Origin of the sequence: Amycolatopsis sp. CA-126428, assembly GCF_002904335.1 — a bacterium.
GTDB lineage: Bacteria > Actinomycetota > Actinomycetes > Mycobacteriales > Pseudonocardiaceae > Amycolatopsis.
In genome coordinates this window covers 1-43,179 of the sequence record NZ_PPHF01000114.1, presented here as the reverse complement: position 1 = coordinate 43,179, position 43,179 = coordinate 1, and the positions used below count along the sequence as shown (strand labels likewise).

General features: G+C 72.1%; 44 protein-coding genes and 4 pseudogenes. 35 read left to right on the top strand and 13 right to left on the bottom strand.

From position 1 onward, the window contains the following. The first annotated feature begins 195 nt into the window (after window positions 1-195). The gene (locus tag C2L58_RS27845) at window positions 196-1,035 is read left to right on the top strand and encodes a TIGR03620 family F420-dependent LLM class oxidoreductase (protein ID WP_103340647.1); all 840 of its coding nucleotides are present in this window, start codon (window positions 196-198) and stop codon (window positions 1,033-1,035) included. Between the two features lie 107 nt (window positions 1,036-1,142). Here the strand turns inward: C2L58_RS27845 and C2L58_RS50760 are convergent. From C2L58_RS50760 to C2L58_RS27830, 3 genes and pseudogenes are all read right to left on the bottom strand, one after another. Then, window positions 1,143-1,370 (bottom strand): annotated as a pseudogene (locus C2L58_RS50760) (sulfonate ABC transporter ATP-binding protein); the annotation flags it as partial. Next, window positions 1,356-2,053, bottom strand: a pseudogene (locus C2L58_RS27835) (ABC transporter permease); the annotation flags it as partial. The pseudogenes C2L58_RS50760 and C2L58_RS27835, both read right to left, overlap by 15 nt. Before the next feature lie 154 nt (window positions 2,054-2,207). Further along, the gene (locus C2L58_RS27830) at window positions 2,208-3,344 is read right to left on the bottom strand and encodes an acyl-CoA dehydrogenase family protein (RefSeq protein ID WP_103340646.1); all 1,137 of its coding nucleotides are present in this window, start codon (window positions 3,342-3,344) and stop codon (window positions 2,208-2,210) included. Window positions 3,345-3,508: 164 nt separating this feature from the next. On the opposite strand from C2L58_RS27830, the gene C2L58_RS27825 reads away from it, so the two are divergent. From C2L58_RS27825 to C2L58_RS27770, 15 genes and pseudogenes are all read left to right on the top strand, one after another. Further along, window positions 3,509-4,618 (top strand): LLM class flavin-dependent oxidoreductase, encoded by a 1,110-nt coding sequence (locus C2L58_RS27825; RefSeq protein ID WP_103340645.1) that lies wholly within the window; start codon window positions 3,509-3,511, stop codon window positions 4,616-4,618. Then, complete coding sequence (locus tag C2L58_RS27820) at window positions 4,615-5,283, top strand: alpha/beta hydrolase (RefSeq protein WP_103340644.1); 669 nt, start codon at window positions 4,615-4,617, stop codon at window positions 5,281-5,283. Before C2L58_RS27825 ends, C2L58_RS27820 begins: the two co-directional genes overlap by 4 nt. 8 nt (window positions 5,284-5,291) lie before the next feature. Continuing rightward, complete coding sequence (locus C2L58_RS27815) at window positions 5,292-5,714, top strand: RrF2 family transcriptional regulator (RefSeq protein ID WP_199191470.1); 423 nt, start codon at window positions 5,292-5,294, stop codon at window positions 5,712-5,714. An 11-nt stretch (window positions 5,715-5,725) separates the two neighbouring features. Next, a complete protein-coding gene (locus tag C2L58_RS27810) occupies window positions 5,726-6,154 on the top strand; it encodes a cupin domain-containing protein (RefSeq protein WP_103340642.1) in 429 nt (142 codons plus the stop codon). A gap of 3 nt (window positions 6,155-6,157) precedes the next feature. Further along, window positions 6,158-6,883 (top strand): DsbA family oxidoreductase, encoded by a 726-nt coding sequence (locus tag C2L58_RS27805; protein WP_103340641.1) that lies wholly within the window; start codon window positions 6,158-6,160, stop codon window positions 6,881-6,883. Window positions 6,884-6,984: 101 nt separating this feature from the next. After that, window positions 6,985-7,953 (top strand): ABC transporter substrate-binding protein, encoded by a 969-nt coding sequence (locus C2L58_RS27800; RefSeq protein WP_103340640.1) that lies wholly within the window; start codon window positions 6,985-6,987, stop codon window positions 7,951-7,953. Beyond that, window positions 7,950-8,756 (top strand): ABC transporter permease subunit, encoded by an 807-nt coding sequence (locus tag C2L58_RS27795; protein ID WP_103340639.1) that lies wholly within the window; start codon window positions 7,950-7,952, stop codon window positions 8,754-8,756. The genes C2L58_RS27800 and C2L58_RS27795 overlap by 4 nt, the downstream gene beginning before the upstream one ends. An 8-nt stretch (window positions 8,757-8,764) precedes the next feature. After that, window positions 8,765-9,733 carry an ABC transporter substrate-binding protein gene (locus C2L58_RS27790; RefSeq protein ID WP_103340638.1) on the top strand — a complete coding sequence of 323 codons (969 nt, stop codon included), beginning with the start codon at window positions 8,765-8,767 and terminating at the stop codon, window positions 9,731-9,733. After that, window positions 9,730-10,428 carry an ABC transporter ATP-binding protein gene (locus C2L58_RS49425; RefSeq protein ID WP_158264183.1) on the top strand — a complete coding sequence of 233 codons (699 nt, stop codon included), beginning with the start codon at window positions 9,730-9,732 and terminating at the stop codon, window positions 10,426-10,428. The genes C2L58_RS27790 and C2L58_RS49425 overlap by 4 nt, the downstream gene beginning before the upstream one ends. Beyond that, a pseudogene (locus C2L58_RS51530) lies at window positions 10,425-11,051 on the top strand (FAD-dependent oxidoreductase); the annotation flags it as partial. The gene C2L58_RS49425 and the pseudogene C2L58_RS51530, both read left to right, overlap by 4 nt. 319 nt (window positions 11,052-11,370) lie before the next feature. Next, window positions 11,371-11,895, top strand: coding sequence for an FAD-dependent oxidoreductase (locus C2L58_RS50755; protein ID WP_146073696.1), 525 nt, complete (start codon window positions 11,371-11,373; stop codon window positions 11,893-11,895). Next, window positions 11,892-12,245, top strand: a complete 354-nt coding sequence (locus tag C2L58_RS50750; RefSeq protein WP_233225971.1) for a 4Fe-4S dicluster domain-containing protein — start codon at window positions 11,892-11,894, stop codon at window positions 12,243-12,245. The genes C2L58_RS50755 and C2L58_RS50750 overlap by 4 nt, the downstream gene beginning before the upstream one ends. Beyond that, window positions 12,242-13,297: an LLM class flavin-dependent oxidoreductase gene (locus C2L58_RS27780; protein WP_103340637.1), complete on the top strand. Its 1,056-nt coding sequence runs from the start codon at window positions 12,242-12,244 to the stop codon at window positions 13,295-13,297. The genes C2L58_RS50750 and C2L58_RS27780 overlap by 4 nt, the downstream gene beginning before the upstream one ends. Then, the gene (locus C2L58_RS27775) at window positions 13,294-15,516 is read left to right on the top strand and encodes a molybdopterin-dependent oxidoreductase (RefSeq protein ID WP_103340636.1); all 2,223 of its coding nucleotides are present in this window, start codon (window positions 13,294-13,296) and stop codon (window positions 15,514-15,516) included. Before C2L58_RS27780 ends, C2L58_RS27775 begins: the two co-directional genes overlap by 4 nt. Further along, window positions 15,516-16,007 (top strand): flavin reductase family protein, encoded by a 492-nt coding sequence (locus tag C2L58_RS27770; RefSeq protein WP_103340635.1) that lies wholly within the window; start codon window positions 15,516-15,518, stop codon window positions 16,005-16,007. Before C2L58_RS27775 ends, C2L58_RS27770 begins: the two co-directional genes overlap by 1 nt. 4 nt (window positions 16,008-16,011) lie before the next feature. Here the strand turns inward: C2L58_RS27770 and C2L58_RS27765 are convergent, their stop codons facing one another. Beyond that, window positions 16,012-16,635, bottom strand: coding sequence for a TetR/AcrR family transcriptional regulator C-terminal domain-containing protein (locus C2L58_RS27765; RefSeq protein WP_103340634.1), 624 nt, complete (start codon window positions 16,633-16,635; stop codon window positions 16,012-16,014). 28 nt (window positions 16,636-16,663) lie between these two features. Between C2L58_RS27765 and C2L58_RS27760 the strand changes: the two genes are divergently transcribed. Continuing rightward, window positions 16,664-16,795: a hypothetical protein gene (locus C2L58_RS27760; protein WP_369904247.1), complete on the top strand. Its 132-nt coding sequence runs from the start codon at window positions 16,664-16,666 to the stop codon at window positions 16,793-16,795. An 830-nt stretch (window positions 16,796-17,625) separates the two neighbouring features. Here C2L58_RS27760 and C2L58_RS49925 read toward each other — a convergent pair. Next, window positions 17,626-17,796 carry a hypothetical protein gene (locus C2L58_RS49925; protein ID WP_199191472.1) on the bottom strand — a complete coding sequence of 57 codons (171 nt, stop codon included), beginning with the start codon at window positions 17,794-17,796 and terminating at the stop codon, window positions 17,626-17,628. Here C2L58_RS49925 and C2L58_RS27755 point away from each other — a divergent pair. Then, window positions 17,782-18,162 carry an STAS domain-containing protein gene (locus C2L58_RS27755; protein WP_233225970.1) on the top strand — a complete coding sequence of 127 codons (381 nt, stop codon included), beginning with the start codon at window positions 17,782-17,784 and terminating at the stop codon, window positions 18,160-18,162. The genes C2L58_RS49925 and C2L58_RS27755 overlap by 15 nt on opposite strands. Here C2L58_RS27755 and C2L58_RS27750 read toward each other — a convergent pair. Continuing rightward, a complete protein-coding gene (locus C2L58_RS27750) occupies window positions 18,132-18,554 on the bottom strand; it encodes a DUF2188 domain-containing protein (protein ID WP_103340632.1) in 423 nt (140 codons plus the stop codon). The genes C2L58_RS27755 and C2L58_RS27750 overlap by 31 nt on opposite strands. Window positions 18,555-18,641: 87 nt before the next feature. Here C2L58_RS27750 and C2L58_RS27745 point away from each other — a divergent pair, with 87 nt between their 5' ends. Then, window positions 18,642-19,826, top strand: a complete 1,185-nt coding sequence (locus tag C2L58_RS27745; protein ID WP_158264181.1) for an ANTAR domain-containing protein — start codon at window positions 18,642-18,644, stop codon at window positions 19,824-19,826. 85 nt (window positions 19,827-19,911) lie between these two features. Here C2L58_RS27745 and thpD read toward each other — a convergent pair whose 3' ends face one another. Continuing rightward, on the bottom strand, window positions 19,912-20,841 hold the full coding sequence (gene thpD, locus C2L58_RS27740) for an ectoine hydroxylase (RefSeq protein ID WP_103340630.1): 930 nt from the start codon (window positions 20,839-20,841) through the stop codon (window positions 19,912-19,914). 388 nt (window positions 20,842-21,229) lie between these two features. On the opposite strand from thpD, the gene C2L58_RS27735 reads away from it, so the two are divergent. Then, the gene (locus tag C2L58_RS27735; protein ID WP_103340629.1) at window positions 21,230-22,228 is read left to right on the top strand and encodes a chemotaxis protein CheB; all 999 of its coding nucleotides are present in this window, start codon (window positions 21,230-21,232) and stop codon (window positions 22,226-22,228) included. A gap of 213 nt (window positions 22,229-22,441) precedes the next feature. Beyond that, window positions 22,442-24,295 carry a CheR family methyltransferase gene (locus C2L58_RS27725; protein WP_146073694.1) on the top strand — a complete coding sequence of 618 codons (1,854 nt, stop codon included), beginning with the start codon at window positions 22,442-22,444 and terminating at the stop codon, window positions 24,293-24,295. A gap of 64 nt (window positions 24,296-24,359) precedes the next feature. Here the strand turns inward: C2L58_RS27725 and C2L58_RS27720 are convergent, their stop codons facing one another. After that, window positions 24,360-25,340, bottom strand: a complete 981-nt coding sequence (locus tag C2L58_RS27720) for a chemotaxis protein CheB (protein WP_103340627.1) — start codon at window positions 25,338-25,340, stop codon at window positions 24,360-24,362. 747 nt (window positions 25,341-26,087) lie between these two features. Here C2L58_RS27720 and C2L58_RS27715 point away from each other — a divergent pair. Together C2L58_RS27715 and C2L58_RS27710 are read left to right on the top strand one after the other, a co-directional pair. Continuing rightward, window positions 26,088-27,221, top strand: a complete 1,134-nt coding sequence (locus C2L58_RS27715) for a GAF and ANTAR domain-containing protein (RefSeq protein WP_233225969.1) — start codon at window positions 26,088-26,090, stop codon at window positions 27,219-27,221. 81 nt (window positions 27,222-27,302) lie between these two features. Beyond that, window positions 27,303-28,046 carry an ATP-binding protein gene (locus C2L58_RS27710; protein ID WP_233225968.1) on the top strand — a complete coding sequence of 248 codons (744 nt, stop codon included), beginning with the start codon at window positions 27,303-27,305 and terminating at the stop codon, window positions 28,044-28,046. Window positions 28,047-28,332: 286 nt separating this feature from the next. Here C2L58_RS27710 and C2L58_RS50745 read toward each other — a convergent pair whose 3' ends face one another. The 4 genes and pseudogenes from C2L58_RS50745 to C2L58_RS27700 form a co-directional block, all read right to left on the bottom strand. Continuing rightward, complete coding sequence (locus C2L58_RS50745) at window positions 28,333-28,614, bottom strand: alpha/beta hydrolase (protein ID WP_233225972.1); 282 nt, start codon at window positions 28,612-28,614, stop codon at window positions 28,333-28,335. 60 nt (window positions 28,615-28,674) lie between these two features. Further along, window positions 28,675-28,906: pseudogene (locus C2L58_RS50740) on the bottom strand (alpha/beta hydrolase); the annotation flags it as partial. 2 nt (window positions 28,907-28,908) lie between these two features. Then, window positions 28,909-29,211, bottom strand: a complete 303-nt coding sequence (locus C2L58_RS50735) for a hypothetical protein (RefSeq protein ID WP_233225967.1) — start codon at window positions 29,209-29,211, stop codon at window positions 28,909-28,911. 246 nt (window positions 29,212-29,457) lie between these two features. Next, window positions 29,458-30,102: a TetR/AcrR family transcriptional regulator gene (locus C2L58_RS27700; protein WP_233225966.1), complete on the bottom strand. Its 645-nt coding sequence runs from the start codon at window positions 30,100-30,102 to the stop codon at window positions 29,458-29,460. A gap of 128 nt (window positions 30,103-30,230) precedes the next feature. Here C2L58_RS27700 and C2L58_RS27695 point away from each other — a divergent pair, with 128 nt between their 5' ends. From C2L58_RS27695 to C2L58_RS27660, 8 genes are read left to right on the top strand one after another with little or no spacing between them, the layout of a single operon-like run. Beyond that, complete coding sequence (locus C2L58_RS27695; protein WP_103340625.1) at window positions 30,231-31,637, top strand: ABC transporter substrate-binding protein; 1,407 nt, start codon at window positions 30,231-30,233, stop codon at window positions 31,635-31,637. A gap of 4 nt (window positions 31,638-31,641) precedes the next feature. Then, window positions 31,642-32,598: an ABC transporter permease gene (locus C2L58_RS27690; RefSeq protein ID WP_103340624.1), complete on the top strand. Its 957-nt coding sequence runs from the start codon at window positions 31,642-31,644 to the stop codon at window positions 32,596-32,598. Further along, window positions 32,595-33,392 (top strand): ABC transporter permease, encoded by a 798-nt coding sequence (locus C2L58_RS27685; protein ID WP_233225965.1) that lies wholly within the window; start codon window positions 32,595-32,597, stop codon window positions 33,390-33,392. The genes C2L58_RS27690 and C2L58_RS27685 overlap by 4 nt, the downstream gene beginning before the upstream one ends. Further along, window positions 33,389-34,966, top strand: a complete 1,578-nt coding sequence (locus tag C2L58_RS27680) for a dipeptide ABC transporter ATP-binding protein (RefSeq protein WP_103340622.1) — start codon at window positions 33,389-33,391, stop codon at window positions 34,964-34,966. Before C2L58_RS27685 ends, C2L58_RS27680 begins: the two co-directional genes overlap by 4 nt. Beyond that, window positions 34,957-35,982: an LLM class flavin-dependent oxidoreductase gene (locus tag C2L58_RS27675; RefSeq protein ID WP_103340621.1), complete on the top strand. Its 1,026-nt coding sequence runs from the start codon at window positions 34,957-34,959 to the stop codon at window positions 35,980-35,982. The genes C2L58_RS27680 and C2L58_RS27675 overlap by 10 nt, the downstream gene beginning before the upstream one ends. After that, the gene (locus tag C2L58_RS27670; protein ID WP_103340620.1) at window positions 35,972-36,358 is read left to right on the top strand and encodes a TIGR03618 family F420-dependent PPOX class oxidoreductase; all 387 of its coding nucleotides are present in this window, start codon (window positions 35,972-35,974) and stop codon (window positions 36,356-36,358) included. Before C2L58_RS27675 ends, C2L58_RS27670 begins: the two co-directional genes overlap by 11 nt. A 2-nt stretch (window positions 36,359-36,360) precedes the next feature. After that, a complete protein-coding gene (locus C2L58_RS27665) occupies window positions 36,361-37,173 on the top strand; it encodes a sulfurtransferase (protein WP_103340619.1) in 813 nt (270 codons plus the stop codon). After that, window positions 37,170-38,054 carry an LLM class flavin-dependent oxidoreductase gene (locus tag C2L58_RS27660; RefSeq protein WP_103340618.1) on the top strand — a complete coding sequence of 295 codons (885 nt, stop codon included), beginning with the start codon at window positions 37,170-37,172 and terminating at the stop codon, window positions 38,052-38,054. Before C2L58_RS27665 ends, C2L58_RS27660 begins: the two co-directional genes overlap by 4 nt. Here C2L58_RS27660 and C2L58_RS27655 read toward each other — a convergent pair. Further along, on the bottom strand, window positions 38,051-38,518 hold the full coding sequence (locus C2L58_RS27655; protein WP_103340617.1) for a MarR family winged helix-turn-helix transcriptional regulator: 468 nt from the start codon (window positions 38,516-38,518) through the stop codon (window positions 38,051-38,053). The genes C2L58_RS27660 and C2L58_RS27655 overlap by 4 nt on opposite strands. An 82-nt stretch (window positions 38,519-38,600) precedes the next feature. Here C2L58_RS27655 and C2L58_RS27650 point away from each other — a divergent pair, with 82 nt between their 5' ends. Genes C2L58_RS27650 through C2L58_RS27635 form a run of 4 tightly spaced genes read left to right on the top strand, consistent with a single transcriptional unit; the run spans window position 38,601 to window position 43,118 of the window. After that, on the top strand, window positions 38,601-40,016 hold the full coding sequence (locus C2L58_RS27650) for an MFS transporter (protein ID WP_103340616.1): 1,416 nt from the start codon (window positions 38,601-38,603) through the stop codon (window positions 40,014-40,016). Next, window positions 40,013-40,606, top strand: a complete 594-nt coding sequence (locus C2L58_RS27645) for a hemerythrin domain-containing protein (protein ID WP_103340615.1) — start codon at window positions 40,013-40,015, stop codon at window positions 40,604-40,606. The genes C2L58_RS27650 and C2L58_RS27645 overlap by 4 nt, the downstream gene beginning before the upstream one ends. Before the next feature lie 8 nt (window positions 40,607-40,614). Next, window positions 40,615-41,703, top strand: a complete 1,089-nt coding sequence (locus tag C2L58_RS27640; RefSeq protein WP_103340614.1) for an FAD-dependent oxidoreductase — start codon at window positions 40,615-40,617, stop codon at window positions 41,701-41,703. Further along, window positions 41,700-43,118, top strand: a complete 1,419-nt coding sequence (locus tag C2L58_RS27635) for an FAD-dependent oxidoreductase (protein WP_103340613.1) — start codon at window positions 41,700-41,702, stop codon at window positions 43,116-43,118. Before C2L58_RS27640 ends, C2L58_RS27635 begins: the two co-directional genes overlap by 4 nt. The last annotated feature ends 61 nt before the right edge of the window (window positions 43,119-43,179 follow it).

The following is a 43,179-nucleotide window of genomic DNA, read 5'->3' as shown; positions in this document are numbered from 1 at the left end:
GTCCGGCCCCGCTCACGGAGTGGCTGTGAAGGTCCCATGACAGCCAGTGTGCACTAGAAGAGTCGTAGCTACCGTGACGAAGTACCGCAACGCCCGTAGTTCCACCGGCCCTCCCCTGCGACGATGCCATCAGGTTATCGCTGCGCAGCCGCTTCAGCCCTCGTTCGCCGTGGGCCGTCGTGCTGGAGTCAGGGCATGAGCATTGATCTCGGGCTGCTCGGCGCCCACCTGCGCGAGCACGAAGTCACCCCGGAGAGCGCGGCGGAGGCCGAGCGAGCCGGCTACGGCACCCTCTGGCTGGACGCCTCACCTCCCGCCGACCTCGCCCTCCCCGAGCGGCTCCTCGACGCGACCACCCGGCTGGTCGTCGGCACGAGCGTCGTGAACGCCTGGACCGCCGATGCGGACACCGTCACCGCCTCCTACCACCGGATCGAAGCCAGGCATCCCGGCCGGTTCCTGCTCGGCGTCGGCATCGGACACCGCGAGGTCCACGCAGAGTACACTTCGCCGTACGACACGCTTGTGTCCTATTTGGACATGCTCGCCGCCGGTGGCGTCCCGGCCGACCGGACGGTGGTCGCCGCGCTCGGGCCGAGAATGCTGCGCCTGGCCCGCGACCGCACCGCCGGCACCATCCCCGGCATGGTCACCCCCGACCACACCCGGCGGGCACGTTCGATCCTCGGCCCGGGCAAGCTCCTGCTGCCCGGGCAGTTCGCCCTCCTCGAGCCGGACGCCGAACGGGCTCGCGCGGTGGCCCGGTCCGCACCGCCCGGAATGGCGCTGGGCGTCACCAACTACGCGAACAACCTCCGACGGCTCGGCTACACCGACGACGACCTGTCCGATGCCGGCAGCGACCGCCTCATCGACGCTCTCGTCGCCCACGGCGACCCGGCCACCGTCGCGACGAAGCTCCTGGCCCACCGCGACGCCGGCGCCGACCACATCGGCATCTACCCCCTCGGCGACGACCCGGTCGCCACCCTGCTCACGGTCGCCGAAGCGGTGCACGCCGTCAAAGCCCGGTGACGCGCCGGAGGATCAGCTCGACGCATCCGCCCGCAGGCACCACGGCGGTGTCGACGATCAGGTGAGCACGATCCCACGGCTCGAGCACCAGGGACGCGACCGGCCAGCGTCAGAGCGTCGAGGGCACCGAAGGGCTCGTCGAGCAGCAGCAAGCCCGGTTCGCGAACCAGCGCCTTGTCGGCGAGCGCCCGGTCGCGGGACTTGGCGACACCGTCCTGGCGCAAGCCGAGGACGACATTGCGCCAGACCTTCCGCCACGGGAGCAACCAGGGTTGCCGGAAGGCGACGGAAACGGTGCCGTCCACCACGACGTGACCGTCGACGTCGGTGCGCAGGAGCTCCCGCGCGTTGTTGACGACGTAGCCGACGCCGGCGTCGGCGTTGACCGTCTCGCGACGATCAGGGCCAGCCAGGCGATGCCGAGCGACTGCCGCAGCCCGACGAGTGCCTGTGGCAGCGCGCCCGGGAGCACGACGTGCCAGAGTCGTTCCGCGCGGGTGAAGCCGAGCGCGCGCGAGGCGTCGACGAGGTCCGGGTCGGCGCTGCGGATTCCCGAATGGACGTTGAGGTAGAGCGGGAACGCCACGCCGAGCGCGACCAGCGCGATCTTGGTCTCTTCGCCGATCCCGAACCAGAGGATGAACAACGGGACCAGGCCGAGGAAGGGCAGCGTCCGCAACATCTGCACCGGCGGGTCGGCGAGCGCCTCGCCCCAGCGGGACAGCCCGGAAAGGACGCCGAGCACGAGCCCGACGGCGGCGCCGAGGGCGAAGCCGGCGCCGACGCGGCCGAGGGAGACCGCAAAGGCAGTCCCGAGCTCGCCGCTGCGGGCGACCTCGGCGCCGGCCCGCAGGACCGTCCACGGCGAGCTGAGCTTGTCGGGCGGCAGGACGCCGGTCGCACTGGCGACCTGCCAGGCGGCGACGAGCACCACCGGGCTGATCCAGCGCCGGAGGTCGAGCCGGCGCCCGGACTTGCGCGGCGGCCCGTCGGCGGGTTTCCGGACGCGGGTCAGCACGCCCGTGGTGGAAAGGGACTCGGATTTCTCCCGGGGACGGGGGATGTCCGGGCCGGCGTGGCCCGAGCTTCGGGGGGCCGGAAGTCAACATGCGGGAAGGGGTTCCCATTTGGTGAACGCTCCTGGTCCATCCCGTGGAACGAGGAGCCGGGGTTCAGCCGAGGATCGACCGGCCCAGCGCAGTCAGCACGGCGTCGTCCTGCGGGGTGTGCACCCGGCTGCACAGCACGTCGCGGTAGTGCCGCTGCAGCGGGTTGGCCCGCGTCAGCCCGGGATTCCCGCTCAGCGCGACGGCCTGTTCCACCGCCTCGATGAGCAGCCTCGTCGCGAGCACCTTCGCCACCCCCGCGTGCGCCGCCGCATCCGGGTCGCCCTCGTCGGCCCGGCGGGCGAACCCGGACAGGAGCTCCTCCGCTCCGGTGATCCGCGCGGCGATCTCCCCGGCCCCGGTCCGGAACCGCGGCAGGGTGGCCAGCGGTTTGCCGAGACCGCTCGGGACGCGGTTCCGCAGGAACCCGGTGAGCCAGTCGAGCGCGTTGCGCGCGACACCGACGTAGATCGCGGGCAGCGCCAGCGGGAAGGTGAGCACCGGCGGCCGCTGAGTGTCCGGTGTGGACAGCCCCAGCGGAGCCGCGGCCGGGACGTCGGTGAACACGACGTCGTGGCTGGCGCTCGCGCGCAGGCCGAGGTGGTCCCACGTCGGCTCGATCGCGATGCCCGGACTGTCCCCGCGGACGAAGAACCCACCCACCCGCGGCGAAGGCTCGTCGGTCCGGGCCCAGACGATCATCCACCGCAGGCCCACCGAACCGGTCGAGTAGATCTTGCGCCCGGACAGGCGCCAGCCGCCGGCGGTCCGGCGGGCGACCGTCGCGGGCAGGCCGCCGCGGGTCGGCGACCCGAGCTCCGGTTCGACGCGCAGCGCGTTGATCAGCACCGGCCGCTCGGCGGACTCCGCGAGCACCTCCCGGTAGAGCTCCTCCCGCCAGGTCGGCTCGGCGCCCTGCGCGGCGTGGACGAACAGCGTCATCGCGGTGACCAGCGCGACCGACGGATCTCCGCGCCCCAGCTCGGAAAGCAACCGGACGGTGTCGAGGACGCCGGCGCCCGGACCGCCGTAGCGTGGGTGCACGGTCGTGGTCAGCAGCCCGGCGGCGTGCACCAGCTCGACGCCCTCGTGCGGGAACGTCGCTTCGCGGTCGTGCTCGGCGGCCCGTGCGGCCAGCCCGGCGACGATCGACGGCAACGCGGACAGGTCCGGCTGCGGGACGGTGGCGACGGTCGTGGTCACGAAGGCCTCCGGAAGGGTCGGCGAGCGGGCCGACGATAAGCCGCCCGGATCGGAAGAAGCCAGCCACGTCCACCAAATGGACACCTGCGGATGCCCGATTGACACCGCGGTCCCGCGTGCCGTTCCCTGGCGGAGCGTTCTTCTTGCGGCGAAAGGAAAAGCAGATGCCCGTCGAGTTCGTCGGCATGATCGGCACCCAGGACGCGAGCGAGACCAGGCCCGCCAGAGGACCGGTGATCGACCCCGCCTACGTCCGCCGGTTCGCCCGGGCGCACGAGGACGGCGGGTTCGACCGCGTGCTCATCGGCTATGGGGCGGGCTGGCCGGAAGGCCAGCAGGTCGCCGCCTACGCGGCCGCCCACACCGAGCGCCTCGGCCTGCTCGTGGCCCATCGCCCGGGATTCGTCGCGCCGACGCTGGCGGCGCGCGCGTTCGCCACCCTCGACCACTTCAGCGGCGGCCGGGTGGCGGTGCACACCATCACCGGCGGCAGCGACGTCGAGCAGGCCCGCGACGGCGACTACCTGCCCAAGGACGAGCGCTATGAACGCACCGGCGAATACCTGGACATCCTCAAGCGCGCCTGGACTTCCGGTTCGGCGTTCTCCCACCACGGCAAGCACTACCGGCTCGACGACTACACGCCGCAGGTGCGGCCACTGCAGAACCCGCGGATCCCGCTGTACTTCGGCGGTTCCTCCGAGGCGGCGTACCGCGTCGGCGGCAAGCACGCCGACGTCTTCGCGCTGTGGGGCGAACCGCTGAAGGAAACGGCGGAGCAGATCGCGTCCGTCCGGGCGGCGGCGAAGGCGGCCGGACGCCTCACCCCGCCGCGGATCAGCGTGTCCTTCCGGCCCATCCTGGGCCCCACCGAGGAGCTGGCCTGGGAACGGGCCGAGCGGATCCTCGACAAGATCACCGCGTCCGGCACGGCGAAGGCGGCCCGCGAATGGCGTGACGGCGGCCCGCCCGCCAACGCCGGCAGTGTCCGGCTGCTGGCCGCGGCCGCGAAGGCCGACCGCCACGACCGTGCACTGTGGACACCCCTGGCCACCGCCACCGGCGCGGCGGGCAACTCCACGGCGCTGGTCGGCACGCCCGAAACGGTGGCCAGGGCGTTGCTGGACTACGTCGACATCGGCGTCACCACCCTGCTGATCCGCGGCTACGACCCGCTCGACGACGCCATCGACTACGGCAGGCACCTGCTGCCGCTGGTGCGCTCGGAGCTGGCCCGGCGCGAGCGGCAGCCCGCCACGGCGGCTGCCGTATGACCCGCGCCCCCGCCCGCTGGGCCCCACCGGAGGGCGTGGCGGTGCGCGGCACGGTCGTGCTGCTACCAGGCCGGGGCGAGCACCCGGGGCTGTACACCCGGCTCGGCACCCGGCTGGCCTTCGACGGCTACCGGGTGGTCGCCGTCGCGTCCCCGGACGACGTCGCCGGCGAACTCCGCGGGAACCCGGTGCCGGTGGTGCTGCTCGGCAGTGACACCGGTGGCCTGGCCGCCCTCGCCCTCGCCGCCGAGCTGCCGGTGCACGCGGTCGTGGCGGCCGGGCTGCCGCTGTCGGCCGACGTCACGCCGGATCGCTCCTGGGCAGCCGAACTCGACGCGCGGACGGCGTGCCCGGTGCACCGCGAGCTCCTCGGGGCCGACGACCGGCTGCGGCGCGGTGCCCTGCTTTCGGAGCCCGCCGGCATCCCGGCGGTGCTGCCCCGCACCCCGGTGCTGGTCCTGCACGGCGGCGCGGACCGGGTCGCGGACCCGAAGGCCGCCCGCGCGTTCGCCGAGATGCTCCCGGCGGGTGAGTTCGTGCTGATCGAGGACGGCCGGCACGACGTGCTCAACGACGTCGCCCACCGCAGCGTGGCCGCCGAGGTCGTCCAGTTCCTGGAGTGGCTGCGCGCCGGGACGCGCGGGCCGGTCCTGGTCCGGGGATGATGGCGGGCATGCGCATCTCGGCCAGGGCGGACTACGCGATCAGGGTGCTGCTGGAGCTCGCCGCGGACACCACGCGGCCGATCACCTGCGAAGCCGTCGCCTCCACCCAGGACATCCCGGCCCGGTTCATCAAGGCAGTCCTCCGCGACCTGCGCCAGGCCGGGCTGGTCCGCAGCCAACGCGGCTGCGAAGGCGGCTACTGGCTGGCCAGAGCGGCCGGCGAAGTCACCGTGCGGGACGCCGTGGTCGCGGTCGACGGCGAGTTCCTGTCCGTCCGCGGCGAGCCGCGCCCCGCGCTGTCCTACCACGGCACGGCCGCCGGGATGGCCCCCTTCTGGTCCGGCGTCGAAGCCGGGCTCGACGCGCTCCTGTGCGCGACCACGATCGCCGACCTGCTCGACGACGCGGCCCCGGCCCGCGTCGCCACCTGAAAGGACCTTTCGTGAGCGACCTCTGGCACCAGCCGCTGCGGCACATCCGCGGCGCCGACCTGACCGGCGACACCAACCAGACGACCGGGATGACCCGCCTGGAGGCCATCTCGGGCAAGACCGTCGGGTCGTCGAAGGTGTGGATGGGCGAGACGCACGTCGCGCCGGTGACCAACTCCGGCGACCACCACCACGGCGAGGCCGAGACGGCGATCTACGTCAAGGCCGGCCACCCGGTGTTCGTCTTCGCCGACGGCGAGGAGGAGGTCCGGATCGAGACCGGGCCCGGTGACTACGTCTTCGTGCCGCCGTACGTACCGCACCGCGAGGAGAACCCGACCGGCGAAGAGGCGATCGTGATCATCGCGCGCAGCAGCCAGGAAGGCATCGTGGTCAACCTGCCGAGCCTGTGGTCCCCGGTCGACGTGCCCGAGGAGTGAGGCGTGCCGCTCGAAGTCGTCGAGTACACCGATCCCGCCTGCCCGTGGGCGTGGGGGTCGGAGCCGAAGTTCCGCCGGCTGCGGGCGGAACTGCCGGTCGCCCGGTGGCGCCGGGTGTTCGGCATCCTCTTCGACGACGACGAGGACCCGGCCCCCGACCCGGCTGCCGAGGCCGCCTGGTACGCGAAGTTCATCGACGGCGTCACCGAGCACACCGGCGCCCCGAAGCCGCCGCACCTGTCGTGGGTGGCCCGCACGAGCTGGCCGGCCTCGCTGGCCGCGAAAGCCGCCGAAGCGCAAGGGGAAACCGTCGCCGACCTGGTCCTGACGCGGCTGCGCGAAACGACATTTCTGCACGGCACCCCGGCCGACGACGCCGACCGCGTGTTCGCCGCCGTCGAAGGCGTGCCGGGCCTCGACCTCCCCGCGTTGCGCGCGGCCATGGCGAGCGACGAGGTCCGGCAAGCCGTCCGCGAGGACTGGCGTGAGACGCGGAGCCCGTGCCCGGAAGTCCTCGACATCACCGCGCCCGGACCACACAGCGGCCGCGCGAAGCACCTCGAACACCACGTCCGCTACGCCCTGCCGACGCTGACCTTCACCGGACCCGGCGGCCGGTTCGTGGTGCCCGGCTGGCGCCCGCTGCGCGAGTACTTCGCCGCCGGGCGCGCCGCGTCGGTCCACAGTGGAATCCTTCCCGGCTCGTGGGAACGCGGCCGCGGACATTGACTCTCCCCCGCCCCGGGGGAAAATAGACACACGCCGGTGACCATTCAGCCCGGTCCCGCAGCCCGAATCTCCGCGGCCCGACACCGCATTGGGAGTTCCGCATGCCCTCGAAACCCCGGCTCGTCCTGCTCGTGGCCGCCCTGCTCGGCCTCACCACGCTCACCGCCTGCAGTTCGTCCACATCGGACGCTTCCGGCGAGGTGGTGCTGCGCGTGGGCGACCAGACCGGCGCCACGCAGTCCCGGCTCAAGGCGGCCGGACTGCTCGGCAACCTGCCGTACAAGATCGAGTGGTCGCAGTTCGCCGCCGCGGTCAACCTGCACGAGGCCCTGCGCGCGGACGCGATCGACATCGGCGGCGCCAACGACTCGCCCACCGTCACCGCGATCGCCGGCGGCTCCAAGATCAAGGTCGCCGCGGCCTGGAACAACGGGGGCAAGGGCACCTACCTCCTGGTGCCGAAGGACAGCCCGGCCCGGACCGTCGCCGACCTCAAAGGCAAGCGGATCTCCCCCACCACCCGCGGCAGCGTCGCGCACTACCTCGTGATCGGCGCCCTGAAGCAGGCCGGGCTGTCGGACAAGGACGTGACCCTGAACTTCCTCGCGCCGTCCGAGGCCAACGGCGCGTTCTCGACCGGCAACATCAACGCCTGGGCCACCTGGAGCATCTACGCCGCCCGGGCCCGCGGCGAACTGGGCGCGCGGGTCCTGTCCGACGGCGCGGGCATCAACTCCGGCCTCAACGTCCTCTCCGCGACGGACAAGGCGCTCGGCGATCCTCGGAAGCGGACGGCGATCCAGGACTTCGCGAGCCGCGTCGACAAGAGCTACGCGTGGTCGAAGGACAACCCCGACGCGTTCGACAAGTGGTACGCCGGGTTCGCCCACCAGTCACTGGAAATCGCCGCCCAGGTGCGTCCGGACGAGACGAACTACCAGCGCGTCCCGGTCGACGCCGCGCTCGCGGCCCAGCTGCAGAAGACCTACGACACGTGGGTTCAGCAGGGCCTCTTCCCCGGCGGCAAGAAACTCGGCGAGTACCTCGACTCCGGCCTGGATCCCCGGTGACCCGCGCCCTCACCCGGCCCGTCGCCGCCGGGTTCCGATTCCCGTACCGAGCCGTCTCGTGGCTGGCCCCGGTCGCCGTCCTCGCGCTGTGGGAGCTGCTCGCGCGGACCGGGCTCCTGCCGAAGCAGGTGCTGCCGGCCCCGAGCAGCGTGCTGGCCAAGGCCGGCGATCTGATCGCCGACGGCGAACTGCCCGCCAACTTGGTGGCCAGCCTGCAGCGGTCGGCCACCGGGTTCGCCATCGGCGCGAGCTTCGGTCTCGGGCTCGGTCTGCTCGTGGGACTGTCCAGAGTGGCCGAAGCGCTGCTGGACCGCAGCATCCAGATGGTCCGCGCGGTCCCCTTCCTGGCCATCCTGCCGCTCGTGATCGTCTGGTTCGGGATCGGCGAGGCCGGGAAGATCTTCCTGATCGCACTCGGCACGGCCGTCCCGCTGTACCTGACCACGGTGCTCGGCATCCGGCAGATCGACCCGAAACTCCTGGAGATGACCGACGTAGTCGGCCTCGGCCGGGCCGCGCAGATCCGCTGGGTCGTCCTGCCGGGTGCGCTGCCCTCGATCCTCGGCGGGCTCCGGCTGTCGCTGACGGCGGCCTGGCTCGCCCTGGTCATCGCCGAAACCCTCGGCGCCGACGCGGGACTCGGGTTCATGGCCACCAACGCCCGCGAGTTCCTGCAAACCGACGTCATCGTGCTCGTCGTGCTCATCTACGCCGTGATCGGGATCCTCTGCGATCTCGTCACCCGCCTGCTGGAACGCCGCCTGCTGCGCTGGCACCCCACCTACGCCCGCCTGACCGCCTGAGGAGCGCCATGACACTCTCCCGCCGCACGTTCCTGACCGCAGCCGGGCTCACCGCCCTCGCCGCCCCGCTCGCCGCGTGCGCCACCGGCTCGGCCGGCGGCGCCACGCAGGGCAAGGTCCGGCTGACCTACAGCACCATTTCCGTCCCGAAGGCCCGTGGCGTGCTCGAGAAGACGCTCAAGGACCAGGGCATCGCCGTCGAGTGGGTGGGCCCGTTCCCCAACCACGCGCCGACGCTGCAGGCCGTCGTCGGCGGCACGGCCGACTTCAGCTTCGGCGGCAGCACCACCCCGGCCGACCAGGCGGTCCTGTCCGGCGCCGACCTCGTCTACGTCGCCTGGGCGGCGTCCACCCCGCGGACCACCGCCATCGTCGCCGGTGCGCACACCGGCATCGGGAAGGTCACCGATCTCGTGGGCAAGACCGTCGCCGTCAACAAGGCCGGGCTCGGCGAGTTCCTGCTCGTCGCCGCCTTGGAGAAGTACCACGTCCCGCGCGAGTCGGTGAAGGTCACCTACCTCAACCCACCGGAGGCCTCCGCCGCGTTCGGGGCCGGGAAGATCGACGCGTGGGCCATCTGGCAGGGCTTCCGCGAGATCGCCGAAGTCCAGTACGGCGCCAAGCCCATCTTCGTCGACGGCGACGAGCTGGACTTCCAGATCGACTTCACCAGCTACCTCGTCCGCCGCGACTACGCCGAGCAGAACGCCGACACCATCCGCAAGGTGATCGCCGCGTTCCAGGCCGACTACGACTGGCAGAACCAGCGCTACAAGGAGTCCCTCGACATCGGCAACGCCGTCTCGCACTACCCGCAGGCGGTCCTGGACAAGATGGCCGCCAAGAACGTCCGGACGAAGCTGGCGCTGATCAACGACGACGGGATCGCGCAGCTGCAGCGCGGAGCCGACTGGCTCACGAAACGGAAGGTGCTCAGCGGCCCGATCACCATCGCCGACCACGCGGTGAAGCTGTGAGCACGGCCGTGCGCGTGCGCGCGCTGACCAAGAGCTTCGGTCCACGAACCGTCCTCAATGGACTTGACCTCGACATCGTGCCCGGCGAGTTCGTCGCGCTCATCGGCGAAAGCGGTTGCGGCAAGACGACGTTGCTGCGCCTGCTCGCCGGGCTCGACACGCCCGACGGCGGCGAGCTGACGGCCCCGGCCGAGCGGATGGTCGTGTTCCAGGAGCACCGGCTGCTGCCCTGGCGGCGGGTGTGGCAGAACGTCGCCGTCGGCCTGCCTCGCGAGGCCGCGGCCCGTGCGCTGACCGAAGTCGGCCTGGCCGGGCACCTCGACGCCTGGCCGGTCACGCTGTCCGGCGGCGAGGCCCAGCGCGTCGCCCTCGCCCGGGCACTGGTCCGAGAACCCCGGCTGCTGCTGCTCGACGAACCGTTCGCCGCCCTCGACGCGCTGACCCGGATCAAGATGCACGCCCTCGTCCGGGACCTGGTGGCCGCGCACCGCCCGGCCGTCCTGCTCGTCACGCACGACGTCGACGAGGCCATCCTCCTCGCCGACCGCGTGGTCGCGATGCGGGGCGGCCGGCTCGCCGCCGAGCATCGCGTGGCCTTCGACGGCGAACGCAGCCGCCGCAACCCCGAGTTCGAGGAGCTGCGCCACCGCTTGCTGGCCGAGCTCGGCGTCGCCGAACTGGCCGAGACCCGGTGAAAGCCGACGTGCTCGTCATCGGGGGCGGCCTCGCCGCGACCTGGACCGCCCTGTCCGCGGCCCAGGCCGGCGGGGACGTCGTGCTGGTGGACAAGGGTTACTGCGGCACCAGCGGCGTCACGGCTACGGCCGGGGTCACGCACTGGTTCGTCGAACCGGAAGACCACGAGAGGGCGGTGGCCGAGCGGCACGCGCACGCCGGCGGTCTCGCCGAGCCCGAACGGGCGCTGCGGGTCCTGCGCACGACGTGGGAGCGGCTGCCGACCCTGGACCGGTACTACCCGTTCCCGCTGCGGGACGGAAAGCCCGACCGGACGAACAACGTGCGCGGGCCCGAGTACCTGCGCGCCATGCGCGGGCTCATCCACCGCGCCGGCGTCCGGATCCTCGACCACCACCCCGCCCTCGAACTGCTGCTGCGCCCGGACGGTTCCGTGGGCGGCGCGGCCGGAGTCCGGCGGCAGGCGGGCGGGAACTGGCAGGTGCGGGCGGGCGCGGTCGTGCTGGCCACCGGCGGCACGGCCTTCCGCTCGCACCTGCTCGGCTCGCGCGGCAACACCGGCGACGGCCACCTCATGGCCGTCGAGGCCGGCGCGCGGTTGTCGGGCATGGAGTTCTCGAACTACTACACCCTCGCCCCGGCGTACTCGACGATGGCGCGGTCGATGACCTACCTGTTCGGCACCTACACCGACGTCGACGGCCGGGTCATCGAGCTGCCGCCCGGGCCGGACCGCAACCGCGTCCTCGGCGCGGCGATGCTGCGCGGCCCGGTGTTCACCACCCTCGATCGCGCGCCGGAGTGGGTACGCCGGAAGATGCCCGTGGTGCAGCCGAAACTTCCTGCTGCCGTTCACCCGCCGCGGGATCGACCCCTACACGCAGCCGTTCGAGGTCACCCTGCTCGGCGAGGGCACGATCCGCGGGGTCGGCGGGCTGGTCGTGGCCGCGGACTGTGCCACGGACGTGCCCGGGCTGTTCGCCGCGGGGGACGTCGCCAGCCGGGTGCCGGTGGTCGGCGCGATCTCGGGTGGTGGGTCGCCGAACTCCGCGTGGGCGGTGTCGTCGGGCACCTGGGCCGGGCGGGCGGCGGTCCGGCACGCCCACGGCACCGCCGCGGCTCCGCTGCGGCCGATCGGGCGGGCGGGCATCCGGCCGAGCGGACGCCGGGCCGCGGTGGACACGACCGCCGTGATCGACGTCGTCCGGGAGGAGCTGAACGCCTACGACAAGAACATGTTCCGCGACGAAGCCGGCCTCCGAAGCTCTTTGTCTACATTGGATACCTTGTGGACGGAGGTCGAGGCCACGCTGACGGGGGAAGGCCGCGACGCCGTGACCGCGCGCGAGACCGCGTCGCTGGTCGCCATGGGCCGGTGGGTCAAGGAAGCAGCGCTGCGCAGGCGGGAGTCCCTCGGCATGCACTGGCGCACGGACGACCCCACCTGGCAGGAGGCCGCCGCGTGATCGAACTCGTCCTCGCCGACCGCTGCATCGCCTGCGACAAGTGCGTGCGGGTGTGTCCCAGCGACGTCTTCGACGCCGTCCCGGACGCCCCGCCCGCCATCGCCCGCCAGAGCGACTGCCAGACGTGCTTCCTGTGCGAGCTCTACTGCCCGGTCGACGCCCTGTTCGTCGACCCCGACTGCCGCCACCCCGTGGCCGTCGACGAAACCGCCGTCCGGGCTTCGGACTGGCCCGCGCAGTACCGGCGCGACTCCGGCTGGGGCCGGGCGCGCCGCACCCACGCCAACGAAAGCTGGCGGATGAGCGACATCTTCGCCGCCGCCCGCGCCCTGGGACAGGAGACCCCGTGACGCTCGAATTCATCGGCTACGCCGCCGGCCGCCAGGCCAGCGAGATCATCTCGCCGGAAGGGCCGATCATCCAGCCGGAGTACCTGCGCGAGGTCGCCCGCACGCACGAGGAAGCCGGGTTCGACCGGGTGCTGATCGCCCAGTCGGCGAGCAGTCCGGACGGGTTCGTGCTCGCCGACCAGGTGCTGGCCGCCACCGAGCGGCTCGGCGTCCTGCTCGCCCACCGGCCCGGCTTCGTCGCGCCCACCCAGCTCGCCCGCAAGTTCGCCACCCTCGACGCGTTCCACCCCGGCCGGATCGCGCTGCACGTGATCACCGGCGGCGACGACGCCGACCAGGCCCGCGACGGCGACTTCACCGACAAGCCCACCCGCTACCGCCGCACCGACGACTTCCTGTCCGTGGTGCGCCGGACGTGGGACGCGGCCGAACCCTTCGACCACGACGGCGAGTTCTACCGGGTCCGGGGCGCCCGCTCCGACGTCCGCCCGGACGGCGGGATCCCGGTGTACTTCGGCGGCGCGTCCGCCGATGCGATCCGGGTCGGGGCGAAGCACGCCGACGTCTACGCGTTCTGGGGCGAACCCCTGGCCGGGATCGCCGAGCGAATCGACCAAGTGCGGGCCGCGGCCGGCCGGGACATCGCCTTCAGCGTCAGTCTCCGGCCGATCCCCGCGGCCACCGAAGCCGAGGCCTGGGATCGCGCTCGGGACATCCTGCGGCTGACCCGGGACCGCGTCGGCGAGTTCAAAGGCCGCCGCGACTCGAGCGAAGCCGTCGGCTCACAGCGGCTCCTGGAGGCCGCGGCGACCGGCGACGTGGTCGACGAACGCCTCTGGACGGCGGTCGCGAAGACGACCGGTGCCGCCGGGAACTCGACCGCGCTGGTCGGCAGCTACGAGCAGGTCGCGGACTCGCTGCTCGACTACGTCCGGCTCGGCGTCGGCACGCTGCTGATCCGCGGGTTCTCGCCGCTGGCCGACGCCCGCGACTACGGCAGGCTCGTTCGCCTGGTCAGGGAAAAGGCCGACGCGGTTACCGTCGGCGCATGAAGCCGAGCACATCGCACTGGGGTGCCTTCTCCGCCGAAGTCGACGCCGACGGCCGGCTGCGCGTCGAGCCGCACCCGGCGGATCCGGCGCCGTCGCCGCTGCTGGGCAACCTGGGCGCCGCGCTGGACCACCCGAGCCGGGTGGCCCGGCCGGCGGTCCGGCGCGGCTGGCTCGAAAACGGCCCCGGTCCGGACTCCCTGCGCGGTCACGACGAGTTCGTCGAGGTGCCCTGGGACGAGGTGCTCGACCGGCTCGCGGCCGAACTCGACCGCGTCCGGACCGAGCACGGCAACCAGGCGATCTTCGGCGGCTCCTACGGCTGGGCGAGCGCCGGCCGGTTCCATCACGCGCAAAGCCAGCTGCACCGGTTCCTGAACACCATCGGCGGCTTCACGGCGTCGCGGAACACCTACAGCAACGGGACCTCGTCGGTGCTGCTGCCGCACGTCGTCGGCGACACGCACGCCGTGTTGCGGCAAGCGTCGACCTGGCCGACGATCGCCGAGCACACCGAGCTGATCGTCGCGTTCGGCGGCGTACCGGAGAAGAACGTGTTCGTCACCCCCGGTGGCGTCACCGTCCACGGGACACCCGGGCACCTCGAGCGGCTGCGGGCCCGCGTCGCGCTCGTCAGCCCGCTGCGCGACGACCTGCCGTCCACAGTGGACGCCCGGTGGTATCCGATCCGGCCCGCCACCGACACCGCGCTCATGCTCGCGCTGGCCCACACGCTCGTCGTGGAAGGGCGGCACGACCGGGATTTCCTCGATCACTACTGCGTCGGCTACCCGGAGTTCGAGCGGTACCTGCTCGACAAGAATCCGGAGTGGGCCGCCGGGATCACCGGCATCCCGGCGGCTGAGATCGTCGCGCTCGCCCGGGAAATGGCCGCGCACCGGACGTTGCTCACGGTGACGTGGTCGCTGCAGCGCACCGAACACGGCGAACAGCCGGTCTGGGCAGGTATCGCGCTGGCCGCGATGCTGGGCCAGATCGGCCTGCCCGGCGGCGGCTTCGGGCACGGCTACGGTTCGATGGGCGACGTCGGCGACACCGGCCCCGAGCTGCGCGTCCCGCACCTGCCGCAGGGCGTGAACCCGGTGCGCGAGTTCATCCCGGTCGCACGGATCGCCGACCTGCTGCTGCACCCCGGCGACACCTACGACTACGACGGCGAAGTCCGCCGCTACCCGGACACCCGGCTCGTCTACTGGGCGGGTGGCAACCCGTTCCACCACCACCAGGACCTCAACCGCCTCCGCCGCGCGTTCACCCGCCCGGACACGATCGTCGTCCACGAACCCCACTGGACGGCCACCGCCCGGCACGCCGACATCGTCCTGCCCGCGACGACGACCTTGGAACGCGAAGACATCGGATCCGGCCGGCGCGACACCCACCTGATCGCGATGCACCGGATCGCGCCGCCCGCCGGCGAGGCACGCGACGACTACGCGATCTTCGCGGCTTTGGCGGCCCGGCTCGGCGTTGCCGAGGCGTTCACCGAAGGCCGCACCGCGAGAGAGTGGCTGGAACACCTGTACGGCTCCTGGCGCGACGAACCGGCGTTCGAGCGGTTCTGGGCCGACGGCGAACTGAAGCTGCCACCCGGCCGCGAGCACCACACGCTGTTCGCCGACTTCCGCGCGGACCCGGTCGCGCAGCCCTTGCGCACGCCGAGCGGCCGCATCGAGATCACGTCGGCGACCATCGCAGGCTTCGGTTACCCGGACTGCCCCGGCCACCCGGTCTGGCTCCCGCCGTCCGAATCCGGGCCGTTGTGGCTGATCGCCAACCAGCCGCACACCCGGCTGCACAGCCAGCTCGACGCCGGTGCCGTCAGCAGTGCGGGCAAGGTGGCGGGCCGCGAGCGGATCCGCCTGAACCCGGCCGACGCGGCGGCCCGCGGCATCACGACCGGCGACGTCGTCCGGGTGTTCAACGCCCGCGGCGCCTGCCTGGCCGGCGCGGTCCTCGACGACGCCCTCCGCCCCGGCGTGGTCCAGCTCCCGACCGGCGCCTGGTTCGACCCGGTCGACGACCACCCCGCCGGCCCGCTGTGCGCCCACGGCAACCCGAACGTCCTGACCGCCGACATTCCGTCGTCGCGACTGTCGCAGGGCTGCGCCGGCCAGCACGCGGCCGTCGACGTCGAACGCTTCACCGGCCCGGCCCCGCGCGTGCGGGCGCTGCATCCCCCGCTTCGGAAAGGACGCTGATGATCGACCTCCAGTCCGTGACGTCCGAAAGCCACCTGCGCGAAGCCTTCGGCTGCTTCCCCTCCGGCGTCACCGCGGTGTGCGCCCTCGTCGACGGCGCTCCCCGCGGGATGGCCGCGAGCTCGTTCACCTCGGTTTCCCTGTCGCCGCCGCTGGTGTCGCTCTGCCTCCAGCGGACGTCCTCGACCTGGCCGCTCCTGCGGGACCGCCCCCGGCTCGGCCTGAGCGTCCTCGCCGAAGGACAGGACGACGCCTGCCTCAGCCTGTCCGCCCGGCAAGGGGACCGCTTCCGCGAGGTCGAGTGGGAGTGCGGCCCGGACGACAGCGTCTTCATCAGCGGATCGAGCGCCTGGCTGGAGTGTTCCCTGCACGCGGAGGTCCCCGCCGGCGACCACGTGATCGCCCTGCTGGAGATCCACCGGCTGCGCACGGGCGAAACCCCGCCGCTGGTCTTCCACGGCAGCCGCTTCCGCCGGCTCGCCGCCGTCTGAGCCCTCACCCCGGACGCAGCCCGCCGATCAGCAGGTCGAGCTGGTATTCGAAGTCCTGCACGCAGTCGCCCGCCTCCAGCGCGGGCAGCACGCGGAGCAGGCTCGGCAGCTCCCCCGCCGCCGCCATCCGGCGAAAATACGCCACCACCGGCTCGTCCCGCACAGCCGGGGCGCCGGTCCCGGCGGTGCCGGTGAGCACCGAGCCGAACAGCATCCCCAGCAACGACCGGTAAGCGCGTGCCGCGGCCTGCTCGTCCAGGCCCGCGTCGAGCAGCGCCCGCAGGAGCGCGTCGATCACCCGCAACGCCCCGGCCGAGCGCGGGTTCGCGGCCTGCGCCGCCAGCGCCCGCACGACGACCGGATGCCGCGTGAAGCTCGCGTGAAGCCCTTCGGCCAGCGTCCGGAGCCGCCCGTCCCACGGCAACGCGGGATCCGGCAGGGACACCTCTTCGAAGACCCGCGCGGTGAGGCCGTCGAGCAGGTCGCCCTTGTTCTCGACGTGGTTGTAGAGCGACATCGCCTCGACCCCGGCCGCCGCCGCGACCTTGCGCATCGACAACGCCGCCAAGCCCTGCTCATCGGCCAGCCGCAACGCCGTCTCAAGGACTTTCTCGCGAGTCAGAGACATACTTACAGTGTACGCATACACTGTAAGTATGGACGCCGAAACCGTGCTCACCACCACCCGATCCGTCCGCCGCAAGCTCGACCTCGACCGCGAAGTGCCCCAGCACGTGCTCGACGACTGCCTCCGCATCGCCCAGCAGGCGCCCGCGGCGGGCACCTGATCAAAACGGCCACGTGCGCTACAACTCCGGCCGGCACGTCTCCGACAACGGCGGCGACCTCGTCACCCTGTTGACCCGGCTCGTCGCTTCACGGGCCGTGCCCGTCACCGACATCGTCCTCATCGGACACTCCATGGGCGCGCCTGGTGGCCAGAAGTGCCCTCTACCAAGCACAAGAGCGGAAGGCGCCCTGGCTGCCGCTCGCGAGCCGGCTGGTGCCTGGGCACCCCGCACACCGGAGCGCCGCTGGAACGCCGCGTCGCTCAGCTTGCCGGGCTGCTGAGCAAGTCATCCCTGACCAGCCCCCTGGCCCGCCTGCTCGCGAGCCGCGGCGACGGCATCCAGGACCTCGCCCACGGCTACGTCCACCGGACCCAGTGGGCGACCGGCGCCGAATCCCCATGGCCGCCGGAAGGTGACCCAGGAATCCGCCGGTTGTTCGTGTCCGCGACGCTGTCCCGGACCGAAGGAAGCACTCGGGGCCGCATCGCCGGCGACCTGCTCGTGTCACCGTCACCGACCACGACCTGGCCGAAGACGCCGACACCGCCTGGCTCGGCGGGCTGCACCACGTCAGCCTGCTCCAGGACGACGCCGTCTACGGAAACGCTTCTCGAGTGGCTAGGCACAGACAGCCGGCAGGGCCGTGGGGTCAGCGGTGGAAGCAATACTGCATCGGGCACGCTGAGCGACGAGCACGGCTGCGGCGACACGCGCTCGGTTGCGAGTGGCCGCGCTCGCTTCTGACCGGTCGCTCACGGCGTTGGCGCAGAACGTCGTGTCCCGTCGTGGGCGCGGGCTCGTGCTTCGTTCGAGCGCCGGTTTGGGCCTCACCCGATCGGGTAGTCGACGCGGACGGCCTCCACCGGGCCGCAAACCTGCTCCGGGGACGGTGTGTACATCATGACCAGCGACTTCGCGACGTTCAGCGACTGGCCGAAGGAGTGGCGGTCGTGACCGGGTCTTCCCGGCCCGAGCGTCTCGAGGTGGTGCTTTCGCACCGGGACTCCGGCGGCGCCGTCCTCGTGCTCTACGGCGAACTCGATGCGGGCACGGCCCTCAAACTGGAGCAAGCCGCCGCCCAGCTGTTCACCGCCGAGTATCCGCCCGAGGTTCTGCTCTTGGACTTGTCCGGCCTGGCCTTCCTGTCCGTCGCCGGGGCACGTGCGGTCCTCGCCGTGCACGAAAGCGCCGGCATGTCACGCGTGCGAGTGGTCACCGGGGACCGGCCCACCGTGCGGCAATTCCTGCACGCCACCCGTTTCGACGCGGTCCTGGACTGCTACCGCACTCGGGTCGGGGCCATCGCCGCGGGCAGCCGTGCCGAATTCGTCAGTCAGGTGAAGACCATCTGGGACGCCGGCTGACGGCGGCGCGATGAACCGAAGTGGACCCGCTTCCGCCCAGCGGAGGTCTGTGGGGGGTCGACCTGCGAGCGGAAGCGGGAGAACAGGGCCGGTGCGGGGGCACCTCTCGACGAAAGGGTCAACACGGCTCCGGCGTGACCGGGGTCTTTGAAAGGCAGAGCGTCACGCGTGACCTCCGTCGAGCTGATATTGTCGCTCGCCCCACCGTTTTCACCGGGCCGGTCAGGACGCGGCCGGTGGTCGCGTTCACTGTCGATGCCGCCGTCGGCGGTGTGGACCAGGTGGCCCTCCCGGCGCTTCTTCGCCGCCAGCCGGCCGGCGACCACGGCTTCGACGCGGCGCGGCGAGGTGTTCGACGCACGGATGCCGCCTTCGTCCCGGTTCTTCCACAAGCGGGGGTTCGGGGCCGGTTCGGTCCGTCGATGTTTCGCCGCTCGCGAATCGGGGTATGCGTCCGGCCCCGGCGTGAGGAGGCACGCGTGGACGCAGGTGAGCGCGGCGTGCGATATCCGCCGTGGTCGGCGGAACTCGTCCCCGCCGGCGAGCGACCGGTCGTCGTCGTCACCGGTGAACTGGACCTGAGTGCCGGGCCCGGGTTCGGTGACCGGGTGCAGGAGCTGGCCGCCGACCTCGCGGACCCCGTGGTCGACCTCAGCCGAGTCACGCTGCTCACCGCGTCCGGCGTCCGGCAACTGCACGCCGTGGCCGACGCCCTCGCCGCCGGCGGCCGGTGCTTGCGGGTGGTGTCGGGCACCGGCATCGTGCTGCGGGTCCTCCGTGCCGCGCAGGCCACGGACGTCATCGACACCTACGTGACGCTGGGCGCGGCGGAGAAAGCCCTGCGGCGCCTCGCCCCGGACGGACCGGCCGAGCTGGACCGGCTCCGGGACGAAGTCGCCGACCTGCGCTCGAAGCTCGCCACCCGGCCGGTCATCGCGCGGGCCCTCGGCATTCTGCAGGAGCGCTACCGGCTGGCCGACATGGACGAGGCGTTCCGGCTGCTGCGGTACGCCTCCCGAAACCACAACGTCAAACTGGTCGTCCTGGCGAAAGCACTCGTGGAACTGCCTCGTCCGCGCGACCGCACCTGGCTCATCGGCCCGTTGCAGCGCCAGGCGCCGTCGTTGAGCTTCGCCGTCGACCGCTCCGGAAAAACGCCGGCAACCGTCTTGGAGCTGCTGCTGCAAGTGACGCTGGACCGCACCGGCGCGGCGGCGGGGTACGCCCAGTTGCCGCACGAAACCGGAGCCGGGCTGCGCTTGGCCGCGGTCCGCGGGCTCGGCGCGGAGTTCACCAAGGCGTTCGCCCACCTCGATGGCGAGCAGTCGACGTGCACGGCCGCACGGGTCAGCGGCGCGGCCGTGATCAGCGCCCACATCGCGCGGGACCCGCTGTACTGCCGGCCGGACACCCGGCATGTGCTGCTCGGCGTGGGGTTCGCCGCGGCCTGCAGCATCCCGCTCCAGGGCCACACCGCAGGCTGTGCCGGCGTGCTGACCACCCTGCACGAGGCACCCGGCCCTGTCCTCGACGGCCCGGAGTGGGAGCGGGTGCACGATTTCTGCCGGGAGACCGGCGCCTGGCTGCACTGGTACCGCCACCGCGAAGTGCTCGCGGCCCTGCAGGACCTCCACGCCCGGGTGACGGCGGGGCAACTCCGGTGACCACGGGGTCACCCGATCGCCCGCTGGTGCTTCGCCCGGCATGCCCTCGCCGTCGAAAGGCCGGCCCGGCGGTCCGAAGAGGCGGTCATTCCGTTCCACCATCGCCCTCCTCGGTCCGGCGCAGCGGGCTGACGTCCCGCGCGGCCACGTACGCCGGCCGCCGGTCCGGCGCCGCAAACGGTGCGGCCGGCGGGTTGTCGACGCTGTTGAACACGACGAAGAGGTTCGAGCGCGGGTAGGGGGTGATGTTGCCGCCCGAGCCGTGCAGGACGTTGGCGTCGAACCACAGCGCGCTCCCGGCGGCCCCGGTGAACTGGTCGATCCCGTGCGCCGTGGCCAGGCGGGTGATGTCCGCCTGCGCCGGCACGCCGATTTCCTGCTCCCGCAACGAGGCCCGGTAGTGCTCGGCCGGGGTTTCGCCGGCGCACGGGACGAACGTGCGGTGCGACCCCGGGATCAGCATCAGCCCGCCGTTGTAGGGCAGGTTCTCGGTCAACGCCAGTGACATGCTGACCGCCCGCGGTGCCGGCAGGCCGTCTTCGGCGTGCCAAGTCTCGAAGTCGGAGTGCCAGGAGAAGCCCTTGCCCACGAAACCGGGCATGCGGTCGATCCGGCTCTGGTGGACGTAGACGTCCGAGCCGAGGATCTGCCGGGCGCGGTCCAGCACCCGCGGGTCGAGGACCAATTCCCGGATCAGCGGACTGGTCCGGTGCACCTGGAAGATCGACCGGACCGCCCCGGACCGCTTCTCCCGCACGACCCGCGGATCCGACGCCGACCCGGGATCCCCCGCCAGCCGGGCGAGCTCCGCCCGCAGGGCCGCCACCTCGATCGCGGCCAGTAGCCCGGGCACGACCAGGTAACCGTTCCGGTCGTAGCCGGCCAGCTCCGCCGCGGTGGCGGGCCCCGGCGGACCACCGGGCCAGACGACGGGGTGACTTCTGGGGATCGGTGTGGTGGGCTGCCCGGTTCTGGTCGGGTAACGGTCGGTGATCGCGGTCGCCGTGACGGACATGGTTTCCCCCGGAATCGATCGGGATGCACACCGACGCCGTGAGGGACGCTCATCACCGGGAACACGGACAAAGCCGCTCCTCCGGACGACGGTGCGGCGCGACGAGGCGCCGGCAAGCCAGTGGCCTACTACGACCACGTCGTGGTGGGCCGGCACGTCCGGAGAGCTGGAGACGGACCGGCAACAGTTCAGCAGCGTCCGCAACGGCCGGCTCCGCCTCGGCCTCTCGGCTCCGCAATGCAGCACCACCGCGCGACCGGCACCCTCGACCGGCCCGTCATCGACTCGGGCGGCGTGCGGGTCCGCGGCGCGGTGCGGGGCCCGCCATGGCGCTTACCCGAACGGAGACGACGCGGCTACTCTAGGAGAGGGCACCCGGAGGTGAGCCATGGCTGTCCAGCGGGATCTGGTGGTGATGGGCGCCTCCGCGGGTGGGGTGGAAGCCCTGCGCGTGGTCGTCCGGCAACTGCCCGCCGACTTCCCCGCCGCCGTGCTCGTGGTGCTGCACCTCGCTCCGTCCGCTCCCACTGCCCTGCCGCAGATCCTCAGCCGGGCGGGCCGGCTGCGCGCGGAGCCGGCCACGGACGGTGCGCCGCTGGTCCCTGGCGTGATCCAGGTGGCGCCACCCGACCACCACCTGCTGGTCGACGACGGCGCGGTGACCTTGGCCCGCGGCCCCACGGAGAACGGGCACCGTCCGGCGGTCAACGCCACCTTTCGCTCGGCCGCGCTCGCGGCCGGGCCGCGGGTGATCGGCGTGGTGCTGTCGGGCTCGCTGCACGACGGCACCAGCGGCCTGTGCACGGTCGTCGAACGCGGTGGCCTCGCCGTCGTCCAGGATCCGGCGGACGCGCTCTACGCAGGCATGCCCGAAAGCGCCCTCGCGCGCGTCCCGACGGAGCACGTCTACCCCGCCGAGGTACTCGGCAAGGCACTCGACCAGCTCGTGCGACAGCAGGTGGAACCGGTCGCGGTGGCGCCGCCCTCGCCGGCGTTGCTGCTCGATGACCGGATCGCGCGGGACCGGGTCCGGCGAAGCGCCCTGGCCGAGCACGCGCCTGCATCGGGCTACACCTGCCCGGACTGCCACGGAACCCTTCTCGAAGCCGGCGACGAGCCGGCCCACTACCGCTGTCGTGTCGGCCACGCCTGGACGGCCGAAGCCCTGCTCGCGGCGCGCGGTACCGAGTTCGAACGCGCCCTGTGGACGGCATTGCGCTCGCTCGAGGAAAAAGAGGAAATCGCCGAGCGGATGAAACGGGACGCCGAAGCCCGCGGGCATGCCGGCACCGTCCGCCGGTACACCGAAACCGCGCGAGAATGTGCCTCCGCCGCCGGAACTCTCCGCCAGTTCGTGTTGTCGCTCGGTCCCGAGGCGGAGCGATGACCGGCGTGCAGCTCGTCCCCGAGTTCCGGGCCGGCTCGGTCGCCGGGTAATGGACGGAGCCGAGCTGATCGCGACCGGCCTCGGGCTCCGGCTGGTCGCCCGGGCAGCGCGGCTCCCGGGCTGCGGCAGCCGGTCACGGGGCGGCGGAAAGGTCGTGTGGGCCGTGTTGCCCCGGCACGCCGGGAGGTGCGGCGGCGGGTAGCGTGTCGGAGCGTGACGGATCCCGTTCTGGAAGACGACGAGTTCGAGTCGGTGCTCGCCTACCTGAAGGAGTCGCGGGGCTTCGACTTCACCGGTTACAAGCGCAGCAGCCTGCGCCGGCGGGTCCTGCGCCGGATGAACCAGGTCGGCGTCGACAACTACGTCGACTACATCGACCAGTTGCAGGTCAACGCGGACGAGTTCGCCGCCCTGTTCAACACCATCCTGATCAACGTCACGGGCTTCTTCCGCGACCCCGACGCCTGGGAGTTCCTGCGCGAGCACGTCATCCCGGCACTGCTCGCCGAACGCAGCCCCGAGGAGCCCATCCGCGTGTGGAGCGCCGGTTGCGCCGGGGGGCAGGAGGCCTACAGCCTCGCGATCGCCTTCGCCGACGCGATCGGCGTGGAGGCGTTCCGGCAGCGCGTCAAGATCTACGCCACCGACGTCGACGAAGAGGCCCTCACGCAGGCTCGGCACGCGGCCTACACCTCCGCGGAGGTCGAGGGCCTGCCCGAAGCGAAGCTCGAGCAGTACTTCGAGCTGCAGGGCAGCCGGTACTGCTTCCGCAAGGACCTGCGCCGTTCGGTCATCTTCGGCCGCAACGACCTGGTGCAGGACGCCCCGATCTCGCGGATCGACCTGCTCGTCTGCCGCAACACGTTGATGTACTTCAACGCCGAGACCCAGACGAAGATCCTCGAACGGTTCCACTTCGCGCTGGCCACCCGGGGCCTTCTCTTCCTCGGCAAGGCCGAGATGCTGCTCAGCCACACACGCATCTTCGAGCCCCTCGACCTCAAGCGGCGGGTGTTCCGCAAGGTCGCCGGGACGCCCTCCGGTTACAGCCACTTCGTCACGCCCGGCGTGCCCACCCGCCGGGCGATCGACGTGTCCGGCCTCGAGGAGCTCCGGGAGAGTGCCTTCTCGGCGAGCCCGGTCGCCCAGGTGGTCGTGACGGCCGATGAAATCGTCGCCCTGGTCAACCAGCAGGCGGAGATCGCCTTCGGGCTCTCCGACCGAGACGTCGGCCGCAGCCTGTGGGACCTCGACGTCTCTTACCGGCCGGTCGCGTTGCGCCCGTACGTCGAACAGGCCCGGCTCGAACGCCGCTCTCTCCGGATCAAGGACGTCGAATGGCGGCGGGCCGGCGACGTCGCGTGGTACGAAGTGCACGTCAACCCGCTGGTGGACCGGGACAAAAGCCTCCTCGGCGTCTCGGTGGTGTTCCACGACGTCAGCTGGGCGCGGCAGCTGCTCACCGAGCTGGAGCACAGCAACCGCCAGCTCGAATCGGCCTACGAAGAGCTGCAGTCAACGAACGAGGAACTGGAAACCACGAACGAGGAACTCCAGTCCACGGTCGAGGAGCTGGAGACGACCAACGAAGAGCTCCAGTCCACGAACGAAGAGCTCGAGACGATGAACGAAGAGCTGCAGTCGACCAATGACGAGCTGCAGACCATCAACGACGCGCTGCGCGACCGCAGCCTGGAACTCGACGAGCTGAACGACTTCCTCGAGTCCGTCCTGACCTCGATCCAGGCCGGGATCATCGTGGTCGACGCCGAAATGCGGATCAAGGCCTGGAACCGGGGGGCGGAGGACCTGTGGGGCGTGCGGCGCGAGGAGGCCGAAGGCGCTCATCTGCTCAACCTCGACATCGGGCTCCCGCTGACGGAGCTGCGACCCACCGTCCGCGACGCGCTGGCCGAGCCCGACTTCCACGCGGAGCTCAACTTGAACGCGGTCAACCGCCGGGGCCGGTCGGCGACGGTCCGGCTCGTGTGCAGCTCCCTGCTGGCGGCGAACGGCCAGAGCCAGGGTGCTCTCCTGTTGATGGAGGAAGTGCGGCAGACTCCCTAAGCCGAACGCTGCGGCAGACCCCGGTTCGCGGCCGCCCCTGACGGCCACGCGGTCGGCCGGGCCCTCAGCCTCGACCGACCACTTGGCGCCGGAGCACGTCGGCGGCCTCGAGCGTCTCCCGTGCCTGGACGTCGTACCGCTCGGCGATCTGGTCGCTGCCGCGTTCGCGGGCCAGCGCGGCCAGCCGACGGCACAGCGAAGCCTTCTCCTCGAGGGCGCGCATGCCGGTCCACAAAGCGTGCTCGACAGCGTCGCCCTGGGCGGCGACCAGTGCTTCGGCGGTCCAGGCGTGCCCGACGCGGCAGCGGTAGCGGAGGCCGTTGTCGATGTCGGCGAGCACGCCGTGACAGTCGGGGCACGCGAACTCGGAGGGTCGGCCCACAGCACTCATTCCCTCTCCGAAGCGTCGCGCGCTCGCGATCTCGTTCTCCCACCGCAACGCCTCGGGCGCGGGTCCGGAATCCGCCTCGACCAGCTCAAGGGTGACCTTGGCAAGCACCTCGCCGATGCCGGCCGCCGCCACCACGTGGTCGGGGCTGAGCACCTGCAGCGCATGCTCCGGCATGGCGGGGTACAACGCGTCCCGCGGATCCTGGACCACCACGCGGGCACCCTGTCCGGCGAGCGCCTGCAGTCCCGCCACTCCGTCGTCCAGCATCCCGCTGAGCAGCACACCGGTCACCGCGGCACCCCGCGCCACCGCGGCCGAGCGGAACAAGGCGTTGATCGCGGGACGGTGACCGTTCTCGGTGGGCCCGTGCGACAGGGCGACAGCGCCGTCGGACACCAGCAGGTGATGGTCCGGTGGGGCGACGTAAACGCGCCCGTGTTCCAGCGGTTCGCCATGGCGCGCGACTTGGGCCGGCAGGGGGCCCGCGCGGTCGAGGATCGCGGGCAGGGCACTCGTGCCCCCGGCGGGCATGTGCAGCGCGACGAGAACGGCGGCCGGCAGGTCGTCGGGCAGCTGGGCGGCCATGGCGCGCAAGGCTTCGACACCACCGGCCGAAGCACCGACGACGACTATGTCCCGCGGCCGGACAGTCATGGGGGCCTCCTCGTGGTGGGGGTACCCACCTGAGGGCGAGCGAACCCCTGACGGCGGTTTCCGATCGTCAGCAGAGCACCCGGGAACCAATCGTGGCCGGCGCCGGCCGGTGACGGTCCTCCACCTCGGCGGCCAAGGCGCGGGGCGCGCCGTCGAGGACGATGTCGGCGGCGGACCGCGGAACCCGGACCTGAGCGGGCGGCGAGGACATCGTCGACGGGTACCCCGGGCCCACGGAGCTGCCGCGGTCGTAAGGGTTTGACCACCGGCGAGCGGCACGGTAGAGCGGCAGACGGCCGCCGTGATCGGCACCCGAGGCGGCGGACTCCCCGCTCGCCCGAGGAACCCACCTTGGCCCGGGGGCCCGCGCAGGTGGCCTCGGAGACCGTCGGCCCCCCGGTCGTCCGGACCCGGCCGCGGCGACCGGCCGGGGTCTTTTGCCACACCACGATCGCCGGGTTACGCAGGCGACCCCACGGGTACTCCATTCGGGTACGCCGTTCGGACAGCGGGGGAGGTGGGACATGAGTACCGGAGCCGAGGTCGTGGCGGTGGACGCCGAACAGGCCCTGATCCTGCGGGTAAGCGGGACGCTCGGGGCTGAAACGGCGCAGGCGACACTGGCCGAACTGCTCGACGCGACCGTCACCCTACCCGCCGCCGCACCTGGTGGTGCTCGACCTGCGCGACGTCGGCCATCTCTCGGCGGCCGGGGTCCGGGCACTCGGCGAGTTCGCGGTGCGCCGCGTGCAGGATGGCGTTCACACGGCGGTCCTGCTCGAACCGGACGCTCTCAACGCCAAAATCCTGCACAGCAGCCTGCCCGACGGCACCCTGCCGGTGCACGCCAGCGTGGAGGAAGCGCTCGCCGACGCCCCGGCGCGGGGCGGTGAACGGCACCTCGGTGCCCAGCTGGCGGAGCTCACCCGGATCCTGCTCGACGCCACCAGCGTCAGCCAGGCCCTGCAGCACGTGGTCGCCGCGACGACGGTCGTCATCCCGCACGCCCGGCTGGTCAGCATCACCCTGCGCGATCCCGGCGGACGCTTCTTCACCCCGGTCGAGATCCCCGACATTGCCGCCGACCTCGATGACGTCCAGTACCGCACCGGGTCCGGGCCGTGCTTGGACGCCGCCCGCCCCGACGGCCCCGCCTACTCCCTCGACCAGGACCTCTCCCGGACCTCGGCCTGGCCCCAGTTCGCCGCCGTCGCCACCGCCCACGGCCTCAACGCCGTCCTCTCCACCGCCCTGCTGCCCGCACAACGCGCCGGGGTCGGCGGCGCCCTCAACATCTACGCCCACCGCGGCGGCATCACCGAGACCGACCGTCACTGCGCCCTGCTCCTGGCCACTCACGCCTCACTCGCGCTCCAGCAGGCCCGCGGCGCCGAGATCGCCGACCTCGAACGCACCCACCTCCACCGCGCGATCGCCTCCCGCGACGTGATCGGGCAAGCCAAGGGAATCCTGATGGCGCGCCAGGGCATCGACGCCGACGCCGCCTTCCGCCTGCTGCGTCGCGCCTCCCAGGACCTCAACGTCAAACTCGCCGACATCGCCGCCGCCCTCGTCCGCAACCACACCACGCTGGCCCCCCGTCGAAGGCGAGTGACGCCGCCGAAGGAGAGCAGCTGCCGCCCCGGCCGAGATCGGCGCAGCGCGCCCGCCGAGGCGCGGCTCCCGGGATCGGCCTGCCTCACCCACTCGCCGGTGGTCTCGAACCCGGCAGCACCGCCGTCACCGGCAGCACGCCGGCCACCACCCCGCGGGGGCCCCGGCCGACCGACGTTCAAGCCGTGCCGACACCCGCGCTCCCGTGCCCAGTGGCCACCACAGCCGCTCGCGACCTGCAGGAATAAAACGGCCCGGACGGGTTAACCTGGGTCCAGGGAATTCGATGACGTGCCACTCCCCTGGCATCACGCTGCGGCTGCCCCGCGCCGCGGAAAGGCGAGGGTCATGGCCGAAGTGCAGATGGAACTGACCCGGCGGGCGCGGTCGACGGTGCTCACCGTGACCGGCACCCTCGACCTGCACTCCCACGCGACAGTGCGTGACGGCCTGCTCAAGGCCGCCACCGAAGCACCGGACGGCCTGATCGCCGACGTCTCCGGTCTCGGCTTCGCCCACGACGCGCAGCTGAGCGTCTTCACCCTAGTGGCCATGCGGCTGGGCGACTGGCCGGGCATCCCGTTCGCGCTCGTCACCCGGCAACCAGACCAGCACGCGGTGCTCCGCCGCTCGCCGATCACCCGTTACGCACCGGTACACCGGGACGCGGCCGAAGCCGAACGCGGGTTCGGCGACCCGGTGCGCCGGCGCGCGGTCCGCGACTTTCCCCGTGCCGACACGACGGCGGCCCTCGCCCGTGACTTCGTCACCGAAGTGTGCCGAGCGTGGGGTGTTCCCGCACTGATCGGAAACGCTCTCGTGCTCGTCACCGAACTGGTGGAGAACACCCTGCAGCACACCCGCTCCCGCCCCGAGGTCCGCATCGACCTGCGCCGCGGCATCTGCACGATCGCCGTCGCCGATGACGATCCGCGCCCGGCCGAGCTGCACGAGCGGCAGACGACGACGGAACCCGGCCTCGGTATCAAGCTCGTGGCCCAGTTCGCCCGGGCCTGGGGCTGCAGCCGGACGTGGGCCGGCGGCAAGGTCGTCTGGGCCACCCTGTGTGTTTCCCGGGACGTCGGAGAATAATCACGCCACGTTCCGGAAAACCGCCGCGATTCCCCTGAAAAGGTGCGTGCAGCAGCTCTTCTCGGCCAATCGGACGGATTGCCCAGTGGATGCCGGACGTGCAACAGCGGCTCGGCGGAATTCCTCGATGATGTGTCGCGCCTCGTCCACGAGTGCGGCTTCCGCGGCTCTGGTCAGCAGCTGCGGCAACCCGGGGCTCGCCAGAGCCAGCCCGGCCGCCTCTGGCCAGCTGGGGACCTACGGGGTCACTGACGGGCCGAAATCAGCCGCTGATTTGGGGGTGGTATCACCGGAGATCGGCCTGCAGTCGGCCCGCGCTGTTGCATTCGGCGACGATCAACGTGTCGCCTCGGTAGGCGATCAGATCGATCTCAGCGACGGGTGAGCTGCTTCGATGAACGTGATCTCGGCCAGGAGCGAGGAAGTCGAACGCGTGGAACGCGCCCGGCCGCACATGCAGCTCGGCGTCGCCGCCCGCCGCCCGCAACCGCCCGGCGTAGGCGACAGTCTCGTCCCGGAACGTCTCCGCCGATCCGACGTCCGGGTAAGCGGGCGGAAGGCCGGTCAGTCGGGTACATCAGCAGCTGGCCCGCGACCGCCACCTCGCCACGATCCCGGGCGAGCAGCGCGAGACCCGCGGCGAGATTGCTGCCCGCGCTGCCGCCGGCGAGCACGATCCGCCCGTCCCCACCGATCCCGGCCGCGTGCGCGGCGGTCCAGATCAGCCCGGCATAGGTGTCCTCCAACCCCGCCGGGAACGGGTGCTCGGGCGCGAGCCGGTAGCCGGCGGACACCACGACGACCCCGAGCCGGTGCACCCAGTCCAGGACCAGATCGATCCCGAACCGGTTGTTGCCCATCATCAGCCCGCCCCGTGGGTGGTGTACACGACCGGCGGACCGGCCGGCCGGTCCGCGGGACGGATGATCAGCAGCGGGACTCGCGGGCCACCGTCGGCGCCGCTTACAACGCGTTCCTCGACTTCCGGCCGGGAGTCGGCGGCGATTTCCGCGACGGAGGGCACGTCCTCCAGCAGGGCGGCTCGCTCGGCGGCCAGCATGTCGACGGTGATCCCGGTGGCGATGGACTCCAGTCCGGTGGCAGCGAGGGCCGCCCCGAGCTCGGGATCGAACGGGGGCGGTGGCGTGAAGGTGGTGTTCGTCATGGGTGCGAAGAGCACGGCGTCAAGCTCCAAAGGATGTTCCAACAGCGCCCCTGCTGAACAGGTCCTGGGGTTCTGCTGCTTGTCGGCGAAAAGTTCGGCGAGGTAGCCGAAACGTCGTCAAGAGAGTCGTCGCGGGGCCGGCGGGGTTCGAGTCGCTCGGCCGGCGGTGCGCGACGGTCAGCACCGACCCCGCGGTGCGCGGAACCCGGGCGGCGATTCGCCGGCAGCGCTTCCTGCGGGTGCGCGTCAGGCTTTCCTCGGCAGGTGGCCGTACAGGAAGGTGTGCACGCCCGCGCGGGCCCTGCGGTCGATCTCCGGTTCGAGGGCGGTGGCGCTGAACTCGGCGCGGCTGACCGTGGTGTCGGTGATCAACGCCATGAACTGCTGGGCGGCGACCTCGGGATCGCGGACCACGATCAGCCCACGGCCGGCGAGATCGGCCATCCGGGCGGCCAGGGCGCGCCGGGCCCGGAACGGCCCGGCTTCCTGCCAGCTCTCGACCAGGTCGCGGGGGAAGCGGTCGGACTCCCCGCGCAGCCGTCGTACGACGCGGAAGTGGTCCTCGAACTCCGGGTTGGGGCGAACCCACTCCTTCGCCAACGCGACCAGGGCGCTCTCCAGATCGGTCACCTCGCCGAGGTGCTGCTCGATGAGGGCCTCCCTGGTGACGGCGACCCGGGTCGAGCTCTCCAGCAGCACGGTGGCGAACAGTTGTTCCTTGTTCTCGAAGTGGTTGTAGATGGTCCTGGTCGAGACGTCGGCTTCCGCGGCGATCATGTCGATGCTCGCGCCGAGGTAGCCCACGCGCCCGAAGACCCGCAACGCCCCGTCGAGGATCGACCGGCGCTTCTGGGTGCGGCGACGCGGCGCGCTCGTGGTTTGTCCTGTCAAGGCCGCTCCCATCCTCCGGGACACCGTCGCGATCCCCCGCCTTAATTGCCATACACGTTGTACTTTACCTCAGACCGCTTCCGCCGCCGAGTTCCCTCGGCCCTCCTCTTCCACCGTGAGGCCTGCCGATGCGCACCGCCCGAATCCTGGGGACAGCCCTCATCCTGGCCGCCGCGGCCGCTTGCGCCCCGGGCCAAGCCGCCACCGGCGGCACCCTCTCGATCGCCACCCAGGCCGACCCGACCTGCCTCGACCCGCAGCAGACCGGCCAGCTGGTGTCGATGGACGTCTCCCGTTCCCTGGTGGACACGCTGACCGACCAGGACCCGAAGACCGGCAAGATCGTGCCTTGGCTGGCCGAGCAGTTCACCGTGCTGGACGGGGGTCGCAAGTTCAAGTTCGTGCTGCGCCAAGGCGTCACGTTCAGCGACGGCACGCCGGTCGACTCAGCCGCGGTCAAGGCCACGTTCGACCAGCTGGTCAAGCTGCCGGCCAACGGCGCGCCCGCCTACATCCGCGGCTACACCGGCACCACCGTCATCGATCCACGCACCTTCACCGTGGACTTCACCACGCCCAACGCCCAGTTCCTGCAGGCCACTTCGGGCGCCGGTCTCGGCATCCTGTCCAGCGCCACGGCGAAGAAGCCGCTGGCCGCCCGGTGCCGCGGCGACTACGTCGGCTCCGGGCCGTACGTGCTCGACCACTACACCGCCAACCAGGAAGTGGTGATCAGGAAGCGGCCGGACTACGCCTGGCCGTCGTCGCTTTCGCCGAACCGCGGCGCGGCGGCGCTGGAGCAGATCCGGTTCGCCTTCGTGCCCGAGGACGGCGCCCGGTCGACGGCGCTGCGCTCCGGGCAGGTGCAGCTGGCCACCGCGATCCAGCCGACCGACCAGGACCTGTTCCAGGGCAACGGGTTCAGCCTGCTCAGCGCCTCCTCGCCCGGCGCCGTCAATCCGCTCTCCCTCAACCACAAGGGAATCCTTGCCGACGAACGCGTGCGGACCGCGCTGCTGACCGGGATCGACCGCGAGGAGCTGGTCAAGGCCGTGCTGGGCAGCCGCGCCAAGCCCGCGACCAGCGTGCTGTCCTCTTCGACGCCGTTCTACCAGCCCACGGACAAGCTGCGGTACGACCCGCAGGCGTCCGAAAGGCTGCTGTCCGAGGCAGGCTGGGCGCCGGGCCCGGACGGGACCCGCGTCAAGGACGGCAACCGGCTGAGCCTCAACTGGCTGATCCCGGCCCCGATGCCGCCGGCCGACGAGGCGGTGCAGCAGCAGCTGCGCAAGATCGGCGTCGAGCTGAAGCTGAACGCGGTGCCCCCGGCCAAGTACGTCGAGCAGCAGCTGACGGCGGGCTCCGATGCCGAGCGCCAGCAGGCGGTCACGAACGCGGTCAACTGGATCATCGACCACGCCGACAGCGTCCCGCTGTACGAGAACGCCCTCGTCGACGGCGTGTCCGATCAAGTCAAGGACCTGGCGCTCGACGCGTCACTGCGGCTGCGGCTGCACGACGCGAGGCTCGGGTGACACCGTGCCCAGGTATCTGCTCGGACGCGCCGCGCAGGCGATCTTCGTGGTGTGGGCGGCGTTCACCGTCACCTTCGTCGCGATCCGCCTGCTGCCGGGTGATCCGGTGGCGCTCATGCTCAACGGCCGCGGCGGTGGCGAGGCCGCGTCCCCGCAGGACATCGCCCGCGTCTCCGCCGAACTGGGCTTCGACGGACCGATCGCCGGGCAGTACGCCCGGGCTCTGGCCGGCGCGCTGCACGGTGACTTCGGGCAGTCCATCCAGACCGGCCTTCCGGTGTCCCGGATGATCTCGGCGGCGCTGCCGCGGACGCTGCAGCTCGGGGCGGCGGCGCTGGTCCTGTCCCTGGTGGCCGGTACCGCGCTGGCGGTGGCGGCCAACCTGGTGCGCAGCCCGCTCGGCCGGCAGGCGCTGCGGTCCGTGCCGTCGATCGCGGTGTCCATGCCGTCGTTCTGGGTCGGGCTGATGCTGATCCAGCTGTTCTCACTGAAGCTGAAGCTCTTCCCGTCCCTGGGCGGAGACGGCTTGGCCGGCCTGGTGCTGCCCGCCTGTACGCTGGCCATCCCCGGTGCGGCGCTGGTCGGCCAGGTCCTGAGCAAGAGCCTGCACGCCACGTTGCGGGAACCCTACGCCGACACGATCCGCGCGACGGGCGCGAGCGAGCTGCGCGTGCTGCTCGGCCACGGACTGCGCAACGCCGCCATTCCCGCCATCACCGTCGTCGGCCTGCTGGCCGGGTACGTCATCGGCGGCTCCGTCGTGGTGGAAAGCGTGTTTTCCCGCCCTGGCATGGGACAGGACATCTTTTTCGCGGTCACCACCCAGGACCTGCCGGTCGTGCAGGGCGTCGTCGTCGTGGCGTCGATCGCCTTCGTGGCGGTGAACCTGGTGGTGGACCTGTTGTGCCCGGTGCTGGACCCGCGGATCCGGTCCACCGGACGGCCGGCGGTGGCCCGGTGAGGCGGCCCGGCTTCGTGGCGTCGGTCCTGGTGCTGGTCCTGGTCGTCGGCTGGGCGGTGACGCCCGGCCTGTTCACCGGCCGCGACCCGATCGACGGCACCATCGGGGAAAAGTTCCAGGCCCCCGGCCCGCACCACCTGTTCGGCACCGACCAGCTCGGGCGGGACGTCTACGCCAGGGTGGTCCACGGCGCCGCGCTGTCGCTGCAGGCCGCGCTGATCGCGATCGTGCTGGCCCTGGTCGCCGGGGCGGTGCTCGGCCTGGTCGCGGGGTACTTCGGCGGCTGGCTGGACGTGGTCGTCACCCGGGTGGTCGAGGTGCTGCTTTCGATCCCGCCGGTGCTGCTGTCGTTGCTGGTGCTCAGCGCGCTCGGCTTCGGCACGGTCAACGTGGCCGTGGCGGTCGGCCTCACCAGCGTGGCCGCGTTCACCCGGCTGATGCGGGCGGAGGTCGTCCGGGTGCGGACCGCCGTCTACGTCGAGGCCGCGGTGCTGTGCGGGGCGCGCTGGTGGCAGGTGCTGCCGAAGTACGTCCTGCCCGCCGCGATCGGCCCGGTGCTCGCACTGGCGGCGCTGGACTTTGGGCTGGTCGTGCTGGGGGTCTCGTCGCTGAGCTTCCTCGGATACGGCCAGCCGCCGCCGGCGCCCGAGTGGGGGTCTCTGGTTTCCGACGGCCGCAACTACCTGGGGGTCGCCTGGTGGCTGACCACGCTGCCGGGCTTGACCGTGATGGCCGTCGTGCTGGCCGCCAACCGGATTTCCCGGGTGCTCGAACGGGAACGGAGCCACGCATGACGCTGCTGAGCATCGACGGCCTCCGGGTCGCCTACGGGGACCAGATCGCGGTCGACGGGGTCAGTCTGGACCTCGAACCCGGCCGGATCACCGCCGTGGTCGGCGAATCCGGTTCGGGCAAGAGCACCCTGGCGCACGCCATCATCGGCCTCCTGCCCGGCACCGGGAAGGTGCTGGCCGGCAGCATCCGGCTCGACGGTGAAGAACTCGTCGGGCTGCGGGAGAAGGCGTGGCGATCGGTCCGCGGCCGCCGGATCGGTTTGGTGCCGCAGGATCCCGGCGTCGCGCTGGACCCGACGAAGCCGGTGGGCCGCCAGGTCGCCGAAGTGCTGAAGGTGCACGGGCTGCCAGGCGGTCCGCGCGTGGTGAAGCTGCTGGCCGAAGCCGGGCTGCCCGAGCCGGAGGTGCGCGCCCGGCAGTACCCGCACGAACTGTCCGGCGGCATGCGGCAACGGGTGCTGATCGCGATGGCGACGGCCGCCCGGCCGCGGCTGCTCGTCGCCGACGAGCCGACGTCGGCGCTCGACGTCACGGTGCAGCGCCGGATCCTGGACCACCTGGAGCACCTGGCGAACACCACCGGCACCGCGATCCTGCTGGTGACGCACGACCTGGCGGTGGCCGCCGAGCGGGCGCAGCGGATCGTCGTGATGCACAACGCACGGGTGGTCGAAGCCGGGCCGGCCGAGCAGATCCTGCACGCGCCGGGCGATCCCTACACCCGGCGGCTGCTCTCCGACAACCCCGCCACCGCCGGGCCGCGCCCGCGGCCCGCCGGACAGCCGGAGGTCCTGCTCGAGGTCCGCGGCCTCCGCAAGACGTTCCCGGTCCGGGGCGGCGGCCTGCGCAAGCAGCACCGCGTCGCCGTGGACGGCGTCAGCTTCGACGTCCCCCGGGGGCAGACCCTCGGCCTGGTGGGCGAATCCGGTTCCGGCAAGACCACGACGGCCCGCCTCGTCCTCGGGCTGGAACGGCCGACCGCCGGCATCGTGCGGCTGGGCGACACCGACGTCACCGGCGCCGGGCGGGCGCAGCTGCGCCGGCTGCACCGCCGGATCCAGCTGATCTACCAGAACCCGTACTCCTCCCTGAACCCGCGGTTCACCGTGCGGGACCTGCTGACCGAGCCGCTGCGCAACTTCGGCATCACCGACGGCCCGGGAGCAACCGAGCTCCTGGACAGCGTGGCGCTGCCCGCGGCGACCGCGGCGCGCAAGGCCGCCGAACTGTCCGGTGGCCAGCGGCAGCGGGTCGCCATCGCCCGCGCGTTGTCGCTGAACCCGGAGCTGGTCGTCTGCGACGAACCCGTCTCGGCCCTCGACGTCACCGTCCAGGCGCAGATCCTCGACCTGCTCGTCACACTGCAGCGGGACCGGGGGCTGTCCTACCTGTTCATCTCGCACGACTTGGCGGTGGTCCGGCAAATCAGCGACCGGATCGCGGTCATGCGGCACGGCCGGATCGTCGAAACCGGCGCCACCGAAGACGTCTTCACCGCCGCCCGCCACCCGTACACCCGGAGCCTGCTCGACGCCGTTCCCGGCATCACGGAGGAAGAAGCATCATGGACCTAGGGCTGATCACGTTCGGCAGCCTGCTGCCCGACGTCCGCACCGGCACCACCCTCAGCCAGCGGCAGCGGCTGCGGGATGTGGTCCGCGCCGCGAGGGAGGCCGAAGACCTCGGGTTCGCCTGGTACACCGTGGGCGAGCACCACTTCAGGGACCGGGACGTGATCCCGTCGCCCGCCGTGGTGCTGGCCGCCATCGCCGAGAACACCTCGACGATCCGCCTGGCGACCGGCACGACGCTGGTGGCCAACCGCGACCCGGTGCTGGTCGCCGAGGACTACGCGGTGGTCGACCTGCTGTCCGACGGCCGGCTGGAGATGATCGTCGGCGGCTCGTTCTTCCCCGAACCGTACGCGGTGTTCGACCAGGCCCCGGAAACCAAGGGCGCACGCAAGCGGGAGAACCTCGAACTGCTGCAGCGGTTGTGGACCGAGGACCGGGTCACCTGGCGGGGCGAGTTCCGGCCGCCGCTGGACGAGGTCCTGGTGCAGCCCCGGCTCGCGCAGCCCCGGCCTCCCCTGTGGGTCAGCGGCGGCACCAACCCGGACTCGATCGCGCTGGCCGTCGACCACGGCCTGCCCATGGTGTTCGGCACCACGGCCCGGGAGCCGGCCACTTTCGTGCCGTTCTTCGACGCCTACCGCGGCCAGTGGCGCGAACGCCGCGGCGACGAGCCCGGCCGGCTGGGCGCGGCCAGTCACGCGTTCGTGGCCGAGACGTCCCAGCAGGCACGGGCGTTGTGGTCGACGTACATCGAGAGCTACCTCAGCGCTCGCACCACCGGGCCGCTGGACTTCGACGGCCACATCGGCGTCAACGGCCCCGCGCTCTGCGGCAGCCCGGCCGAGGTCGTCGACAAGCTGGGCCGGTTGCAGCAGCTGTGGGGCCACGACCTGCACCTGCTGTCGGTCGACATCGGCGGCATTCCCTACGCCACCGTGCAAAGGGCGACGGAGCTGATCGCCGCCGAGGTGCTGCCCCAGGTCCGGCGCGGGACGGTGGCCGCCCATGCTGGCTGACGACGTCCGCGCGCTGGCGGCCGCGCGCAGCCTCGGCATCTTCACCACGCTGATGCCCGGCGGCCAGCCGCAGACCAGCGCCGTGTGGCCGCACTCGGACGAGCGGCACCTCCTGATCGGCACCAGCACCTCGCGGCAGAAGTACCGCAACGTCGTCCACGACCCGCGGGTGACGATCCTGTTGCTGGACCCCGAAAACAGCCGCCGCTACATCGAAGTCCGCGGCCGGGTCGTCGACGTCGAACGCGGCGAAGCGGCGCTCGCGCTGGCGCGCACCACGTTCACCAAGTGGACCGGCAAGCCGGAGATCCGCCCGGCCGAAGGCGATCGGGTGCTCCTGCGGATGCAGGCCGACCACGTGCACCGGAAGGAGTGATCATGGAAGAACCCGTCGTCGGCCTGGACCGGATCCGCCGGGACGACGTCACGCTCGTGGACGTGCGCTGGTACCTCGACGGGCGCAGCGGTGCGGCCGCCTACGAGGCTGGCCACCTTCCCGGCGCGGTCTGGGTGGACCTCGACACCGTGCTCAGCGGCCCACCGGACCCGGCAGGCGGCCGGCACCCGATCCCCACGCCCGAAGCCTTCGCCGAAGGCCTGGGCCGCGCGGGTGTCGCCGACGACGCCACGGTGATCGCCTACGACGACAACGGCGGAGCCTACGCGGCTCGCCTGGTCTGGTTGCTGCGGCTGCTGGGCCGGCCGGCGGCCCTGCTCGACGGCGGCCTGCAGGCCTGGCCGGGAGAACTGGAGCGGGGTGTGGTCACGCGGCCGCCGGTGACGCGCCGGGTGGCCGGCTGGCCGGCTGGAGCCTTCCACACCGCGGACGAGGCCGCGCGGGCGCCGGTCCTGCTCGACGCCCGGGCACCCGAGCGCTACTCCGGCGAAAGCGTGCTCCCCAGCGACGTCCGATCAGGACACATCCCGGGCGCGGTCAACGCGCCTTGGGCGGCCAACCTCGACGAAGACAACACCTTCGCCTCCCGGGAACGGCTGCGCGAGCACTACGGCGCGCTCGGCGTCACCGGCGACTCGGACGTCACGGTCTACTGCGGCAGCGGCGTGACGGCGTGTCACGACCTGCTGGCGCTGGAGCTGATCGGCGTGCGGGCCGCGCTGTACCCCGGGAGCTGGTCGGCGTGGTCGGCGGAGCCGGCCCGCCCGATATCGACAGGGAACCAACCACGATGAGTGCGATCCACGGTCAGCGGCTCGGCTTCGGCGCGGGCGGGATCTTCCGCGGCGCCGACCCGGCCCAGTTGCTCGACCTCGCGCAGAGCGCCGACGAGCTGGGCTTCGACCTGTTCAGCCTGAGCGACCACCTGCACACCGACCAGCCGGCCCTGGAGCCCTGGACGGCGCTGAGCTGGCTGGCGGCCAAAACCGAGCGCATCGAGCTGGGCACCAACGTGCTCGGCCTGCCCTACCGCGCCCCGGCGGTGCTGGCGAAGGCGGCCGAGACGCTGGACCGCGTGTCCGGCGGCCGGCTGGTGCTGGGTCTCGGAGCGGGCGGTTACGACCGCGAGTTCGAGGCGTTCGGCCTGCCGGTGCGCACGCCGGGACGCAAGATCACCGCCCAGCGAGAGGCGATCCGGATCATCCGGGGGCTGTGGGCCGGGGAGCCGGAGGTGTTCGACGGGCGGGAGTTCTCCGTGCGCGAGGCGCGCATCGAGCCGCGGCCGGCCCACCGGATCCCGATCTGGCTCGGCACGTACGGCCCCCGGGCGCTGGAGCTGACCGGGCAGCTCGCCGACGGCTGGCTGCCCTCGTTCGGGCGGATCGACCTGCCCCGGGCGGTCGAGATGCGGGACGTGGTGCGGAAAGCGGCCGCCGGCGCGGGCCGGGATCCCGGGTCGATCACCTGCGCGGCGAACCTGACCGTGCGGGTCGACCCGGCGCAGACGTCCTCTCCGGGCCTGGTCACCGGCAGCGTGGACGAGGTGGTCCGGCAGATCACCGAGGTGGTCCGGGCCGGGTTCACGTTCCTGCTGCTCGGCCCGCAATCCGTGGCGGAGCAGGAACTCCTGGCCCGGGAGGTGATCCCTGCCGTCCGTGCCGCGGCGGCCGGCTAGCCGGCCGCGTGCGTGCGGGCCACGTCGTCGGCGTTGACGACTCGGCGCATCAGCTCGACCAGCGTCTCCCGCTCGTCCTCGGACAGCACGCCGAGGAACTCGCGCTGGGACCGCTGCGCGGTCGTCAGGAGTTCGCGGGCGAGGGCCCGGCCGTCGTCGGTGAGGGTGACGCGCTGGCGGCGGCGGTCCCCGGGATCCCGTTCCCGGCCGACGAGTCCCCGGCTCTCCACCTCGTCGAGGTAGCCGACCAGGTGGCTGCGGTTGAGGCCGAGCCGGTCGGCGAGGTCGTGCTGGGCCAGCGGGCCGAAGTCGGCCAAACCGGTGAGCACGGCGAAGTGCGGCAGCCGCAGGCCCCGCTCGGCGAGGGCCCCGGCGAGCACCCGCCGGCCGATCTGGGCGAAGTGGCTGGCCAGGTACGACGGGAGGGCGAGCAGGGCCGGCGGGCGGATCCCGTCAGGTGACATGGCCGCAGCGTACTCGATGGACAGAACTATGTCGTCATGTAATGATGTCATACAGACACGATTTCTCCGGAGGAGCTGCCCCATGACCAGCCCGGCGCGTGCGGTGGCGGCGCCGTTCACCGCGTTGCTCATCGCTGTGCTTTCGTTCTCCCTGCTCCAGACCATGCCGGTGCCCGCGCTGCCGAACCTGCAGCAGGCGTTCGGCACGTCCACCACCACGGTCTCTTGGGTGCTGAGTGCCTTCCTCCTGACCGCGTCGGTCGCGACCGGCGTGCTCGGCAGGCTCGGCGACATGTTCGGCAAGCGGCGGGTGCTGATCGCCTGCCTGCTCGTGTCGGCCGCCGGCACGCTGCTCGCGGCGCTGGCCGGCTCGATCGGCGTGCTCATCACCGCCCGGGCCGTGCAGGGCGTCGGCGCGGCGACCTTCCCGCTCGCTTTCGGCATCGTGCGCGAGCAGTTCCCGCGCGAGCGGGTGCCGGTCGCGATCGGCTGGATCAGCTCGGTGTTCGGCATCGGCTTCGGCGCCGGCCTGGTCATCCCCGGCCTGATCGTGGACGCGCTGAGCTGGCGGTGGATCTTCTGGCTGATGCTGCTGGTGATCGTCGTGGGCGTCGCCGCGGTGGCGGTCTTCGTCCGCGAATCGCCCGTCACGTCACCGGGCCGGGTCGACTGGGCCGGCGCTCTGCTGCTCTCCGCCGCGATCGTCGCCCTGCTGCTGGCGATCAGCAACGGCCGGGGGTGGGGCTGGGGCTCGGCCGCGGTGCTCGGCCTGTTCGCCGCCGGGGTGGTGCTGCTCGTCCTGTTCGGCCTGGTGGAGCGGCGGATCGGCGCGCCGCTGGTGGACATCGGGCTCCTGCGCAACCGGACCGTGCTCGCGGCCAACGTCACCGCACTGATCATCGGCATCGGCATGTACGGCGCGTTCACCCTGGTCCCGGCCCTGGTCGAGACCTCGCCGTCGGTCGGCTACGGCTTCGGTGCGTCGGTCACCCAGGCCGGCCTGTTCATCATCCCGATGGCCGTGACCATGCTGTTCGCCAGCCCGGTCGCCGGGCGGCTGGGAGCCGCGCTCGGGTTCAAGCTGCCGCTGGTGCTGGCCTGCGTCATCGGCGCCGTCGGGTTCGTCGTGTTCGCGGCCGCCCACGACGCGCCGTGGCCCCTCTACCTCGGCAACGGGATCATCGGCATCGGCGTCGGGTTCGCGTTCGCCTCGCTGGCCAACCTGGTCGTCAGCGCGGTCGATCCCCGGCAGACCGGCGAGGCGACCGGGATCAACACCATCATGCGGACCATCGGTGGCACGCTCGGCGCCCAGATCGCGGCCACCATCGTCACGTCCACGCTGGTTCCCGGCACCCGGATCCCGGTGGAGTCCGGCTACACCACGGCGTTCACGTTGTCGGCGATCGCCATGGGCGTGGCGACGCTCGCGGCCCTCGCCGTGCCGGGACCGCTGCGGAAGGCCGCACCGGCACCGCTGGCCCGGGCCGCCGGATGACCGGCGGGGAGCTGGCCGCCGTACCCACGCCGGTGTCCGGCGCCCGGCTGAGCCGCCACCGGCTCTGGGACGAGCGAACGCGCCCGCAGGCACCGCCGCCCGAAGCGGGCCGTCGCTACACGCCCCGCGAACAGGCCGGCGGCACCCGGCTGATCGAGGTGCACGACTACCTCCGGGCCGAACTCGACCGGTTGCGCGAGCTGATGTCCGAGGTCGGCACCGGCACGATCGGACCGGCGGCCGCCCGGGCCCGGCTCCACCGGTTGACGTTGCGGCCCGTGGACGCGGCCACCGCCGGCTGCCGGGCGTTCTGCCGGATCGTGCTGCCGCACCACAACCGGGAGGACACCGACGTCTTCCCGCGCCTGCGGGAGTTCGAGCCACGGCTCGGGCCGGTCGTCGACCGGCTGGAGCAGGAACACCAAGCGCTGCACGGGCTCGTCGAGCGGATCGACCGGACGCTGGTCGCCGAACCGCTCGACGGGCCGGCGCTGCGGGCCGCGGTCGACCTGCTGACCGACGCACTGCTGTCCCATCTGTCCTACGAAGAACACGAACTGGTCGAGCCGCTGGCTCGGCTGTGGGGATGAGGAGATCGATGAGCACCACTGTTGCCGTCGTCGGTGGCGGCTACGGCGGCGTCACCGCCGCGAAGGCCCTCGACGAGTTCGCCGACGTCGTCCTGATCGAACCGCGGGACGCCTTCGTGCACAACGTCGCCATCCTGCGGCACCTGGTCGACCCGGGGTGGTCGGGGCGGCTGTTCTTCCCGTACGACCGGCTGCTGGCCCGGGGCAAGGTGATCCACGACCGCGCGGCCGCCGTCGAGGCCGGCGCGGTGACGCTCGGGTCCGGCGATCGGGTGCCCGCCGACTACATCGTGCTGGCCACCGGCTCCCGGTACCCGTTCCCGGCCAAGGTCGAAGAGACGATCGCCGCCGAAGCGGCGGACACGCTCCGCGACGCCCACACCGCGCTCGCCGCCGCGACCCGCGTGCTGCTGCTCGGCGCCGGCCCGGTCGGGCTGGAGCTGGCCGGCGAGATCAAGGCGGCCTGGCCGGACACCGCCGTGACCATCGTCGACCCCGCGCCGGACATCCTGGGCGCCACCGCCCTGCCCGGCGAGCTGCGGGCCGAGGTCCGCCGTCAGCTGGACGAGGCGGGCGTCGAACTGGTGCTGGGCACGGCATTGTCGGCGGAGCCGCCGCACGAACCGGGTCGCGGCGGTGCGTTCACCGTGACCACCCGGTCCGGCGAACGGCTTTCCGCCGACATCTGGTTCCGCTGCCACGGCGTCGTCCCGGCCACGGAGTACCTCGGCGGCGGCCTGGCCGACGCCCTGGACGAGAAAGGCGCCTTGCGCGTCGGTCCCGATCTGCGGGTTCCCGGGCACGCGGGCGTCTTCGCCATCGGCGACGTCACGGCCATCCCCGAAGCGAAGATGGCCAAGGCCGCCGAGCAGCAGGCCGCGGTCGTCGCCGCGAACATCCGGACCCTGCTCGAAGGCGGCACCGACCTGGCGACCTACTCCCCCTCCTCGCCCGGCATCGCGCTTCCGCTCGGCCCCCACGGTGGCGCGTCCTACAACGAGACCGTCGGCGTGCTCGGCGCGGAGGCGACCTCGAAGATCAAGGGCACGAGCCTGCGCGTCGAGTCCTACCTCGAACTGCTCAACCTGGACCGATGAGCGTCGTCGTCGTGGGAGCCGGTCCCACCGGCCTGCTCCTGGCCGGCGACCTCGCGGCCGCCGGCGTGCCGGTGACCGTGCTGGAGAAGCGGGACGAGGGCGTCAGCAACCTGTCCCGCGCCTTCGGCGTGCACGCGCGCACCCTCGAGCTGCTCGACGCGCGCGGACTGGCCGACGAGCTGGTGCCCACCGGGCAGGTGATCGGCGAGCTGCGGCTGTTCGGGTCCCTCCCGTTCGACATCACGCAGCTGCCGTCCCGGTTCCCGTTCCTGCTGGTGACGCCGCAGTACGAGGTGGAGAAGCTGCTGCTGAAGCGGGCGCACGACCTCGGGGTGGTGTTCCGCCACGGCACCGAGGTCACCGGCGTCCGGCAGGACGACGACAGCGTCACCGTGGCGACGAGTTCCGGTGAATTCGAGGCGTCCTACGTGGTCGGGGCCGACGGGGTGCGCAGCGCGGTCCGGAACGCGGTCGGCCTGCCGTTCCCCGGGCGGGTGCTGATCAGGTCCGTGGTCCTGGCGGACGTGAGACTGGTGGAGGAGCCGAGCATCACCGTCCGCGTGCACGGCGACAGGGACGCCTTCGGCTTCATCGCGCCGTTCGGCGACGGCTACTGGCGGATCGGCGGCTGGGATCGCCGCAACCGCGACGTCCCCGACGACACCCCGGTCGAGTTCGAGGAGCTGCGGTCCATCACCGAACGGGCATTCGGCACCGACTACGGCATGCACTCGCCGCGCTGGCTCGGCCGCTTCCACAGCGACGAGCGGCAAGCACCGAGCTACCGCGCCGGGCGCGTGCTGCTCGCCGGTGACGCCGCGCACCAGCACTCCCCCGCCGGCGGCCAGGGCATGAACACCGGCCTCCAGGACGCCGCGAACCTGAGCTGGAAACTGGCCACCACCGTTCAGGGACGGGGCCCGGCGGCGCTGCTCGACAGCTACCACGACGAGCGCCATCCCATCGGCAAGGCCGTGCTGCGCAGCAGCGGGCTGAACCTCCGGCTGGCGATGGCGCGCAACCCGGCCGAGGTGGCGCTGCGTTTCGTGCGGACCCAGGTGGTCAAGCGCGTCCCGGCGGTCAGCCGCGCGGCGATCGGCGAGATCACCGGCATCGGCTACCGCTATCCGGCTCCTCGCGGCGCCCACCGTCTCGCCGGCCGGCGAGCCCCGGACCACGCACTGGCCTCCGGCCGCCTCTACGAAGCCTTGCGAGCCGGCCAGTTCGTGCTCGTCCTGCCGCCCGGCACCGAGGCGAACGTCGCACCGGGGCAGGTCGTCACGGAGCACTGGCCGGACGACCGGCGCGACGCCCTGCTGGTCCGGCCGGACGGGTACACGGCGTGGGCCGCCGACTCCCCGGAAGTCCCCGAGATCGAGTCGGCGGCCCGGTTCTGGACCGGCAGCCGGAGCTAGACGAGTAATGCGTAAGTCTGGGTGTTGACCGGAGATGGGCGAAGGGTGTTCAAGATCCGTT

What these genes read in the sequence shown, in the direction of transcription:
- C2L58_RS27845 (WP_103340647.1), top strand. Translation starts at nt 196, where the DNA reads ATGAGCATTGATCTCGGGCTGCTCGGCGCCCACCTGCGCGAGCACGAA.
- C2L58_RS27825 (WP_103340645.1), top strand. Translation starts at nt 3,509, where the DNA reads ATGCCCGTCGAGTTCGTCGGCATGATCGGCACCCAGGACGCGAGCGAG.
- C2L58_RS27820 (WP_103340644.1), top strand. Translation starts at nt 4,615, where the DNA reads ATGACCCGCGCCCCCGCCCGCTGGGCCCCACCGGAGGGCGTGGCGGTG.
- C2L58_RS27815 (WP_199191470.1), top strand. Translation starts at nt 5,292, where the DNA reads ATGCGCATCTCGGCCAGGGCGGACTACGCGATCAGGGTGCTGCTGGAG.
- C2L58_RS27800 (WP_103340640.1), top strand. Translation starts at nt 6,985, where the DNA reads ATGCCCTCGAAACCCCGGCTCGTCCTGCTCGTGGCCGCCCTGCTCGGC.
- C2L58_RS27790 (WP_103340638.1), top strand. Translation starts at nt 8,765, where the DNA reads ATGACACTCTCCCGCCGCACGTTCCTGACCGCAGCCGGGCTCACCGCC.
- C2L58_RS27775 (WP_103340636.1), top strand. Translation starts at nt 13,294, where the DNA reads ATGAAGCCGAGCACATCGCACTGGGGTGCCTTCTCCGCCGAAGTCGAC.
- C2L58_RS27770 (WP_103340635.1), top strand. Translation starts at nt 15,516, where the DNA reads ATGATCGACCTCCAGTCCGTGACGTCCGAAAGCCACCTGCGCGAAGCC.
- C2L58_RS27765 (WP_103340634.1), bottom strand. Translation starts at nt 16,635, where the DNA reads ATGTCTCTGACTCGCGAGAAAGTCCTTGAGACGGCGTTGCGGCTGGCC.
- C2L58_RS27760 (WP_369904247.1), top strand. Translation starts at nt 16,664, where the DNA reads ATGGACGCCGAAACCGTGCTCACCACCACCCGATCCGTCCGCCGCAAG.
- thpD (WP_103340630.1), bottom strand. Translation starts at nt 20,841, where the DNA reads ATGTCCGTCACGGCGACCGCGATCACCGACCGTTACCCGACCAGAACC.
- C2L58_RS27735 (WP_103340629.1), top strand. Translation starts at nt 21,230, where the DNA reads ATGGCTGTCCAGCGGGATCTGGTGGTGATGGGCGCCTCCGCGGGTGGG.
- C2L58_RS27720 (WP_103340627.1), bottom strand. Translation starts at nt 25,340, where the DNA reads ATGACTGTCCGGCCGCGGGACATAGTCGTCGTCGGTGCTTCGGCCGGT.
- C2L58_RS27710 (WP_233225968.1), top strand. Translation starts at nt 27,303, where the DNA reads ATGGCCGAAGTGCAGATGGAACTGACCCGGCGGGCGCGGTCGACGGTG.
- C2L58_RS50735 (WP_233225967.1), bottom strand. Translation starts at nt 29,211, where the DNA reads ATGACGAACACCACCTTCACGCCACCGCCCCCGTTCGATCCCGAGCTC.
- C2L58_RS27695 (WP_103340625.1), top strand. Translation starts at nt 30,231, where the DNA reads ATGCGCACCGCCCGAATCCTGGGGACAGCCCTCATCCTGGCCGCCGCG.
- C2L58_RS27680 (WP_103340622.1), top strand. Translation starts at nt 33,389, where the DNA reads ATGACGCTGCTGAGCATCGACGGCCTCCGGGTCGCCTACGGGGACCAG.
- C2L58_RS27675 (WP_103340621.1), top strand. Translation starts at nt 34,957, where the DNA reads ATGGACCTAGGGCTGATCACGTTCGGCAGCCTGCTGCCCGACGTCCGC.
- C2L58_RS27670 (WP_103340620.1), top strand. Translation starts at nt 35,972, where the DNA reads ATGCTGGCTGACGACGTCCGCGCGCTGGCGGCCGCGCGCAGCCTCGGC.
- C2L58_RS27665 (WP_103340619.1), top strand. Translation starts at nt 36,361, where the DNA reads ATGGAAGAACCCGTCGTCGGCCTGGACCGGATCCGCCGGGACGACGTC.
- C2L58_RS27660 (WP_103340618.1), top strand. Translation starts at nt 37,170, where the DNA reads ATGAGTGCGATCCACGGTCAGCGGCTCGGCTTCGGCGCGGGCGGGATC.
- C2L58_RS27655 (WP_103340617.1), bottom strand. Translation starts at nt 38,518, where the DNA reads ATGTCACCTGACGGGATCCGCCCGCCGGCCCTGCTCGCCCTCCCGTCG.
- C2L58_RS27650 (WP_103340616.1), top strand. Translation starts at nt 38,601, where the DNA reads ATGACCAGCCCGGCGCGTGCGGTGGCGGCGCCGTTCACCGCGTTGCTC.
- C2L58_RS27645 (WP_103340615.1), top strand. Translation starts at nt 40,013, where the DNA reads ATGACCGGCGGGGAGCTGGCCGCCGTACCCACGCCGGTGTCCGGCGCC.
- C2L58_RS27640 (WP_103340614.1), top strand. Translation starts at nt 40,615, where the DNA reads ATGAGCACCACTGTTGCCGTCGTCGGTGGCGGCTACGGCGGCGTCACC.
- C2L58_RS27635 (WP_103340613.1), top strand. Translation starts at nt 41,700, where the DNA reads ATGAGCGTCGTCGTCGTGGGAGCCGGTCCCACCGGCCTGCTCCTGGCC.